This window comes from Mizugakiibacter sp. (genome assembly GCF_039680435.1).
Taxonomy (GTDB): domain Bacteria; phylum Pseudomonadota; class Gammaproteobacteria; order Xanthomonadales; family Rhodanobacteraceae; genus Mizugakiibacter.
Window position 1 is genome coordinate 56413 of record NZ_JBDKSX010000029.1, and the last position, 42953, is coordinate 99365.

Here is a 42953-nt window from a genome sequence, read left to right on the forward strand (position 1 = left end):
CATGGCCTGGCTGTCGTCGCGGCGCTGCCAGGTCTTGCCGCCGTCGTCGGAGCGGAACAGCGCCGACTTGGTCGATTCGACGAAGGCGTAGACCACGTCCGGCCTGGACGGCGCGATCGACACCGCGATGCGTCCATAGGGCTTGGCCGGGAAGCCGGCGTTCGCCTGCGGCGTGACTTCGGTCCAGCTCTTGCCGCCGTCGGCGCTGCGATACAAGCCGCTGCCGCTGGACGCATCCGGCGATACGCCGCCGGAGCGGAACGTCCAACCCTTGCGGCGGAAATCCCACAACGAGGCGAACAGCACGTCGGGGTTCTTCGGGTCGAGGCTGACCGAGGCGCAGCCGGTGGACAGGTTGGCGCCCTTCAGCACCAGGCTCCAGCTCTTGCCGCCGTCGCGGGTGCGATACAGGCCGCGGTCGGCCGAGTCGCTCCACAGCTTGCCTGGCACGCACGCGTACACGGTGTCGCCGTCGCGCGGATCGACGAGGATCTGCGCGACACGCTCCGAATTCGGCAGGCCCGTGTTCGTCCAGGTTTCGCCGCCGTCGGTCGACTTGTAGATGCCGTCGCCGACCGAGACGCTGTTGCGCGTCCACGCCTCGCCGGTGCCGACCCAGACGGTGTCGGGATGCTGCGGATCGACCGCGATCGCGCCGATCGACTGCACCGGCTGCTTGTCGAACACCGGCTTGAAGGTGGTGCCGCCGTCGAGCGACTTCCACACGCCGCCGCTGGCGGCGCCGACGTACAGCGTGGTCTTGCCGTCCTTGGCGTCGACCGCGGCCAGCGCGGCGATGCGCCCGCTCATGGTGGCGGAGCCGATGTTGCGCGCGCCGAGGCCGGAGATGGCGCCGCTGTCGAAATGCACCTTGCCGGTTTCGGCGGCGGGCGCGACGGCGGCGAACGTCAGTGCGGCCGCGACGGCCGCAGTCAGATGGATGCGCATGGTCCGTCCCCCTCAGTGCTTGGCGCCGGCGGCGGCCGGGAATGCGAACATCGCGTCGTCCAGCGACACGTTGGCCTCGGCCTTGTCGATGCTGATCTTCTGCTTCCGGCTGGCGCCCTTGCTGCCGGTCTCGATCGCGAACGGGAAGTACACCCCGGCGATCTTCTCGTAGTCGCCGTAGTCGGTCTCGGTCTCGACCGGCACGCCGCGCACGCTGCGCCGCGCGACCTCGCGGATCTCCAGGAAGTAATCGGGGTCGAGGTAGACGGTGTAGCTGTCGCCGTTCTTCAGCTTCACTTCGAGCTTGTGCGCCTCGGTGCCGTCGACGTCCTCGGTGCCGAGGTAGCGCACGCTGGCGCCGGCGGCCTTCGCGCCCAGCAGGGCGCCATCGATGTCGGCCTGCTCGGCCAGCTCCTTGGCGTCGTCGGCGGACATCGTCGCCGGATCCTTGCGGCCCTCGAACGGCTGGATCTGCCAGCCCTGCGCGCCGTCCCAGGCCTGCACCAGGGTGAGCCCCTGCACGCTGGCCTCGATGCGCAGCCGATCCGGGCGTTTCTGCATCTGCGCGTAAGCGAGCTGGAAATCGTCACCGGCCGTCAGCGTGCCCTGCAGGCGCAGGGTCTTGATGGCGTGGAGCTTGTCGAGGCCGCCGCGCGCCTCGGCATTCTTCGCGATCAGTTCGTCGGCGCTGAGCGCGTACGCGGACGCGCTGCCCACCAGCAGCGCCAGCGCCGCAAGCCATATGCGTGAACGCATCGGTGCATCCTCCCGTGCTGAGCCGCTCGGCCCGCGGGCCTCCTGCGGCGCGATCGCCCCGTCGCCCCGTCCCCGGACGGCCATCGACGGGCATTGGGCCAGCATAGCGCCGCGGCGCGTGCCGCAGGCATGGGGCAGAGGTCACGGCCGACGCGGCCGGACGGTCAGATCGACACCTTGCCGCGCAGGATCTGCCAGAACATCACCCAGTCGCCGGCCAGGCTCCACAGCGGATGGCGAAACGTCGCCGGACGGTTCTTCTCGAAGGCGAAGTGGCCGACCCAGGCGAAACCGTAGCCGGCCAGCGGCGCCAGCAGCAGCCAGCGCGCGTCGCCGCGCAGCGCGGCCAGCGCCACGACCGCCAGCACCACGCAACTGCCGGCGAAATGCAGGCGGCGGCAGGTGCGGTTGGCGTGTTCGGAAAGGTAGTAGGGGTAGAACTCGCGGAAGCTGGCGAACCCGGCCATGGCGCGTCTCCGGCTCAACGTTCGGGAAGCGGGATGAATTCGTGCTCGCCCGGCACCGGCGCGAAGCGCCCGCCGGACCAGTCGGCCTTGGCGCGCTCGATGCGCTCGCGCGAGCTGGACACGAAGTTCCACCAGATGAAGCGGTCCTCGCCGAGCGGCGCGCCGCCGAACAGCATCAGCCGCGACGGCCGGCGCGCGCGCAGGCGCAGCGGCGCGCCGCCGAACTGCACGCCCATCTGCGCCGCGGCGAGCGGCCGTGCGCCCATCTCGACCTCGCCGTCGACCACGTAGACGCCGCGCTCGGCATGCTCGGCGGGCAGGTCTAGCGTCGCCTCGGCGTCCAGTTCGCCGCCGAGGTAGAACATCGGCGCGAACACCCGCACCGGCGCGCGCTCGCCATAGGCTTCGCCGGCGATCAGGTGCAGCCGCACGCCGGCGCGCTCGACGCCGGGCAGGGTCGCGGCGGCGTGGTGGTGGAATTCGGGCTCGATTTCCTCGTCTTCGCGCGGCAACGCCACCCAGGTCTGGATGCCGTGCAGCGCGCTGCCCGCGGCGCGCGCCTGCGGCGGCGTGCGCTCGGAGTGCACGATGCCGCGACCGGCGGTCATCCAGTTGACGTCGCCCGGCAGGATGTCCTGCACGCAGCCGAGACTGTCGCGGTGCCGGACCACGCCCTCGAACAGGAACGTCACCGTGGCCAGGCCGATGTGCGGGTGCGGGCGCACGTCCATGCCCTGCCCCGGCGCCAGCCGCGCCGGCCCCATGTGGTCGAAGAAGACGAAGGGTCCGACCAGCCTGGCGCGCATGTGCGGCAGCAGCCGGCGCACCATGAAGCCGTCGCCCAGATCGTGCAGGCGGCCTTCGATCAGGATCGGTTGCGACGGCGGCGCGTCGTTCATCGCCCGGGTCTCGCGTGGCGGCGCTCCATCATCGCGCTTTCGCGCACCGCGCGGAACCCGCGCGCGGCGGCTCACCAGGCGCGCAAATACTGCGGCGGCGGCACCAGCTTCGCGCCCAGCGCCCGGGCCGCACGTCGCGGGAAGTAGGGATCGCGCAGCGATTCGCGCGCCAGCAAAACGATGTCCGCGTCGCCGTCGGCGACCACCCGCTCGGCCTGCTCGGGCGTGGTGATCAGCCCGACCGCGCCGGTCGCGACGCCGGCTTCGCGGCGGATGCGCGCGGCGAACGGCACCTGGTAACCGGGCGCGGCGGGGATCTGCACGCGCGGCAGCAGGCCGCCGCTGGAAACGTCGATCAGGTCCGCGCCCAGCGCCTTCAGCCGGCGCGCCAGCTCGACGCTCTGTTCGATGTCCCAGCCGCCTTCGACCCAGTCGGTCGCGGAGATGCGCACCAGCAGCGGCAGCGCCTCCGGCCAGACCGCGCGCACCGCGCCCACCACCTCGCAGGCGAGGCGCACGCGGTTGTCGAAGCCGCCGCCCCAGGCATCCGCGCGCCGGTTCGACCGCGGCGACAGGAACTGGTGCAGCAGGTAACCGTGCGCGGCGTGCACCTCGATCAGCTTGAACCCGGCGTCCAGCGACCGCAGCGCGGCCGCGCGGAACGCCGCGATTACCGCGTCGAGGCCCGCCGCATCCAGCGCCAGCGGTTGCGGATAGCCAGCGTCGTACGGCAGCGCCGTCGGCGCCACCGGCGTCCAGCCGCCCTGCGCCGCGTCGAGCGGGCCGCCGCCGCGCCAGGGCGCGTCCGTGCTGGCCTTGCGCCCGGCATGGGCGAGCTGGATGCCGGGCACCGCGCCCTGATCGGCGATGAAACGCGCGATCGGTCGCCAGGCCTCGGCCTGGGCGTCGTTCCAGATGCCGGTATCGCCGGGCGAGATGCGCCCTGCCGGCGTCACCGCGGTCGCCTCGGTCAGCACCAGGCCGGCGCCGCCGACCGCGCGGCTGCCGAGATGCACCAGGTGCCAGTGGTCCGGCACGCCGTCGGTCGCCGAGTACTGGCACATCGGCGATACCGCGATGCGGTTGCGCAGCTCCAGCGTGCGCAGGCGGAAAGGCGCGAACAGGTGCATGGGCAATCTCCGTGCGGTTTGGCCGCACGTGCAGGTGGAGCCCGCGACGCTACCTTCAAGGCTTGCGCGGCGCCAGCGCCGCGTGCACAATGCGTAAACGTGTTTGAACGTTTAAACGCATAAACGCATGCCGCGCCGCTTCCATCCGCTCGACCGCGCCGTCGCCGGCTTCACCGCCTGCGCGCCGCTGTTCCACGCGCTGGGCGATCCGCAGCGCCAGCGCATCGTGCTGCTGCTGGCGCAGCATGACGAGCTCAGCGTGAACGCCATCGCCGACGCCGCCCCGCTGTCGCGGCCGGCGATCTCGCATCACCTGAAGGTCCTCAAGGACGCCGGCCTGCTCGGCGTGCGCCGCGAGGGCCGCGAGAACTTCCACTACCTGACCATCGACCCGGCGCTGGCGGCGCTGCGTGCCTTCGTGGACGCCGCCGAACGCGCCTGCAGCTGAACCGGACACCTGCATGAACGCTTCGACCCGCCCCACCGCCCTCGTCACCGGCGCCTCCGGCGGCATCGGCATGCATCTCGCCGAATGCTTCGCGCGCGACGGCCACGACCTGGTGCTGGTCGCGCGCAGCGCCGACGCGCTGGCGCGGCTGGCCGCCGACTGGGGCGCGCGCTACGGCGTCCGCATCGCCGCCGTCGCCGCCGACCTGTCGCGCGAGGACGGCGTCGATGCGGTGGTCGCCGCGCTGCGCGAGCGCGGCCTCGCCGTCGACGCGCTGGTCAACAACGCCGGCGTCGGCATGTACGGCGCGTTTTCCGACACCCGCCTCGACGACGAGCTGGCGATGATGCGCCTGAACATGCTGGCGCTGACCGCGCTGACCAAGCGCCTGCTGCCCGGGCTGATCGCGCGCCGCGGGCGCATCCTCAACGTCGCCTCGACGGCGGCCTTCCAGCCCGGCCCGTACATGGCGGTGTACTACGCCACCAAGGCCTATGTGCTGTCGTTCTCGGAGGCGCTGGCGGACGAGCTGGCGGCCGACGGCGTCACCGTCACCGCACTGTGCCCGGGGCCGACCCATTCGGGGTTCCAGGCGCGTGCGGCGATCGGCAGGATCGGCCTGCTGCGCGTGCTGCCGCTGTTCGACGCCGCCACGGTCGCCGCGCAGGGCTATCGCGCGATGCGGCGCGGCCGGCGCGTGTACGTGCCCGGCCTGGCGAACCGGCTGCTGGCGCAGAGCGTGCGCGTCACCCCGCGCCGCCTGATCACCGCCATCGTGCGGCGCCTCAACGCGCCGCGCTGAGGCTGTCGGCGTCGACGACCTCGCGCAGCCAGTGCGCGATGCGCGCGGCGACCGCATCGGGCTGCTTCAACCAGGCGAAATGATCGGCGCGGCAGCCGAGCGCGGCGGCGTCCAGCGCGTCGCTGCGGCAGGGCGCGGCCGGCAGCTTGTCGAGCAGCCAGCGCAGCGAGGCGGCGGGGCCTAGCGGATCGTCGGCGAAGCGCAACGCGTAGACCGGTTGCACCAGCCGGCGCAGCGCGGCTTCGAGGTCGTCCGCCAGCGCGGCCGGCGCATAGCGGCCGCTGCGCCCGCTGGCCGCCCAGTCGGCAATGACGCCGCGCGCCTCGTCGCCGGCGAAGCGGAAGCGCCGCCCCGGATAGTGGCCGCGCAGGCGCGCGACCAGCGGGAGCACGCTCTGCGCCGCGCGCACCGTCCACGCCCACGGCCGCGGGAACGTGCGCCAGTACGGCGAACCCGAGCCGGCCAGCACCAGCGCGTCGGCCTCGTCCGGCGCCAGCGCCAGGCGCAGCGCGGCAAGCTGGCCGCCGAGGCTGTGCCCGCCCAGCGCCCAGCGCGCCTGCGGCAGCGCGGCACGCGCCGCGGCCAGGCTGGCCGGCAGATCCAGCGTCAGCAGTTCGCGGTAGCCCCAGTCGCAGCCGCGCCGCGGGCGCAGGCTGCTGCTGGCGGTGCCGCGCCATTCGTGCAGCGCCACCGCCACGCCGCGCGCGGCCAGCGCCTGCGCCAGCGGCAGGTAGTGATGCGCACCGACGCCCAGCGCCGGCAGCCAGAGCAGCGCGCGCGCCGGCGCCGCATCCGCGGCGACCACGCGCAGTTCGGCGCCGGCGCCGTCGCGCGTGCGCACGCCCACGGTCGCGACCGTCGCGGGCAAAAGTGTGACGGATTCGGCAATGTCGGCCATGCGCGGCTGGGTCGGCTGTGGTACCCGTGCGAAACTTGCAGGCGACCGGCACGTGCTGCATTCGGGAACGCCGGCGCTACAGGGGATCGTGCCATGAATTCAGTCGCGCTGCGCCTCGACGGCGACGTGCGGGCCCGCGCCTGCGACTGGGCGCGGCGTTTCGAACCGCTGCTGCGCGGGCCGTGGACGCAGGACGTCGCGTCGGCGCTGCACGAGGATCTGGACCGCATCGCCAACGCCGCCGACGCGGCCGGCGACGAGACGCTGGCGATCGCCGCGGTCGAGCTGACCGTGTACCTGTGCTACTTCGTCGAGGAAGGCCACGCGCCGGACGCCGCGCAGCTCGCCAGCATGCACCGCATGGCGTGCGGCCTGGCCGGCGAGCAGGTCGAACCGGCCGCGGCCGCCGAGGAGGCGCTGGCCGCGCTGACCGCGCCGGTCACGCTGGCCGCGCCCGTCGCCGGCGCCACCCTGCTGTGCCTCACCGACGATCCCGCGCTGGTGGCCGAGCTGAGCATCGAGCTGGCGCCGCACGACATCGGCGTGGTCGCGCATGCCAGCGCAGAATCCGTGCTGCGCGCGTCGCCGCCGGCCGGCATGCACGGCGTGCTGGTCGACGCCAGCCACGCCGGCGCGCTCGACACGCTGGCGCGCCAGGGCGCGCGCCTCGGCGGCGACGCGCAGCGCCCGCTGCTGATCGCGCTGCTGCGCGATGCGCAGACCGCGACGCGCATGCAGGCGTTGCGCGCCGGCGCCGACCACGCGCTGGCCGCGGACGCCGACTTGCCCGCGCTGGCCGCGCGCATCGCCCGCCTGCTCGGCAGCTGGAAGCGCGATCCGCTGCGCGTGATGGTGATCGACGACGACCGCAGCCAGGCGATGTTCTGCGAGAGCGTGCTGCGCCACGCCGGCGTCGCCACGCGGCTGCACTCCGACCCGCGCGAGGCGCTGGCCGACATCGCCGCGTTCGCGCCCGAGGTGGTGCTGCTCGACCTGTACATGCCGGAGCTGGACGGCCTGGAGATGGCCGCGCGCATCCGCGAGCAGCCCGACACCGAGTTCACCTCGATCGTGTTCATCTCCGGCGACCACGAGGCCGACACCCGCTTCCAGGCACTGGCCGCCGGCGGCGACGACTTCCTGACCAAGCCGGTGCTGCCGCGCCACCTGATCGCGGCGGTGTTGAACCGCGGCCGGCGCGCGCGCCAGTTGCGCGCGCGCTTCGAATCGACGGGCTGAGTCGGGGCGCCGCCTCCCTCGCGCGCGCGTCAGCGCGCTTCCGGCAGGCGGTTGCGCGCGCGCACGTCGAGCTTCCGCACGCGGCCGCCTTCCACCCGCCACACCGCCTCCGGCGTCGCCACCAGGAACGGCAGGCCGGCGTCGAGCTGCTGCGCGATCAACGTCTCCAGCGGCACCGCGGATTCCGGCTGCGCCATCTGCAGCACGCTGTACGCCCTGCCGTTCGCATCCCTGCGCCCGATGTGCCCGCAGCCCGCCGGCAGCGGCTCGGCATTGAGCGTGGTGGCGGCGTCCGGCGCCATGCGAAAGCGCGTGTGCCCGCCGATCCACACCGTATCCGCGTCGGCGCCGCGCGCCAGCGTGTAGACCAGCCAGCCCTGGCCGTCCTCGGCACGCAGCACGGCGCTGCCCAGTGCCGGCGTGCACGGCTTCGCCTGCAGCGCCAGCGCGGACTGGCGGGCGCGGTAACGCGCGGCGAGATCGTCGCGGCGCAGGTCGTCGGCACGACCGGCGCGCACGCGCGCCGTGCCGGCGGCGTCGAAGCTGACCACCCACAGCGGCAGCGGCGCCTGCGCGTCGCCGCCGAGGAAGTAGACGTCGCCCGCATCGCGCGCGCCCGGCAGCGCGATCCAGCCCTTCACGCGGGTGTTCCTGTCGAGGTGGCCGGCCTTGCCGAGCGCGTCGCCGGCCTTCCAGGCCAGGCGATCCTGCCGGTAGATTTCGCGGCCGCGCGATTCGGCGCGGCGCAGCGCGACGGCTTCGTCGGGCGTCGGCGCGATCGTTTTCGCCGCGCCCAGCGCGGCAGGGTCGCCCATGCAGACGGCTGCGCCCGTGTAGTCGCGGCACAGCGCCAGGCTCTGCTCGAACACGGTCCAGCGCGCCAGCTCGGCCTTCTGCAGCGGCGTCTTGCCGGCCTCGAACGGCGGGTACTCGCGCATGGCGCTGGCCAGCCAGACGCGGGTGCCGTCGCGCATCGCCTTCAGCACGGCCACCTCGCCACGTCCACTGCGCGCGTCGCGCGGGCAGTGCCACATTTCCCGCAGCGTCGCCGGCACCGCATCGAGGCGCGACGCCCCCGGCTGCGCCTGCAGCGCCGGGCAGGTCGCCTCGCGCTGTTTGCGCAGCGCGGCGAACCAGTCGCCGAGGGGCTCGCTCGGCGGCACCTCGACCATGCGCACGTCGAGGCGCTCGGCCGGATGCGCCGCATCGTCGCCGGCGCGGACGTAGGCGCGCGCATGGTCGCCGCCGGCGACCTCGCGGTAGCCGGCCGGCACCTCCCATGCGGCCCAGGGCGCGGCGAGGGCGAGCGCCGGCACGAACATGCCGGCCATGGCCAGCGCTTGCGCGCGTCGATGCATCCGCATGGGAACGCTCCTTCCGGCACGCCGGCGCGCCGCCGGCCGCCGCAGCCTAGCAGAACGCGGTGGGCGCACCCGTGCATGGTCCGCGTCTGCGCGCGCCGCGCAGTGGCTCCGAAAGAGAGGTCTTTCTCCGCAGCGAGGGGACGGCTTCGGTCGCGGATCGCCCCACCCCGCGGGCGCGGGCTTCAGCCCTGGGTCGCCACCCCGGAATCGCGGCCGAAGCCGCTCCCATGGTCGGGGGACGGACCAAAAGAAACGCCCCGGGCAGCGGAGCTGCCCGGGGCGCGGTGACCGGACGCGCGGTCGATCAGGCCGGGGCGACTTCGTCGGCCTGCAGGCCCTTCTGGCCCTGCACGACCTTGAAGCTCACCTTCTGGCCTTCCTGCAGCGTACGGAAACCGGTGCCGGTGATCGCGCGGAAATGCACGAACACGTCCGGGCCGTTGTCGCGGCTGATGAAGCCGAAGCCCTTGGCCTCGTTGAACCACTTCACGGTGCCGATCTGACGATCCGACATGGGATATCTCCAAACGTTACAAGACTAGGCGGATGTCTCGCGATTTCCGCCGGCTACTGGTGTGCAGGTAGACACAGGGTGTGAAGCGATGGAGCGTGATCGGAGATCGGCGCTGCATCGGGCCACGATGCACTTGTGACCGTGCAAACACAGCGCGCGCACTATAGCCCAAGCTTTTTGAGAAATCGACAGTGTCAAGTGCGTCCGGCGAAGCCCCGCGCGGCCCGCCGGAAACGGCCTGCGGCCGGCCCGCCGCGCCGCTCGCAGCTCCCCGCGCAAGCGGCGCTCCGCGCCCCGTCCGGGGCGGTCGGGACGGCCGTCCAGGCGGCCGTCGGGACGCGCCCCGGAGACCTGCCGGGAGCGGACATCGGGCGCCGCGGCCCATGGCTCCCCATTCAGCGAATCGGCGCTAGATTCGACGCACGCGGACGCGCTGCGCCCGCCCCCCTGAGGAGAGATCGCCATGAACATGAAATCCGTGCTTGCCATCGCGCTCGTCGCCGCCCTCGGCGCGGGTGCCGCCGCCCCCACCTCCGCCGCCGAGGACGTGATCACCAAGAGCGACGGCAGCATGTACGTGCGCTGCTACGACTGCGGCGTCGTGCAGCAGGTCACCTACACGCAAAGCCAGACCGCCGACCACGGCACCGCCGGCGCGGTGATCGGCGCGGTCGCGGGCGGCCTGCTCGGCCACCAGGTCGGCGGCGGCAAGGGCAAGACCGCCGCGACCGTCGCCGGCGTCGCCGGCGGCGCCTACGCGGGCAAGAAGATCGGCGAGGGCAAGACCAAGGGTGCGTACCAGGTCAGCGTGAGGATGTGGGACGGCAAGATGGTCGACGTCAACGTCGAGGATGCCGGCAACCTGCGCAAGGGCGACATCGTGCGCGTGGACGACAAGGGCAACATCACCCTCGTGCAGCAGCGCTGAGGCGCACCACGCGCGCGCGGGGACCGGGGGCCGGCGGTGCCGGCCCCGCTTTTTTCCGCACAAGCCGCTCAGGCGACGCGGCTCGCCAGCGCCGCCGCTACGCGCGCGCGCAGTTCGGCGGGCAGCGGGGCCGCCGGCGGCTCCGCCATGAACCCGCAGTCGCGCGGATTGATCACGCGCACCGCGCCGACGGGCGCCGCGTCGCGCACCTTCCAGCCCGGCAGCGCCAGCACCGGCACGACCGGCACCGCACCCACCTCGCCCGCCAGCCAACGCGCCAACCACGGCGCCTGCGCGCGCGCATCGCGCAGCGGCTGCACCTCCTGCCACACCGGGAACGCCAGGCGCTCGCCGTCGTAGCGCACCTCGGCCGAGCCTCCGGGACGCGCCAGCAGGCGGCTGCCGGTGGCAACCGCGTACACCGCCGACGGCGCCACCACCACGTGGTCGATGCGCGCGCCGCCCTGGCCGGCGACGTCGTGCAACACCACGCAATCGCGCCGGGCCAGCTCGTGCAGGGACTGCGCGGTGATCAGCTCGGCGGTCAGCGCGTGCTGCAGGCGCCGGCGCAGCGCGGCGACGCGCCCGATCCCGGCCAGGCCGAGCGCCAGCAGCAGCACCGCAACGCCCAGCGGCAGCAGGTCGCGCGCACTCGCCATGACGTCCGTGCGCGCCTGCGTGCCGCGCAACCACAGCCACAGCAGCGCGAGCAGCGCCGCGCCGATCAGGGTCGGCGCGAGCCACATCCACGCCTGGCGTTCCAGCCGCGCGAGCTGCCGGCGCCGGCAATCGCCCGCCGCGGGCGCGGGATGCGCCAGTGGCGAAGCGCGCGGACGCAGCCGCGCCAGCGCCGCGAACGCGGCGGCCAGCGCGGCGGTGACCGCGAACGGGATCACCACCGCCGCCGCCACCAGCGCCAACTTGAAGATGAGCATGGCCTCCTCCTGCGGCCGCGGCCGCGTCGAATGGATTCATGGTCCGCGCGTGCCGGCGCCGCCGGGCAGCGCGCGCACGCGCGTGCCCTCGGCGATGCGGTCGTCCGGCCAGGCGACGATGCGCTCGCCGGCGCGCAGGCCGGCACGGATCTCCGTCGCGTCGGTGCCGCGCCGGCCGATCTCCACCGGCACGGCGCGCGCCCTGCCGTCGCGCAATGCGAACACCGTCCAGCGCGTGCCGTCGCGCACCAGCGCGCCGCTCGGCACCTGCAGCACGTCGCTGCCCTCGGACAGCACGAACTCCACCTCGACGCGGTAGCCGTCGCCGAGCCGTGCCCACTGTGCGTACGGCGAGGTGAAATCCAGGCGCACGTAGGTGCGTTGCTCTTCCACCCCGAGCGCCGACACCTTGGTGAAGGCGCCCGGCTCGATCAGCGCCACGCGCGCCTCGAGATTGCCCTCTCCACCCCACTCGTGAACGATCGCGCGCATGCCGGGACGCAGCTTCACCGCATCGGCGGACAGCGCCTGCACCTCGATCTCCAGATCGTGCGGATCGCCGATCTCGAGGATCGCCTGGCCGACCGCGACCGGTACCGCGCTCTCCTGGTAGCGATGGATCACCACGCCGTCGATCGGCGCGGTCAGCGCCAGCGCTTCCCCGCCGCCCCGCCCTTCCAGGGCCAGCAGCCGCTCGTAGGCCGCGTGGCGTTGCGTGGCCGCGGCGAGTTCCGCCTGCGCGGCTTCGCGGCGCTGTGTCGCCTCTTCGGCGCGCGTGGTGGCGGCGTCCAGTTCGGACGGCGCCACCACCGTGCGCATGCCCTGCAGGCGCTTCAGGTCGCTGCGCGCCAGACGCAACGCGGCATCGGCCGCCTGCAGCGCGTGGTGCGCCGCGTCCTCGGCCTCGCCCGCCGCATCGGTGTCCGCGCGCAGGCGCGCGCGCTGCGCGGGATCGTTCAGCGCGGCCACCGACGGTTCGACCTCGGCGACCACCTGGCCGGCGCGCACCGTGTCGCCCTCGCGCAGGACCACGCGACGCAGCATGCCGCCCACCGGCGCCGCCACCAGATAGCGATGCTCCAGCCGCGTGCGCCCTTCCTCGACGAAGCTCTGCACGAACGGCGCGCGGCGCACTTCGGCCACCTCGACCGGCAGCGCCGCCGGACGCAGCCACCACGCGGCCAACGCGGCGGCCGCCAGCAGCACGCAGGCGATCAGGCTCCAGCGCACGATTCGCTGCTTCGCGTTCATTCCTGCGCCTTCAGCACCGCCAGCAGGTCCAGTCGCGCGATGCGACGGTATACCGCCGCCGCAGACAGCGCAGCGGCGGCGAACGTCGCCAGCGCGGCGATGGCATAGGTGCCGCTGGTGAAGTGCACCGGGATGCGCATCAGGTCCGACCGCATCGCCACGGCCATGCCGCGGCACAGCAGCGCGCCGGCAACGAAGCCGAACGGCACGGCGGCCACTACCAGCAGCGCCAGTTCGCCCAGCAGGACCGCGCCGACCTCGCGCTCGGTGAAGCCGAGCACGCGCATGGTGGCCAGCTCGCGCGAGCGCTCGGACAGGGCGATGCGCGCCGTGTTGTAGACCACGCCGAAGTTGATCAGGCCGCCGAGCACCAGCGTCACCAGGGTGAACACCAGGATGCTCTCGGCCATGGTGTCGAGGAAGCTGCGCAGCGAGGCCATGCGCGCGCCCATGCCGGCCACGCGCGGCCGCCGTTCCAGCGCGTCCATCACCGCGCCCTGCCGCGCCGGATCGGCGCCGAGCCAGGCGCCGGACACCAGCGCACCCTCGCCCAGCGCACGATCCAGCGCATCGAGGCGCATGTAGGCGCGCGCGCCGAGGTATTCCTCGACGGTGCCCGCCACGCGCAGGCGCAGTTCGCGGCGCCGGCCCTCCAGCACGTCCACGTCGACGTCGTCGCCGACGCGCACGCCCAGCATGCGGGCGAGATAGGCGTCCAGCAGCAGGCCGTCCGGCGGCAGCGCGACCGGCCGCAGCGCGACGTCCATCGGCGTGCGCAGGCGGCCGTCCGCGGGCAGGCCCTCGATGGCGGTGCGGTAGCTCTGCGTGCCGTGGCGCAGGCGCACGCCCACCGCGCGGTAGGGCTCGACCGCGGTGACGCCGGGCAGCGCGCCCAGTTCGAACAGCGCCGCGCGCGCGGTCGGCTCGGTGAAGTCCACGGCGATGTCGTAGTGCTGGCCGACGTAGAACTCGACCTGCGTGAGGTAGTCGATCGCGTCGTTCTGGAAGCGACCGATCATCATGATTGCGCAGCCCAGCGCCAGGCCGGCGACGGTCAGCAGCGCCTTGAACGGATGCCGCTCGAGCTGGCGCAGGATCATGCGCGTCGGCGGCGCGAACCAGCGCTGCAGGCCGAGGCGCTCGACCAGCAGCGCACGGAAGCGTTCCGGCGCGGGCGGCCGCATCGCCTCCGCCGGCGGCAGGCGCATCGCGCCGATCACCGCCTGCAGCGTGCCCGCAAGCGTCGCGCCGAGGCTGACGCCGAGGCCGGTCGCCACCACGTCGGCGCCCACGCGGTAGTCGAGGAACGGGAAGCGGAAGAAGTCGCGGTAGATGCCCGACATCCAGTGCCCCAGCCAGGTGCCGCCGGCTACGCCGAGCACAGCGCCGGCGCCGGCGATCAGGGCGACGATGCCGAGGTAGTGACGGGCGACGTCGAAGTCGGTGTAGCCGATCGCCTTCAGCACCGCCACCTGCTCGCGCTGCGTGCCGACCAGCCGGGTCAGCACCACGTTCAGCAGGAACGCCGACACGCCGAGGAAGATCGCCGGGAACAGCAGGGCCATCACCTCGAGCTGGTGCAGCTCGGACTGCAGATAGCGGTGCGAGAGCTGCTCGCTGCGCGTATAGGCGCCGACGCCGCCGTAGCGCGCCAGCAGCGCGTCCACGCGCCGCGCCACGGCCACCGCCGGCACGTCCGGCCGCAACCGCAGCGCCACGGTGTTGAACGCGCCGTCCATGTCCAGCGCCGCCTCCAGCCCGCGCCGCGAGGTCCACAGGATGGCGAAGCGCTTGAAGTCGGGGAACGAGGCGCCGGGACGGATCTGGTAGACGTACTCCGGCGAGCTGGCGACGCCGACCACGCGGAACCACTGGCTGCGGCCATGCACGATGGCGAGTACGCGGTCGCCCGGCCGGTAATGGTGCGCGTCGGCGAAGGCGTCGCTCAGCACCGCCTCGTCGCGCGCGCCCGGCGTCGGCAATCGGCCGCGCCGCAGGTACAGCCGGTCCAGTACCGGCACGCCGGTGACCGGCAACGACTGCACCAACGCGCGCACCGGATCGGCGAAGCCGGGCACGCGCAGCGTCGCCGGCGCCACCAGCCGCGTCTCCACCGTTTGCACGCCGTCGACCGCGGCCAGCCGCGCGGCCAGCGTCTCCGGCGCGCGCTTGGTCGCCGCCCACATGTCGGCGAAGGCATAGTCCGCGTAGAAGCGCGTGCGGGTGAGCTCGAGCGAGCGGTAGGTGGACTGCGCCATCACCAGCGTCGCCACGCCGCTCGCCACCACCAGCGCGATCGCGATCGCCTGGCTGCGCAGGTGGCCGAGGTCGCGCAGCGCCTTGCGCGCCAGCGCGTTCACCAGGACAGCTCGCGCGCCGGCGTGCGCGTCGGATTGGTCTGCGCGCTGGCGATGCGCCCGTCCGCCATGCGCAGCACGCGGTGCGCCATGCGCGCGATATCGGCGTTGTGGGTGATCACCACGGTGGTGGTGCCGAGCTCGGCGTTGACGCGCTCGATCACCTCCAGCACGCGCACGCCGGTGGGCGAGTCCAGCGCGCCGGTCGGCTCGTCGCAGAGCAGCACCGCCGGTCGCTTGGCGACCGCGCGCGCGATCGCCACGCGCTGCTGCTCGCCGCCGGAGAGCTGCGCAGGGAAGTGGTCCATGCGCTGCTCCAGTCCGACCAGCGCCAGCGCCTGCTCCGGCGTCATCGGCGCCTCGGCGATGTCGGTGACCAGGGCGACGTTCTCGCGCGCGGTCAGGCTGGGGATCAGGTTGTAGAACTGGAACACGAAGCCGACGTGGGTGCGGCGGAACTGCGTCAGCGCGCGCGCATCGGCGGCGGTCAGGTCCTCGCCGTGGTACCAGACCTGCCCCGCGGTCGGCACGTCCAGTCCGCCGAGGATGTTCAGCAGGGTCGATTTGCCGCTGCCGGAAGGTCCGAGCAGCACGACCAGTTCGCCCGCGTGGAGATCCAGATCGACGCCACGCAGCGCGTGTACCTCGACCTCGCCCATGCGGTAGACCTTGGTGAGGCCGCGGGCGCGAAAAACGAGCTCGGTGGACCCCATCGGCATGGCTCGACTATAGCCGCGCGCGGCGGCCGCGAACCGCCGCGCGCGCGGCGGCCACGCGCTTTGTCTGATCTGCATCAAACGCGGCGCTGCGCGCCTGCGGGGCCTAGCCGCGCATGGTGCCGGCGAGCAGCCTGCGCAGCGCGCCGAGCGGACGCGTGTTCAGCACGTCGCCCTTTTCCAGCCAGCCGCGGCGTGCCTGGCCGATGCCGTAGTGCAGCACGCCGAAGTCGGCCGGCGCGTGCGCGTCACTGGACACCGCGACCAGCACGCCCTCGTCCTTGGCCATGCGGCAGTGCGTGTCCAGCAGGTCGAGCCGCTCGGGATGCGCGTTCAGCTCGAGGAAGCAGCCGCGCTGGCGGGCGTGGCGGACGATGCGCTCCATGTCGACGTCGTACGGCTCGCGCTCGCTGAGCAGGCGCCCGGTCGGATGCGCGAGGATGCTGAAGCACGGCCGGTCCATCGCGCGCAGGATGCGTTCGGTCTGCTGCTTGCGCGAAAGGTGGAACGCGCTGTGCACGGCGCCGACCACCAGGTCGAGGCGCGCCAGCACCTTGTCGGGCAGGTCCAGCGTGCCGTCTTCGAGGATGTCGACCTCGATGCCCTTCAGCAGCGTGAGTCCGTGCAGCGTTCCGTTGAGGCGGTCGATCGCGTCGATCTGCTCGCCCAGCCGCGCGGCGTCCAGCCCGTGCGCCATCGTCACCCGCCTGGAGTGCTCGGTGATGGCGAGATATTCGAGGCCGGCCGCGCGCGCCGCCGCGGCCATCTCCTCCAGCGTGCCGCGGCCGTCGGTGGCGTTGGTGTGCGCATGCAGGTCGCCGCGCAGGTCGGCGAGCTCCTCCAGCTTCGGCAATGCGTGCCGGCGAGCGGCCTCGATCTCGCCGCGGTCCTCGCGCAGCTCGGGCGGCACCCAGTCGAGGTCGAGCGTCGCGTAGACGGACGCCTCGGTGTCGCCGGCGATGCGCTGGCCGTCGCGGAACACGCCGTATTCGTTGATCTTCAGCCCGCGCTGCTGCGCCATGCGGCGCAGCTCGATGTTGTGCGCCTTGGAGCCGGTGAAGTAGACCAGCGCGGCGCCGTAGCTCTCCGGCGCAACCACGCGCAGGTCCACCTGCAGGCCGCTCTTCAGCACCACGCTGGCGCGCGTGCCGCCCTTGGCCAGCACGCGTTCGACCTCGTCGTAGGCGACGAAGCGGTCGGCCACCGGGCCGCCGCGCGGCGCCGATACCAGCACGTCGATGTCGCCCACCGTCTCGCGCATGCGCCGGTAGCTGCCGGCGACCACGGCGTCCTGCGCGCCGCGCGCGCCGCGCAGCCACTCGAGCAGTGCCTCGGCGTAGGTCGCCGCCTTCGCCAGCGGCATGCGCTGCTCGCGGCCGACGTAGGCGGACGCCGCCTCGAGGATGCGCTTCTCGCTGGTGGCGCCGAAACCCGGCAGCGCGCGGATGCGGCCGTCGCGCGCGGCGCGCAGCAGTTGCTCGGGCGTCTCGACGTGCAGCTCGCGGTACAGCGTGCGCACGCGTTTCGGCCCCAGGCCCGGCACGCGCAGCAGGTCGGTGATGCCGGCCGGGAAACCGCGCCGCAACCGCTGCAGCGCGGCGCACGAACCGGTGTCGAGGATCTCGCGGATCTTGCCGGCGAGGTCTTCGCCGATGCCGGGGATGTCGTCCAGCTTGTGGCCGCGACGCGTCCACAGGTCGAGTTCCTCGGGCCAGCCGTCGATGGTGCGCGCGGCGTTGGCGTAGGCGCGGATGCGGAACGGGTTGGCGTCCTGCAGCGCCAGCAGATCGGCGATCTCCTGGAACACGGCGGCGATGTCCGCGTTGTGGACGGCCATGGCGGCGCACCCGGCGGCGACGCGCTCAGGCTAGCACCGCGACGGGCGGCGGCGCGACGGATTCAGGGACGGACGTCGGCCGGCGCCGCGAGCTGCCGCGCACCACCGCTTGCACCCGCCCGGGCGGGCGGGCCGGCGTCCGCGCCGACGCGGATCTGCCCGGGCCCTGCCGCAGCGCCAGCCAGGTGGCGATCGAGCCGCTCCGCGGCGTCGCGTGCGCTCGCGTCAGCGCTCGCGCAGGCGGTGGCTGTCGGCGGCGCCGAGGTCGAGGCCGTACACGCGCTTGAGATCGGCGATGCGCTTCAGCGTCGCCGCCGAGAACGGCGGCTTGTTCTCCAGCGCGTGCAGCGCCATCCCCTCGAGCAGGTCGCCCAGCGACAGGTCGAGGTATTCGGCCAAGCCCTTCAGCACCTTCAGCAGGCGCTTCTCCAGGCGCACGCCGGTCTGCACGCGTTCCACCTCGCGGCGCGGCTCGTCTCGGTTCGGCATCTCGGGCTCCTCGGTCTGCGCGGCCATTCTAGCCGCGCAAGCATTACTGGTGATATGGTACCATGGTACATATCAACCAACGAAGGATACCGCCATGCCTTCCCGCACCCTCAGCCTGGGCACCGCCCTCGCCATCCTCGCCTCCAGTGGAGCCACCGCCATGTCCTACGCCTCCGGCAGCCAGACCCGCTCGTTCACCCTGCCCGCGCCCTGCGCACGGGTGTTCCCCTACTTCACCGCCGAAGGCGAGCGCCGCTGGGCGCCCGGATGGGCGCCGGAAATGCTGAGTGGCGACCGCGAGCGCGGCAGCACGTTCCGCACGCGCGCGCCGGACGGCCGCGTCAGCACCTGGATCGTCAGCGCCTACGAACCCGCCGCCCACCGCGTCAGTTACGCGCGGCTGGCGGAGGGTTCCAATATCGGGCTGGTGGACGTGCACTGCGAGCCGGCCAACGGCGGACACGCGCGCATCAGCGTCACCTACACGCTGACCGCGCTCGGCGCGGGGGGCGACGCCTACGTGCGCGCGTTCCTGGACGACGCGGCCTATGCCGCCTTCATCGGCGAGTGGGAGCAGGCGCTCGGCGCCGCATTGGCGCGTGAGGTGCGCTGAACGGCGTTCCGTCGCCCCCACCTCGCGGAACCGCCGCGCGAAGTTGCCGCGGAGGATCTTGGCGATGCGCGCGTCGTCGTGGCCGCGCTTGGACGGCAGCGCGATCGGCGGCGTTGCGCATCTGCATCAGCACGTCGGGATGCGCGGCGATCTCGCCGTCCCACTGGGCGATGTTGCGCACGGTGCCGTCGTAGTCCTGCGCGTAGCTGCCGACGCCGCCGACGGCCAGGTTGCAGGCGGTCAGCCCGGGGCGCGCGCGTCGGCCAGCGCCGCAGCCGACAGCGGCCCGCCGGGCCCGGCCCGCGCGATGCCCCGCCCGCCCAGGCCGTCGATCGCGATCGCGTCCGCGTAACGCAGCCATGCCGGCGCTTCGGGCGCCGCGCGTGCGGCGCGCTGCGGCAAAGCCGCCGCGGCGGACGGCGCGCGGCGCTCAGCCCTTGCCGCCGCGGTCCAGCCAGACCTCCAGGCCCTGCGCGTTCAGCTCGATGTCCATCGCCAGCAGTTCGCGCATCGTCGCCGCGTCCTGCGCGCAGCCGTGCGCCTGCGCGCGCGCCAGGTACAGCTCGGCCAGCGCGGCGGCGATGCGCGCGTGGCGGTCCGGGGCGCCCGCGTTGGCGCGCGCGATGCGCACCATCGCATCGATCTGCACGAGCAGGTCCTGCGCCAGCCGCGGCACGTCGACGACGCGGCTGTAGTGGGTCAGGTACATCGCCTGCGGCGCGTAGGCGAGCATGCGCCCGATCGAGGCGCGCAGCGCGTCGGGCTCGAACTGGATCGGCGTGGTGGTCGGCAGGATGAAGGCGCCGCGCGCGGTGTCGAACTCGCGATAGGACAGGCCGAAGGTATCGCCGGGGAAGAACGCGCGGCTGCGTTCGTCCCAGATCGAGATGTGGTGGCGCGCGTGGCCCGGCGTGTCGAGGCAGCGCAGCGCGCGCCCGGCCAGTTCGACCACGTGGCCCTCGCCCGCCTCGACGATGCGCGCGGCCGGCACCGGCACCAGCGCGCCGTAGGAGCGCAGCACTTCCTCTTCGCCGTACACCGCGGACGCGCCGGCGACCAGCGCGCTCGGGTCGGCCATGTGGCGCGCGCCGCGCGGGTGCACGAGCAGCTTCGCGTTCGGCAGCTCGCGCAGCAGCGCGCCGGCGCCGCCGGCGTGGTCGAGGTGCACGTGGGTGAGGATCACGTAGTCGACCGCGGCGGCCGCGATGCCCTGCGCGAACAGCGCCGCCAGCAGGCGCGGCACCGAATGGTTGGTGCCGACGTCGACGAACGCGGCGCGTCCGCCCTCGACGATCAGGTGGCTGGCGTCGAAGCGCGGCCGGAAGAAGCCGGTGTCGATCGCGGTGATGCCGTGCTCGGCCTGCATGCGTCGGGTTCCGTGGGCGTCGTCGCCGGCCATGATCGCAAAAACCGGCGCGCGCCGTCCGCGCTCAACGCGGCGCCGCGCCCACGGCGTCCTTCAGCGCGGCGCGCAGCAACGCGGCGAAGGCGCGCGGCTCGCTGCGCCGGACTTCGACCCGTGGCGTCGCGTGCCAGGCCGCGCAGTCGCGCAGCGTGGCCGCCAGCGCGGCGGCCAGCCCGGATTCCACTGCGACGCCCTCTTCGAGATGCAGCGAGCGCACCTCGAACACGCCTTCGCCGCGGTGCGCCTTGGCGTCCAGCCGGCCGACCAGGCGGCCGCGGTGCAGGATCGGCAGCACGAAGTAGCCGTAGCGGCGCTTCGGCGCGGGCGTGTAGCACTCCAGCGTGTAGTCGAAACCGAACATCGCGCGTGCGCGCTCGCGGTCCCACACCACCGGATCGAACGGCGACAGCAGCGCGGTGCGCGTGGCGCGCAACGCGCCGGCCGCGGCGCGCTCGGCCCGTTCGCGCTGCGCTGCGTGCACGTAGCCGGGCGCGTCCCAGCCGCGCACTTCGACCGGCAGCAGTGCGCCTTCGGCCAGCAGCGGCTGCAGGTCGGCGTCGGCGATGCGCCGGCCGAGGCGGAAGTAGTCGGCGATCCAGCGCGCCTGCGTCACGCCGAGCGCCTGCACGCTGCGCAGGATCCACGCGTGGCGCGCCTCCGCCGCGGACGGCGCGGGCTGCGCGGTCGGGTCGGGTCGGGCCTTCGCCAGCACGCGCTCGCGCACGTCGTACACGCGCTGGAAGCGCTCGCGGCGCGCGATCATCAGCTCGCCCAGCGCGAACCACGCCTCCAGCCAGCGCTTCTCCGCCTTCCAGCCCCACCAGCCGCCGGCGGCGGTATCGGCGCGCCCGAAGTCGGCGGCGCGCACCGGGCCGCGCTCGCGCACGTGCGCCAGCAGGCGATCCATGCCCTCGCGGTGCTCGGCGTGCATGCGCCGGGCGTGGCGGTGCGCCCAGTGCTGCGCGCGCGCGGCGCGGTGCGCGTGGTGCAGCGCCCAGTCGGCCATCGGCGCGAAGCAGGCCTCGTGCGCCCAGCATTCGAACACTTGCCCCTCGGCCAGCAGCGCATCCAGCCATTCGGGCGGATAGGCGCCGACGCGCGAGAACAGCACCAGATACGGGCTGCGCGCGACCACGTGGATGGTGTCGATCTGCAGCAACTGCATGCGCACGATCGCCCGCAACAGCGTCTCGGGCCTGGCCTTCGCGCGAGGGCGCGCGAGCAGTCCCTGTGCGGCGAGGTGCAGCAGACGCGCCTGCGCGGCGCTGAACGTGAGGATCGGAGGCATGCGCGTTCCCGTCGGCGATCCGTACATGATCGCAGACGCCGCGCGCGGCGTAACCGCCACCCGTCGCGCTTGCCGTATCCTTCCCGCGCCCCAGGTACGGAACGTCCGATGCGCCTGTCCACGCTGCTGCCCGCACTCGGCTGCCTCGCCTGCGCGCTCGCCGCGGCGCGCACGCGCGCCGACGATGTGCCGCCCGCGGACCCCAGGGCGTGCACGGCGATCACCGCCGACGCCGAGCGCCTCGCCTGCTACGACCGCGCGATGGGGCGCGCCGCGCCGACCGCGCACTCGCCGCTGAAGACGCCGCCGGTGCGCAGCCCGACGCCGCAGACGCTCGACGACCAGTTGCGTTACGCGCGCGCCGAGCCGCTGCAGGCGCCGACGGCGCCGCTGTCGCTGCTGGACAGCCGCTGGGAGCTGTCGCCGCAGTCGAAGCTCGGGCCGTTCCACGTCCGCGCCTACAAGCCGGTGTACCTGCTGCCGGCGTTCTACACCAGCAGGACCAACCAGACGCCTTCGAGCCCGGCATCCGGCCACACCGTCGCCCGGACGGAAGGGCTCGACAAGCTCGAATCCAAGTTCCAGCTCAGCCTGAAGACCAAGATCTGGCAGGGCATGTTCGGCGACAACGGCGACCTGTGGATGGGCTACACGCAGACCTCGCACTGGCAGGTCTACAACAGCGACATCTCGCGCCCGTTCCGCGAGACCAACTACGAGCCGGAGGCGATCCTGGCGTTCCGCACGAACTACGACGTGTTCGGCTGGAAGGGACGCCTGCTCGGCGTCGGCTTCGATCACCAGTCGAATGGCCGCGCCGATCCGCTGTCGCGCAGTTGGAACCGGGTCGTGTTCGATCTCGGCCTCGAGCGCGAGGGCTGGACGCTGATGCTGCGGCCGTGGATCCGCGTGCCGGAGAGCCGCAGGAACGACGACAACCCCGACATCGCCGACTACCTGGGCCGCGGCGACCTGCTGCTGGTGCACGACTGGGGCAGCGGCCACGAACTGGCGGTGATGCTGCGCCATTCGCTGCGCGGCGGCGACCGCTCGCACGGCGCGGTGCAGGTGGACTGGGCATTCCCGATCCACAACGAGCTGCGCGGCCACGTGCAGATCTTCAGCGGCTACGGCGAGAGCCTGATCGACTACAACCACCGCGCGACCTACCTCGGCCTCGGCGTGTCGATGCTGGAGTGGTACTGAGCGCGGCGTCGCCAACCGCACGCGGCGCGCTCAGGCGACGACCCGCGGAATCTTGCCGATCTTCGCCCGCCACCCGCGCCGCCGGTCGGATGCACGAGGTGCCGTCGCCGTCGACAGTGACCGGCACGCGCGCCTTTCGAACCGCAGCCGCTGCCATGCCGAGGGTCGCGAACGCGGCCATGCGCGCGGAAAGCGCGCGATCCTAGCGCGCCGCGATCACGGGCGCCGCCTCGCCGGCGAGCATCACGCAGTCGCGGCCGGCGGTCTTGGCCGCGTACATCGCGGCGTCCGCGCGCGCGATCAGCGTCGCCATGTCTTCGCCCGGCGCCAGCGCGGCGATGCCGATGCTCACGGTCAACGGCCGCCCGTCCGCGTCGACCGCCACGCGCATGCGCCGCAACTGCTCGCGGACGCGCTCGGCATAACGCCGGGCGTCGACGAATCCGCAACCCGGCAGCAGCACGGTGAATTCCTCGCCGCCGTAGCGGCCGATTTCCGCCTGCGGCAAATGCGGATCGCGCAGCGCGGCGGCGAACGCCAGCAGCGCGTCGTCGCCGGCATGGTGCCCGAAGTTGTCGTTCAGCGACTTGAAGTGGTCGAGATCGAGAAACAGCACGCACAGCGGCTGCGCGGTGCGCGCCGACTCGCGCAGGCGCAGCTGCAGGCGCTCGGTCCAGGCGCGCCGGTTGAGCACGCCGGTGTAGGGATCGGCGTCGGCCAGCGTGCGCGCGTAGTCGAGGTCGCGGCGCAGGTCCAGCGCGCGGTGCGCCAGGCCGATCGAGAGCACCACCGCCTCGAACGCCGCCGCCGCGATGCAGGCGTCGTTGATCCACAGCACGCCCGGCAGTGCGCCCGACACCTGCGCGCTGTCGATGGCGGTCAGCACCAGCAGCGGCGCCCACCCGGCCAGGAACAGCAGGGCGTAGCGCGATCCGCGCCAGGCGCCGATCGCGCTCGCGGCCAGCATCAGCAGCGTGCCGGCCAGCAGCGCCGGATTGACGATCGCCCGCGTCGCCGCCTGCAGCGCCGGTAGCGGCAGCATCGCCAGCGCCGAGACGAGGACCATGCCGATGCCGTAGGCGTGCAGCGCGCGCGCCAGCCGCGGCGCGTGGCGATCGAGCCGGGCGAAGCGCGCCAGGAACGCGGCGGCGCAGCCCACCGCCAGGCCGACCGCGAAGCGCCCCCACAGCAGCGGCGCTGCGGCGACCGCGTCGATGCCGAGCGGGCGCACCGCGTAGCCCGACTGGATCGCCTGCACGACCAGGTAGCCGAGCACGTAGCCGGCGTAGAGCACCAGCGTGAAGTCGCGCAGGATCGCGGCGAACACCAGCCCCATCAGCGCCATCGCCAGCATCACGCCGAAGCACGCGCTGACGAAGGCGAGCCAGCGCGCGTCCTCGCGCTGGAAGTCGCGCTCGGTGGTGACGGCGAACGCCATCGGCGCGGATACGGCGGGATACGGTTCGATGCGCAGCCGCAGCGGCTGGCCCGCTGCCGGAGGATGCGCGATGCGGAAGGCGATGCGCCCGTGCGCGGGCAGCGCGGTATCCGCCGGCTCGTTGAGCGCCCCGCGCTGCGGCGATCCGCCGGCATCCAGCAGCGTGACCGCCCCGAGCGGCGGATGCCGCACCATCAGCACCAGCGGCGGATCGGGCCAGCGGCCGCCGGCCGGCAGCAGTTCGATCGACGCGCCGTCGGGGTTGCGCGCAAACGCCTGCAGGCGCGCGGGATCGAACGGCCGCCATCCGGCCGCCTGCCCGGCGGCGATTGGTCCGGCCGCCCAGCGCCCCTGCATGCCGAGATCGGCAGCGGCGGGCGCGGGGACGGACAGCGCGGCAAGCAGCAGGACGCCCGCCGGCCATCCGCGCCCCGCGGCCGCTACCGCCAATACGTGCACGCGCCGATTGCCTCTGTCATGCCTGCGTCGCCCGCGGTCGTCCTGCGCTTCCGGCGCGAAGTCCGCGCCGATCCGGCCGAGGCGTCTGCGCGTACGGCCGCGTCGCCACCGAAGGCTATCGTAGCCGGGCGCGTGCACCGCGTTGCGTGACTATCGTCATGGGCGGGTCCGCGCGACGGCGCGTAGCCTTGCCAAATTGCCGTCCAACTCCGGGGAACCCTGCCGATGTCCCGTGCCCTGATCCGATTCGCAGGCCGCACGCTCGCGGTCGCGCTGCTCGCCGGCGCCGCCGGCATCGCCCAGGCGGACGCGTCGGCCGCGCCTCCTGCGCTTTACGGCTTCGGCACTGCCGATGCCGCCGCGCAGCGCGACCTCGAACGCCGCTTCGATGCGCATCTCGACGCCGCCGACATGCGCGCCTGGATGCAGTCGATGGCGTCCGCGCCCAACCACGTCGGCTCGCCGCACGACAAGGCCAACGCCGAGTTCGTGCTGCAGCAGTTCCGCGACTGGGGCTGGGACGCGCGCATCGAGACCTTCGAGGTGCTGTACCCGACGCCGAAATCGCAGGCGCTGGAATTGCTCGCGCCGACCCGCTTCACCGCCAGCCTGAAGGAACCGCCGATCGACGGCGACGCCAGCTCCGCGCGCACCGACGGCGCGCTGCCGCCGTACCTCGCCTACGGCGGCGACGGCGACGTGACCGCCGAGCTGGTCTACGTCAACTACGGCATGCCCGACGACTACAAGGAACTCGCGCGCCACGGCATCGACGTCAAGGGCAAGATCGTGATCGCGCGCTATGGCGCCGGCTGGCGCGGACTGAAGCCGAAGCTCGCGTACGAGCACGGCGCGGTCGGCTGCATCGTCTATTCCGATCCGCACGAGGACGGCTACCGCGCCGGCGACGCCTACCCGAAGGGCGGCTGGCGTCCGCCCGAGGGCGTGCAGCGCGGCTCGGTGCAGGACATGCCGGTCTATTCCGGCGATCCGCTGACGCCGGGCGTGGGCGCGACCAAGGGCGCCAAGCGCCTGGCGATCAAGGACGCAAGGACGATCCTGAAGATCCCCACCCTGCCGATTTCCTACGCCGACGCGCAGCCGCTGCTGGCCGCGCTCGGCGGCGACACCGTGCCGGCGAACTGGCGCGGCGCGCTGCCGATCACCTACCACTTCGGCCCCGGCCCGGCCAAGGTGCACCTCGCCGTGCAGTCGAACTGGGACATGAAGACGCTGTACGACGTGATCGCCACGCTGAAGGGATCGCAGTACCCCGACCAGTGGGTGATGCGCGGCAACCACCGCGACGGCTGGGTGTTCGGCGCCTGGGATCCGCTCAGCGGCCAGGTCGCGATGCTGGCCGAAGCGAAGGCGATCGGCGCGCTGGCCAAGGCCGGCTGGAAGCCGAAGCGCACGCTGGTCTACGCGAGCTGGGACGGCGAGGAGCCCGGCCTGCTCGGCTCCACCGAATGGGCCGAGGCGCACGCCGAGGAGCTGCGGCGCAAGGCGGTGCTGTACGTCAACTCCGACACCAACGTGCGCGGCTTCCTCGACATGGGCGGCAGCCATTCGCTGCAGCGCCTGCTGAACCAGGTCGCCGCCGACGTGCGCGATCCCGAGACCGGCGTCAGCGTGCTCGAGCGCAAGCGCGCGAAGATCGAGGTCGACGGCTACGCCAAGGACGCCACGCCCGAGCAGAAGGAGTCGGCCAAGCGCGCAGCCGACGGCGACGTGCCGCTGGAGGCGCTCGGCTCCGGCTCCGACTTCAGCCCGTTCCTGCAGCACCTCGGCGTCGCCGCGCTGAACCTCGGCTTCGACGGCGAAGACCAGCAGGGCGGCGTGTACCACTCCGACTACGACACCTTCGAGCACTACGTGCGCTTCGGCGATCCCGGCTTCGCCTACGGCGTGGCGCTGGCGCAGACCGCCGGCCGCGTGATGCTGCGCGTCGCCGACGCCGACGTGCTGCCGCTGCGCTTCGGCGACGTCGCCGACACCTACGGCCGCTACGTCGAGGAGCTGCACAAGCTCGCCGACGGCGAGCGCGAGCGCAGCGTCACCCTGGGCCGCCTGCTCGACGCGCACGCGTTCGCGCTGGCCGCCGACCCGACCCGCGCCAGCGCGCCGCCGCCGCGCGAGGACGCCGTGCCCTTCCTCGACCTCGCGCCGCTGGACAACGCGCTGGTGCGCCTGCGCGCCAGCGCCAAGGCGTTCGACGCGGCCTACGCCGCCGCCGCGCAAAAGGACTTCGCGCTCGCCGCCGCGCAGCGCAACGCGGTCGACGGCGTGCTGCAGGGCATCGAGCAGGCGCTGACCGACGCGCAGGGCCTGCCCGGCCGGCCGTGGTACAAGCACATGATCTACGCGCCCGGCCTGCACACCGGCTATGGCGTCAAGACCATGCCCGGCGTGCGCGAGGCGATCGAGGAACGCCGCTGGGGCGAAGCCAACCGCTACGCCGCGGTGATCGCGAAGACGCTGGACGGCTACAGCGCCGACCTCGACAAGGCCGCCGCCGCGCTCGGCGCACGCTGAGCGGGCGGGGGCGCGGCCCGCCGCCGCGCCGTGTCGCCGGCGGCCGCACGGCGCTACCCTTGTGCCGCGCGCCGGCCACACCCGCGCAAGGGAGGTTCCGCATGTCGATGCGCCCCGCGTCGAAGCGCGCGCTGCGTCTGGCGCTGGCCCTGCTGGGTAGCCTGGCGCTTGCCGGTTGCCTCGACGCCGGCACGATCCGCCGGCCGCTGCCCAGCAGGACCTTTGCCGCGCCGCACCTCGGCCCCGCGCACGTCCTGGTGGTGGTGCTGCCGGGACGCGGCGACGACCTCGCCGCGCTCGAGCGCGCCGGCATCGTCGGCGCCATCCAGGACGCATGGCCCGACGCCGACGTGACCCTGACCGCCGCCGGCATGCCCTACTACCGCGCCGGCCTGATGCCGCACGCGCTGCGCCGCGACGTCATCGCGCCGGCGCGCACCCGCGGCTACCGCGCGATCTGGCTGCTGGGCGCATCGCTGGGCGGCATGGGCGAAGTGCTGTACGCGCGCGACTACCCGCAGGAAATCAGCGGCATGATCATGCTCGCGCCCTATCTGGGCGATGCCGGCACGACCGACGCGATCCGCGCCGCGGGTGGACTCCGTGCGTGGGATCCCGGCCCCGCCCCACCCGCGGTGAACGGCGGCAACTACCAGCGCGAGCTGTGGCGCAGCGTGCGCGGCTGGCTCGCGCAGCCCGGCTTCGCCGCGCGCGTGTGGGTCGGCTGCGGCAGCGACGACCCGTTCATGCGCAACCTGCCGCTGCTGCGCGAGGCGCTACCGTCCGATCACGTCATCGAACGGCCGGGCGGGCACCGCTGGAGCGTATGGGTGCCGCTGGCGCGCAGCCTGCTCCAACGGATCGACGACACGACGCCAACCGCGGCGGGCGCGCCACGCTAGGCCATGGGCCCGGCCGCAGCGCGGCCGGCGCGGCGCTCAGTGGTGGTGGCCGCCCGCGCCGTGCACGTGGCCGTGCTGCGTTTCCTCGGCAGTGGCCTCGCGCACCTCGGTCACCTCGATCGCGAAGTGCAGGGTCACGCCGGCCAGCGGATGGTTGCCGTCCACGGTCACGTCGTCGCCCTCGATGCGGGTGATCACCACCGACAGCGGGCCGTTGTCGGTCTGCGCGCGGAACTGCATGCCGGGCTCGAGCTGCATCACGCCCTGGAACGCCGCGCGCGGCACGACCTGCACCAGTTGCTCGACGCGCGGGCCGTAGCCTTCCTCCGGCGCGACCTCGACCTCGAACGCGTCGCCCGCGCTGCGGCCGGCCAGCGCCTTCTCCAGGCCCGGCACGATATTGCCGGCGCCGTGCAGGTAGGCCAGCGGCTCGCGTCCATCGGACGAATCCAGCACTTCGCCGGCATCATTGGTCAGCGTGTAATGGAAGGAAGCGACGCAGCGCTCGGCGATCTGCATGGAAAACCTCGGGACGGGGAAACGGCTGGGCTCGCGCGCTGCGCGGAGACGGGAACGACTAGGCTAGGTCAGCGCGCGGCGCGACGCAACCGCAACGATGCGCGCTCATTCCGGCCCGTACTGCAGCCACAGCTCGGCGGTGCGCTCTTCGTGGAACACGCGCACGTCGAAGCCCGCCTCGCGGGCGAAGATCTCGCCGTGCTCCACCTGCGGCACGTGCGCCAGGTCGGCCTCGACGTAGGCCACCCGTACCTGTTCGAAGCCCTCGTCCCGCAACCGCTGCACCAGCCGGAACAGATCCTCCGGCGGCGGCGGCTCGCCGCTCATCGTGTCCACCACCAGCAGGCGCCGCGGCCGGCGCGCGCGCACCTCGACGGCGATCGCGCGCCAGTAGGCGAGCGTCGTCTCGAGGCTGCCGTTGACCCCGCTGACGTACGCACGCAGGATGCCGCGCCGGTGCTCGAAGCGCAGACTGAAGGGCGACGCGGGGTCGCGCGGCGGCAGGTTCATCGCGGCATGGTAGCCGGCAAATGCGCATCCAGCGCATGCAGCAGTTCCGCATCGCGCGCGTAGACGTCGGGCTTGTAGGCGACGCGGCCGTCCGGCAGCACGTCGACCGTCCAGTACAGCAGCAGCAGCGGCACCGGCCGCGCCAGGTTGACGGTGCGGGTTGCGCCGGTGGCGATCGCCGCGTCGATCGCCGCGCGGTTCCAGTTCGCAGGATCGTCGAGCAGGCGCTCGACCAGCTCCAGCGGGCGCTCGACGCGGATGCAGCCCGAGCTGAACGCGCGCTGCCCGGCGCCGAACAGCTCCGTGTGCGGGGTGTCGTGCAGGTAAACCGCATAAGGATTGGGAAAGCGGATCACCACGCGGCCGAGCGAGTTGCCGGGGCCGGCGTCCTGGCGCAGCGTGAGGCCCTGCGGGTGCTTCCAGTCCACCCGGCCGGGCGGCACCTCGCGGCCGCCGGCGTCCAGCACGCGGATGCGGTTGGCGGCGAGGTAGCCGGGCTTGCGGCGCAGTTTCGGCAGGATGTCGTTGTGCAGGATCGTCGGCGGCACCGTCCAGGTGGGATTGAACGTGACGTAGGTGATCTCGGACTTGAACGCCGGCGTGCGGCGGTACGGACGGCCGACCACCACCCGCGAACGCCATTCCGGTTGCGCGCCCTTGAAATAGGTGATGCGGTAGCCGGCGATGTCGACCAGCACGAAGTCGCCGCGGATCTGGTGCAGCAGCCAGCGCGCGCGCTCCATGTTCACGCGCACCTGGTCGATGCGCGCGTGCACCGGCACGTCCAGGGCGGCGCGCGTGGCCGGGCCGACCGCACCGTCGGCGTCGAGCAGTTGCTCGGTCTGGAAGCGCCGCACCGCTGCCGCCAGCGTGGCATCGAAGACATCGGCATCCTGCGGCGCCGCGAGCGTCTCGCCCGCCACCTCGTCGGCCGTCAGGCGTCGGCGCAGCAGCGCCACGCGCGGATCGACCATGCCCTCGCGCAGCGTGGGGCCGGCGGGAACCGACGGCCAGCCGCCGCGCGCCTCGGTCTCGCGCAGCCGGCGCAGCGCGTCGCGCAGCCGGCCGTACAGCGGATGCTGCGGGCGCGCCTGCGCGAACGCCTCCGCGATGCGGCCTTCGCCAATCGCGACCGACGCGTCGCGCAGCCCCTGCGCGACGTCGGCGTCGCGCGGCTCGAGGTTCCAGCCCGGATCGAGGCTGCGCGGATCGACCTTGCCGCGATAGAGGTGCTGCAGCGCGGCGAAGCAGGCAGCGGTCGCGCGCAGATCGGCGTCGGCGCGCCGGGTGGCGTCCTCCAGGAGGGAGGCGTTCGGCTCCGGCGGCCGCGCCAGCGCATCGACGCCGTAGTCGCGCGGGTCGAGGCCGTCGTTGGCGAGCCCGCGCAGGGCGGCGACCAGCGCAGCGCGCCGGCCCGGCGCTTCCCACGCCGGCGCGAAGCCGCGCTGCTGGTAGAACGCCGCGACGCCCTCGACCAGGCGCGCCCCGCCCACCGCGGGCGCGCGGACGTCGGCCTCGTGCAGTTGCTCGATGCGTTCGCGCAGGCGCTCGGCCACCGCGTCGGCGGGCGGCGGCGACTGCGCGGCGCCGCGTCCCGCCGCGCCGAGCAGCCCGACGACGACGACCGCCAGCACGAGCCTTCCGATACGCCGCATCCAGTCGCCTCCGCGCGGCGCCATGCCTGCGCACGCCAGTACTGTGAACCGCGTCGGCGCAATTTGCGCCGGGCATCTTTAGCATAGCGCGCCGATGCGACCGCCCTTATTCCACCGGCGCCTGCTGGCGCCCGCGCTGCTGCTGTGCGCCTGCGCGCCGGCCTTCGCCGTCGGCACGCTGGCGCAATCGCTCAGCGCCGCCGCGCCCAGCGCGAATCCGCGCGTGATCGACCTGGCCGTGCGCGCGCAGGACTGCGCCGTGCGCAGTGGCGAGCCCACGCCGGAGCGGCTCGCCGTGATCGACTACTCGCGCCCCTCCACCGAGCCGCGGCTGTGGGTGTTCGACCTGGCGCGCCAGAAACTGCTGTTCGAGGAACTGGTCGCGCACGGCCGCAACAGCGGCGACAACCTCGCGCGCAACTTTTCCAACGCACCCGGCAGCCTCGAATCCAGCCTCGGCCTGTTCCGCACGCTGGGCACCTACAGCGGCCGCAACGGCTATTCGCTGCGCATGGACGGGCTGGAACCCGGCGTCAACGACCGCGCGCTGGAGCGCGCGCTGGTCATCCACGGCGCGCCCTACGTCAGCGCCGCCACGGCGCGGCGCATGGGCCGGCTCGGCCGCAGTTGGGGCTGCCCGGCGGTGCGCCCCGCGGTCGCACAGCGCCTGATCGACACGCTCAAGGGCGGCCAGATGGTGTTCTCCTACTACCCCGACGCGCGCTGGCTGCACGCCTCGCCCTACCTGCGCTGCGAAGGCGAGCCCGCCGCGGTGGCGGCCGCCGCGCCGCACGCCAGTGGCCGCGGCGCGGCGGCACGCTGAGTCGATCCGCGCGCGCCGCCGGCTGACCGGAGTCAACGCCGGCGCCTGCGCTGCGCGCGATCCTGACGGCATTCGCACGCGGCGCCCACGCGGCCCTTCGCCGGGGCACCGGCGTTCCGCGGCCGTCTCGCCGCATCCAAGGAGGTTCCCATGAATTCGCCCCGTCTTCCCTACACCACGCTGGCCGCCGAGCCCTACCACGCGCTGGCCCAGGTCAGCGCCGCGCTCGGCAAAGGCAGCCTCGGCAAGCCGCTGCTCGAACTGGTCTACACGCGGGCCTCGCAGATCAACGGCTGCGGATACTGCCTGGACATGCACGCCCGGGCGCTGCGCGCGGGCGGCGAGGAGTCGCGCCGGCTCGACACCCTGGCCGGCTGGCGCGAAAGCCCGTTCTTCAGCGCGCGCGAACGCGCCGCGCTGGCCTGGGCCGAGGCGCTGACCGACGTGGCGAACAGCCACGCGCCCGACGCCGCGTTCGACGCCCTGCGCCCGCACTTCGACGATCGCGAGATCGCCGAGCTGACCTTTGCGATCGCCACCATCAACGCATGGAACCGCGTCGCCGTCGGCATGCGCGCGGCGATCCCGGCCTGAAGCCGGCCAGCGGGGCGCGGCCGCGCGCTGCGGCCGCGCCCCGTCCCGTCACTGGCCGACGTTGTCGGTCGCCTCGATGAAGCGCGCGACGTTGTCGTGCAACTGCTTCAGCGACGCCTCGTGCGCGTAGACCATGTGCCCGGAGGGGTAATAGGCCGTGGAGATGTTCTTGCGCAGGCTGTCCGGAATCGGCAGGTGGTTCAGCTCGTACTCGGCGGCGAAAAACGGCGTCGCCAGGTCGTAGTAGCCGCCGTTCATGAACACCTTGAGGTCCGGGTTGTACTTCATCGCCACCGCCAGGTCCGGGATCACGTTGGTGGACTGCTGCAGCGCCTCGTGCGCGCCCGGCGCCTTGTGCGCGAAGTTCCAGTCGTCGATGTCGGCGAACAGGCGGTAGCTGCGGCCTTCGCCGAACTTGAGCTGCTTGCGCACGTAGTCGTTGAACGCGGCGACGTAGGCGGAGCTGATCGCCGCCGACTGCGGGTCGTACTGCGCCTCCTTGCTCAGCGGGTCCATCGCGGGGCCGGAGAAACGCGTGTCGAGGCGGCCGGTGGTGGTGTCGCCGTCGATCTGCAGTTCGTGCTCGAACATGCCGCCGCTGACGCGCAGGTTGGCCTTCAGCAGGTAATCGACCGGCAGGCCGGTGTACTGGTGAAGCTTCTCGGCCACCGCCTGCTTGCGCGAGGCATCGAGCGTGGCGCCGGCCAGCAGCGCCTGTGCGTAGTCGCCCAGCGCGAACTGCTCGACCTCCTTCAGGAACGGCTCCAGCTGCGCCGGCTGCTGCGGCAGCCTGTGGTGGTACCACGCGGTGGCGGCGTAGGTGGGCAGCGCGAGCACGTAGGGCAGATCGACGCCCGGGTTGTTCGCCACGCCATCGATGTCGGTGTCGAAGCTGAGGATCTGCGAGAGCAGGATCACGCCGTTCAGGTCGACGCTGTCCTCGGTTTCCAGCACGGCCGACAGCGCCGCCGAGCGCGTGGTGCCGTAGCTCTCGCCGAACAGGTACTTCGGCGAATTCCAGCGGCCGTACTTCGACAGGAACCGGGTGATGAACTGGGCGAACGCCTGGGCGTCGCCGTCGACGCCGTAGAACTGCTTCTTGCGTTCCTTCATCAGCGCATCGCGCTTGTCCTTGTCGTCGGCGTCGGCGACCAGCCGGCTGAAGCCGGCGCCCGGCGCGTCGATGAACACCAGGTCGCTGGCGTCGAGCAGGCTGTAGGCGTTGTCGATCAGGCGGTACGGCGCGGCCGGCGTGTGCGTGTCGTCGGCGGTGGCCACGCGCTTGGGCCCGAACGCGCCCATGTGCAGCCACACCGTCGCCGAACCCGGGCCGCCGTTGTAGACGAAGGTGATCGGGCGCTTGCCAGCGTCCGCGCCCTTCTTGAAGTAGGCGGCGTAGAAGATGCTCGCGGTGGGCTCGTGCTCGGCGTCGCCCTTGCCGTGCAGCACCAGCGTGCCGGCGACCGCCTTGTAGTCGATGCGGCGGCCTTCCACCGCAACCGAGCCTTCCGTTTCCGACTGCTGCGGCTGCGTCAGCGTGACGTCCGGTTTGGCGGCGTCCGCGGCCGCATGCCCGGCGGGGTCGTCCTTGGCGAACGTGGGGACGGTGGCCACGCAGAGCGCGGCGATGGCGATGCAGAGCGGAAGCCTGCGCATGGGGATTCCTTGGAAGGGACAAATGATCGCCCGCAGCATGCGGCATGCCCCGATTCCACTCATGCGCCGGAAGTCATTCGCCCCACGCACCCATGACGACGGCTCGACGCGCCCCCATGCCGCCCACGGTGCGGCCCCGGCAATTACGCGATCCTCTCCACCAAGCGCAGGTGCCCGCCACTGCCGCGGACTGGATATGCCGAAGGGCGCCCGCGCGCCGCGAACGCGCGCGGCGGTCAGCGGTGATCGTGGTCGCGGTCGCCGCGCCGATGGCTGCGATGGCCGTCATGGCCATCATGGCCGCGACCGCCGTCGCCGCGCCAGCCGCGGCCGTCGTGCCCATGACCGCGGCCGCCGTAGTCGCGGTAGTACAGGCCGAGTCCGATGGACGGGCCGTAATAGCAGCACCACGGGTCGTAGTAAGGCGCGGGGTAATAGCCATAGCCCGGGCCGACGTCTTCGTAGATCACGCCGCCGCGGCCGTAGTAGGCGTCGCCGTAATAGCCGTCGCCGCGCACGTAGCTGTAGCCGGGGTCGTAGACGCAGCCCGCCAGCAGCACGAGCGCTGCGGCAAGCATGCAGAGATGGGTCGTGCGTCGCATGGGCCGCCTCCATCGGAGGTTACGGCCACAGGTTGGGCCCGACGCCTTGAATAGGGCCTGAGCGCGGTGTGAAGGCGGGCGCCGCGGGCCTGCGCCCGCCGCACCCGGGGCCGGCTCAGCGCCGGCGGCTGCGCAGTTCGGACTTGAGTCCGACGCGGATCGACTCGTTGCCGTGGAACGAGCCGTTGAGGGCGGCGATCGCGGCGCGCGCCTCGTGGCCTTCCATCTGCAGCTCGGCGAAGCCTCTGCACTCGCCGGTGAACAGATCGCGGGAAAGGTGGATGCCGTGCACGCGTCCATACGCGGCGAACATCTCGGTCAGTGCCTGTTCGGTCATGTTGCGCGGCAGGCCGCGCACGCTCAACGTCAGCATGTTGCACCTCCAAAAAAGCAGTTCTTCCCCGGCTGCAGGGGCGGCCTCAGCCGCAATCGCGAGACAGCGATCCGGGGCCAGGGCCCCTCCCGCAGGCGTTGGTGATTCGCGGCTGATGCCACTCCCTCGCTTTGGAGAAGAACCCCGAAAAAAAAGGCGTCGGGCGGACGCAGTCCGCCCGACGCCTTGGTAGAAACCGGTGCTGCTTGCTTACTGCACCTGCACCTGGTCGGCCTGCAGGCCCTTCGGGCCCTTGACCACCACGAAGCTGACCTTCTGGCCTTCCTGCAGCGACTTGAAGCCGCTGCCCTGGATGGCGCGGAAGTGAACGAACAGGTCCTCGCCGCTCTCCGGGGTGATGAAGCCGAAGCCCTTGGCGTCGTTGAACCACTTGACGGTACCGTTCTGGCGATCCGACATAACTAACTCCTTGAAACACTTGCGTTGAATGAATGATGAAACGCGACCACGGAACATCCGGGCCGGTACTGAGGTTGCAGGGAGTGAGCGAGCGAAACGATGAAGCGGATCGGAGGGATCAACCGCATCGGGTCACAATGCACCGTGACCCTAGCAATCACAGCGCCGCCAAGGTACACCCTTTCGCGCCGAAAAGCCAATGGTGGCGGGGCATTGATTCAGGTTCTCGCCCGCCCGCCGCGGAAGCCTGGCACGCCCCGCCGACGGGCCCGCAAGCCGCCCCGCCGGCGGGTTGCGGCCCCGGCGGCGATAGGCGCCGCAGTACGGGCCGTTTCGGCGCCCGCCCGAGGCCGCCGCAGACCCCGGACGGTGCCTGCGCCGTGGCCAGGACGCAGGCGCCTGCTAGCATGTCGCCTTCCGTTCCAGCCAGCCGTCCATGCACTGCGACTATCACGCCGCGGGCCGCTGCCGTTCCTGCACGCACCTCGACATCCCCTACGCCGACCAGTTGGCGGCCAAGGACCGGCACTGCCGCGCCCTGCTGGGCGCGCACGGCGGCGCCGCCTGGTTGCCGCCGGCCGCCAGTCCCGAAGCGGGTTTCCGCAACAAGGCCAAGATGGTCGTCGGCGGCAGCACCGAGGCGCCGCTGCTCGGCATCCTCGACAGCGCCGGCCGCGGCGTCGACCTGGCCGGATGCCCGCTCTACCCCGCCGCGCTGCAGGCCGCCTTCGCGCCGGTCAAGGCGTTCATCGCCGCCGCGCGCGTAGCGCCCTACGACGTCGCCCACCGCCGCGGCGAGCTGAAATACGTGCTGGTCACCCTGGCCGCGCACAGCGGCGAGCTGATGCTGCGCTTCGTGCTGCGCTCGCAGGAGCCGCTGGCGCGCATGCGCCGGCACTTGCCCGAGCTGCACGCCGCGCTGCCGGCGCTGCGCGTCGTCTCGGCCAACCTGCAGCCGGTGCACCAGGCGGTGCTGGAAGGCGAGCAGGAAATCGCGCTGAGCGCGCAGCAGAGCCTGGCCATGCGGGTCAACGGCTTGCCGCTGCACCTGCGCCCGCAAGGCTTCTTCCAGACCAACGACGCGGTCGCCGCCGCGCTGTACCGCCAGGCGCGCGAGTGGACGCGCGAACTCGCGCCTGCCTCGCTGTGGGATCTCTATTGCGGCGTCGGCGGCTTCGCCCTGCACTGCGCCGAGGGCGCGCACGAAGCGGTCGGCGTGGAGGCCAGCGCCGAGGCCGTCGCCGCCGCCGAACGCAGCCGCGACGAGCTCGGCCTCGGCCACGTGCGCTTCGTCGCGCAGGACGCCACCGCGTTCGCGCTCGCCGCGCCGCGCGCGCCCGAGCTGGCGATCGTCAACCCGCCGCGGCGCGGCCTCGATGCCGAGCTGTGCGCGTGGCTGGACGCCAGCGGCGTGCGTGCGGCGATCTATTCGAGCTGCAACGCCGAAACGCTGGCGCGCGACCTGGCGCGCATGCCGCGGCTGCGCCTGGCCCGTGCGCGCGTGCTCGACATGTTTCCGCACACCGCCCATTACGAAGTCGTCGCCCTGCTGCTGCGCGCATGAACCGCCCGGACGTCCAGCACGAGCGTCCCGCCGAAGAGGCGCGCACCGCGGCGACGCTGGCCGTCGTCGGCGGCGGCCCGGCCGGGCTGATGGCCGCGGAAACGGCGCGCGCGGCCGGGATCGAAGTCGACCTCTACGAAGGCATGGGCTCGGCCGGCCGCAAGTTCCTGCTGGCCGGCAAGGGCGGACTGAACCTGACCCACGGCGAGCCGTTCGAGGCGTTCGTCGCGCGCTATGCCGGGCGCAGCGCCGAGGTGCGGCGCTGGCTGCAGGACTTCGACGCCGACGCGCTGCGCGCCTGGGCGCGCGGGCTGGGCGTCGACACCTTCGTCGGCAGCTCGGGGCGCGTGTTCCCCTCCGACCTCAAGGCCGCGCCGCTGCTGCGCGGCTGGCTGCGCCGCCTGCGCGAGCGCGGCGTGCGCATCCACGTGCACCACCGCTGGCAGGGCTGGGACGCCGACGGCACGCTGCGCTTCGCCACGCCCGCGGGCGAGCACCGCGTGCGCGCCGACGCCACCGTACTGGCGCTGGGCGGCGCGAGCTGGCCGGAGCTGGGTGCCGACGGCGGGTGGACGTCGATCCTCGAAGCGCAGGGCGTGCCGGTGGCGCCGCTGCTGCCGTCGAACTGCGGCTTCGACGCCGGCTGGAGCGCGCGCTTCGCCGAGCGCCATGCCGGTGCGCCGGTCAAGCCGGTGGCGATCGCCTGGACCGACCGCGACGGCCGTCCACGGTGCCGCCAGGGCGAATTCGTCGTCACCGCGAACGGCGTCGAGGGCAGCCTGATCTACGCGCTTTCCGCCGCGTTGCGCGACGCGATCGCGGCGCACGGCGAGGCGGAGATCCTGCTCGACCTCGCCCCCGACCGCGACGTCGCCTGGCTGGCGCAGGCGCTGGCGCGCCCGCGCCACGGCCGCACGCTGAGCGAGCACCTGCGGCGCACGGCCGGCATCGTCGGCGTCCGCGCCGGGCTGCTGTACGAGCTGCTGCCGAAGGACGCGCTCGCCGATGCCGCCGCGTTGGCTGCCGGCATCAAGGCGCTGCCGCTGACGCTGCTGCGCACGCGGCCGATCGCCGAGGCGATCAGCAGCGCCGGCGGCGTGCGCTTCGACGCGCTGGACGCGCGCCTGATGCTGCGCGCGCGTCCGGGCACGTTCTGCGCCGGCGAGATGCTCGACTGGGAAGCGCCGACCGGCGGCTACCTGCTCACCGCCTGCTTCGCCAGCGGCCGCGTCGCCGGCGCGGCCGCGGCCGCATGGCTGCGGACGCGGCCGCCGCGCGCCGTTGCCGCCACGCCGAAGGACTGACGCGCATGCAGATCTGGGTCGATGCCGACGCCTGCCCGAACCCGATCAAGGAGATCCTGTTCCGCGCCGCCGAGCGCGCGCAGGTAGCGGTGACGCTGGTCGCCAACCAGTGGCTGCGCACGCCGCCTTCGCGCTTCGTGCGCGCGCTGCAGGTGCCGGGCGGCATCGACGTCGCCGACAGCGAGATCGTGCAGCGCACCGCGGCGGGCGATCTCGTGGTGACGCAGGACATCCCGCTCGCCGCGCTGGTGCTCGCCAAAGGCGCGCTGGCGCTGAATCCGCGCGGCGAGCTGTACACGCCGGACACCATCGCCCAGCGCCTGTCGATGCGCAATTTCATGGACGAGCTGCGCGGTACCGGCGTCGACACCGGCGGCCCGGCCGCGTTCCATCCGCGCGACCGCCAGGCCTTCGCCAACCAGCTCGACCGCTGGCTGGCGCAGCGCCGCGCCGGCTGACCCGCCGCGCGTCAGAACGGCGGGTGGGTCAGGCGTTCGACGAACAGCGCCAGCACCCGCGGCTCCATCGCCAGCGTGAACGCGATGCCGTAGGCGGCGCCCCACAGGTGCGCGCTGTGGTTGATGGCGTCGGTGCCGCGGCGGTCCATGTAGATCGAGTAACCGACGTACAGCACCGCGTAGAGGATCGCCGGCAGCGGGAAGAAGAACACGAAGATCGTCGCCCACGGCTGCACCAGGATGAACGCGAACAGCACCGCCGACACCGCGCCCGACGCACCCAGGCTGCGGTAGTCCGGATTGTCGCGGTTGCGCAGGTAGGTCGGCAGGATCGAGGCCACCAGCGCGCCGAGATAGAACAGCACGTAGCCGGTTTCGCCGAGATAGCGGACGTACAGCCCTTCCATCGCGCGACCGAAGAAGTACAGCGTCACCATGTTGAACAGCAAGTGCTGGCCGTCGGCATGCACCAGGCCGTAGCTGACCAGGCGATACCACTGCCGGTCGCGCGCGACCGCCGGCGGCCACAGGATCAGCCGCTGCAACAGCGCGCCGTCGCGGAACGCCAGGAACGAGACGAGGCAGGTCGCGGCGATGATGGCAAGGGTCAGGCTCATGGGATTTCCGACGATGGCGACCCGCTCCTTTTAACCGATCGTCGCGCGGCGCGCGACCGCGTGCGGCTCGAACGGGCCTGGCGGAACGAACCGCATCCGACGCGCCGGAGGCGATCCGATGCCGCGCCGCGCCCGTCCCGGGCCGCGCGCGAAACCGCAACGCCGCGCCGGACTCTGCCGCGCCTGGCTGCAGTGCGCGCGACCGGCACCCGCACCATCGACGCAGCGACCCGAGCGCGCCTCGCGCGGCGCCCGTCCTGCAGCCGTTCACGTCCGCCGGGCTATACACGCCACACCGCGCCGCTGCATGCGAAACGTCCCGCGCGCCGACACGCGCGGGGGCGAGGCATACTCAGGGCCGGTTTCGGCATCCTCCACCGCGAATCGTCGGAGACTTCCGTGCGCACCACGCCCCTGTTCACGCTGCTGCTGGTCCTGTCGCTCGCCGCCTGCCAGGCGACCGTGGCGCCGCGCCCCGCGGCGACCGTCCCGCCGGCACCCACGCCACCCGCCGCGCCGACGTCGCCCGCCGTCGCGCCGCCGCCGGCGGCACCGGCACCGCCGGCCGTCGCAGCGCCGGCGCCGCGCAACCTGGCCTACCAGTGCGGCGACCGGCGCGTCGGCGCGCGCATCGACGGCGACGCGATCGTGCTGGCGCTGCCCGGTCGCGAGCTGCGCCTGCCGCAGCAGGTGTCCGCCAGCGGCACGCGCTATGCCGACGGCGAAGGCAGCGAGTTCTGGAGCAAGGGCGCGGAAGCGCGCCTGACGCTGGACGGCGGCAAGCCGCAGGCGTGCGCGCTGACCGACGCCGGCTCGCCGTGGGACGACGCCAAGGCGCGCGGCGTCGGCTTCCGCGCCGTCGGCAGCGAGCCCGGCTGGAGCGTCGAGGTCGATCGCGGCAACGCGCCGGCGATGCGCGCCGTGCTCGACTACGGCCGGCGCCGGCTCGACGTGCCCGCCACGCAGCCGTTCGGCGATCCGACCAACGGCGAAGTCGGCTTCCGCGGCAACGCCGCCGGCACGCCGGTGGAATTGCGCATCCGCCGCGAAGCCTGCACCGACGCGATGAGCGGCGAAACCTTCAACGCCAGCGCCGACCTCGGCGTCGGCGGCACGCACTATCGCGGCTGCGGACGCTTCCTGTTCTGACCCCGCCACGCAGCGCCGCCGGCTACGCCGTGCTCTCCGCGCTGTAGCGCGCCAACAGGCCGCTGCGCACGGTGGCGCGGAACACCGCGACGAAGCAGGCATAGGCCAGCACGATCTGCGCCGTCGCCAGGCCGGCCGCCCAGGCCAGCTCGTGCAGCGGGAACGGCCGCCCGGCGACCAGCGCGCGCAGCCCCTCGAACACGTACGACGGCGGCAGCGCGTGCGCGATCCACTGCATCCACGCCGGCAGCACGGCCAGCGGGTAGAACACCGCGGCGAACGGCGACAGCAGCGCCGGAATCGGCCACACCAGCCACTCCGACGCGGGCCCCAGCCGCAGCACCATCGCGCTGGCGAGGATGCCGAGCGCGATGCCGAACAGGAACAGCACGGCGACGAACGGCACGAACTGCGCGCCGTAGGCGAGGAACGGGAAGCCGAACGCCAGCGTCGCCAGCGCCAGCATCACGGCGAGGCCGACCAGGCTGGTGGCGATGCTGGTCAGCACCAGGCCGAACACGTACTCGGATACGGCCAGCGGCGTCGCGAACAGGTTGAGGAAGTTGCGCGACCACACGTCCTCGAGGAACGCGGTGGTGACGCCGTGCATGATGCGGGTGAAGAAATCCCACAGCAGCGCCGCGCCGAGCAGGGTCAGCAGGAAATCCGGGCCGTGCGGCGCGATGCGGTCGAGATAGCGCGCGATGAAGCCCCACAGCACGACGTCGATCGCCACCCACGCGAACAGCGGCACCAGCCGGGTCGGGCTGCTGCGCAAGAGGTAATACTGGCGCAGCGCGATCGCGGCGACGTGGCGCGCGTTCATGCGGCCGGCCCGGCGAACGTCAGCGGCTCGCGCGCGACGCGGATGAACAGCGCTTCCAGCGACGCCGCGCCATGCTCGCGCGGCAGCGTCTTCGGGTCGCCCTCCAGCAACAGGCGGCCCTGCGACAGGAACAGCACGCGGTCGCACACCGCCTCGACCTCGTACATGTTGTGCGAGGTCCACAGGATGCCGAGCGTGTCGCGGTCGGCGATCGTGCGGATGGCGTGGCGGATGCGCTGCGCGGCCGACGGATCCAGCGACGCGGTCGGCTCGTCCAGCAGCAGCAGGCGCGGCGCGTTCAGCATCGCCTTGGCCAGGCACACGCGGGTCTGCTCGCCGGACGAGAGCAGGCCGCAGCGGGTGCGGCGGAAACGCGTCAGGTCGAACTGCTCCAGCACCGCCTCGATGCGCGCGTCCAGCCCGCGCACGCCGTACAGCAGGCCGAAGCAGCGCAGGTTCTGCTGCACGGTCAGGTTGCCCGGCAGCGGCGCGTAGACGGCGGCGAAGTTGGTGCGCGCCAGCGCGCGCTCGCGCTCCCGCGCGAGATCGACGCCTTCGATGCGGATGTCGCCCCCGCTCGGCGCCAGCACGCCGAGGATCATGTTGATCGTGGTGGTCTTGCCCGCGCCGTTCGGGCCGAGCAGGCCGACGATCTCGTTGCGGCGCACCTCGAACGATACGCCATCGACCGCGGCGGCCGCGCCGTAGCGCTTGCGCAGGTCGCGCACGGCGAGGATCGGCGTCGCTGGCGATGTTCGCGTGCTCACGGGACGGGCGCGGTCGGAGCGGCAAGCGGTACGTGCGGACGATCTTGCCACAGCGGCGCGCCGCCCAGGACGCAGCGAGTCGAGCCCTTGTGCGGCGCACCGTGCGGCACCATCTAGGCGCCATCCTCGTTTCGGAGCGTGCCGTGACGACGCCCGTGGAAGTCCCCTGCCCGCACTGCGCGACGCTGAATCGCGTGCCCGGCACGCGCCTCGGCGAGCATCCGGCCTGCGGGCGCTGCAAGCAGCCGCTGTTCGGCGGCCATCCGGTCGAGCTGCGCGGCGACACCTTCGACGCCATCGCCGCGCGCGGCGACCTGCCGGTGCTGGTCGACTTCTGGGCGCCGTGGTGCGGTCCGTGCCGCGCCTTTGCGCCGGTGTTCGCCGACGCCGCGCGCACGCTGGAGCCGCGGCTGCGCCTCGCCAAGATCGACACCGAGGCCGAGCCGGCGCTCGCCGCCCGCTTCGGCATCCGCAGCATCCCCACGTTGGCGCTGTTCCACCGTGGCCGCGAAGTCACCCGCAAGGCCGGCGCGATGGACGCGCCGTCGCTGCGGCACTGGCTGGATCGCGCACTGGCGCAGGCCTGACGCGGCGGCCGCCTCGCGCGGCGGCCGCCCGCCCACCCGGCGAGGATCAGAACTCGGCCCATTCGCCGGCGACGCCGGCCGAAACCGCGATCGGCAGTGCGCTCGGCGCGCGCACCGGCTTCGCCGTGCGGCCGGTGCGTGCCGGCACGGCGCTTTCGGCGGCGCGGGGGATGCGCGCCGGCGCCGGCCGCGCCTCGGCCGGACCGTGTGCGTCCGTCGGCTGCGCGCGCCCTTCGCCATCGTCGCCGATGCGGAAAAAGGCGACCTGGCGCTGCAGCACATCGGCCTGCTCCTGCATCGCCCGGCTCGCCGCCGCGGCCTCCTCCACCAGCGCCGCGTTCTGCTGCGTCACCTCGTCCATCTGCATCACCGCAGTGGTGACCTGGTCGATGCCCGAGGACTGCTCCTGGCTGGCCGCCGCGATCTCCGCGACGATGTCCGTCACCTTCTTCACGCTCTCGACGATGTCCGCCAGCGTGCGGCCCGACTGGTCCACCAGCTCGGTGCCCGCCTTCACCTTGTCCACCGAGTCGCCGATCAGGACCTTGATCTCCTTGGCCGCGCCCGCTGCGCGCTGTGCCAGGTTGCGCACCTCGGTCGCCACCACCGCGAAGCCGCGGCCCTGCTCGCCCGCGCGCGCCGCTTCCACCGCCGCGTTCAGCGCCAGCAGGTTGGTCTGGAACGCGATCTCGTCGATCAGGCCGA

The 42953-nt window shown here is 73.0% G+C and carries 44 protein-coding genes (1 of these 44 running past the window's edge); 16 read left to right on the plus strand and 28 right to left on the minus strand.

Annotated features, from left to right (window positions below):
• The 5 genes from ABFC67_RS03450 to ABFC67_RS03470 form a co-directional block, all read right to left on the minus strand.
• Window positions 1-948, minus strand: the 5' end (the start) of a protein-coding gene (locus tag ABFC67_RS03450) for a hypothetical protein (RefSeq protein ID WP_346736647.1). The gene continues 2256 nt to the left of window position 1, outside the view; only the first 948 of its 3204 coding nucleotides appear in the window; the start codon lies at window positions 946-948; the stop codon falls past the left edge of the window.
• A gap of 12 nt (window positions 949-960) precedes the next feature.
• On the minus strand, window positions 961-1704 hold the full coding sequence (locus ABFC67_RS03455; RefSeq protein WP_346736648.1) for a hypothetical protein: 744 nt from the start codon (window positions 1702-1704) through the stop codon (window positions 961-963).
• 164 nt (window positions 1705-1868) lie between these two features.
• A complete protein-coding gene (locus tag ABFC67_RS03460; protein WP_346736649.1) occupies window positions 1869-2171 on the minus strand; it encodes a DUF962 domain-containing protein in 303 nt (100 codons plus the stop codon).
• 14 nt (window positions 2172-2185) lie between these two features.
• Entirely contained in the window at window positions 2186-3070 is an 885-nt protein-coding gene (locus ABFC67_RS03465) for a pirin family protein (RefSeq protein ID WP_346736650.1), read from the minus strand.
• Window positions 3071-3141: 71 nt separating this feature from the next.
• Complete coding sequence (locus ABFC67_RS03470) at window positions 3142-4200, minus strand: NADH:flavin oxidoreductase/NADH oxidase (RefSeq protein ID WP_346736651.1); 1059 nt, start codon at window positions 4198-4200, stop codon at window positions 3142-3144.
• A gap of 127 nt (window positions 4201-4327) precedes the next feature.
• Between ABFC67_RS03470 and ABFC67_RS03475 the strand changes: the two genes are divergently transcribed.
• Complete coding sequence (locus ABFC67_RS03475; protein WP_346736652.1) at window positions 4328-4648, plus strand: metalloregulator ArsR/SmtB family transcription factor; 321 nt, start codon at window positions 4328-4330, stop codon at window positions 4646-4648.
• Between the two features lie 13 nt (window positions 4649-4661).
• On the plus strand, window positions 4662-5450 hold the full coding sequence (locus tag ABFC67_RS03480; protein ID WP_346736653.1) for an SDR family oxidoreductase: 789 nt from the start codon (window positions 4662-4664) through the stop codon (window positions 5448-5450).
• Here ABFC67_RS03480 and ABFC67_RS03485 read toward each other — a convergent pair.
• Window positions 5434-6348: an alpha/beta fold hydrolase gene (locus tag ABFC67_RS03485; RefSeq protein WP_346736654.1), complete on the minus strand. Its 915-nt coding sequence runs from the start codon at window positions 6346-6348 to the stop codon at window positions 5434-5436. The genes ABFC67_RS03480 and ABFC67_RS03485 overlap by 17 nt on opposite strands.
• Before the next feature lie 93 nt (window positions 6349-6441).
• Between ABFC67_RS03485 and ABFC67_RS03490 the strand changes: the two genes are divergently transcribed.
• Window positions 6442-7587 carry a response regulator gene (locus tag ABFC67_RS03490; RefSeq protein WP_346736655.1) on the plus strand — a complete coding sequence of 382 codons (1146 nt, stop codon included), beginning with the start codon at window positions 6442-6444 and terminating at the stop codon, window positions 7585-7587.
• A 29-nt stretch (window positions 7588-7616) separates the two neighbouring features.
• Here ABFC67_RS03490 and ABFC67_RS03495 read toward each other — a convergent pair whose 3' ends face one another.
• Together ABFC67_RS03495 and ABFC67_RS03500 are read right to left on the minus strand one after the other, a co-directional pair.
• Complete coding sequence (locus tag ABFC67_RS03495; RefSeq protein ID WP_346736656.1) at window positions 7617-8951, minus strand: hypothetical protein; 1335 nt, start codon at window positions 8949-8951, stop codon at window positions 7617-7619.
• A gap of 304 nt (window positions 8952-9255) precedes the next feature.
• Complete coding sequence (locus tag ABFC67_RS03500; protein ID WP_346736657.1) at window positions 9256-9465, minus strand: cold-shock protein; 210 nt, start codon at window positions 9463-9465, stop codon at window positions 9256-9258.
• Window positions 9466-9928: 463 nt separating this feature from the next.
• Here ABFC67_RS03500 and ABFC67_RS03505 point away from each other — a divergent pair, with 463 nt between their 5' ends.
• A complete protein-coding gene (locus ABFC67_RS03505; protein ID WP_346736658.1) occupies window positions 9929-10393 on the plus strand; it encodes a glycine zipper 2TM domain-containing protein in 465 nt (154 codons plus the stop codon).
• Window positions 10394-10461: 68 nt separating this feature from the next.
• Here the strand turns inward: ABFC67_RS03505 and ABFC67_RS03510 are convergent, their stop codons facing one another.
• From ABFC67_RS03510 to ABFC67_RS03535, 6 genes are all read right to left on the minus strand, one after another.
• On the minus strand, window positions 10462-11328 hold the full coding sequence (locus tag ABFC67_RS03510) for a nuclease-related domain-containing protein (protein WP_346736659.1): 867 nt from the start codon (window positions 11326-11328) through the stop codon (window positions 10462-10464).
• 36 nt (window positions 11329-11364) lie between these two features.
• On the minus strand, window positions 11365-12579 hold the full coding sequence (locus tag ABFC67_RS03515; protein ID WP_346736660.1) for an HlyD family efflux transporter periplasmic adaptor subunit: 1215 nt from the start codon (window positions 12577-12579) through the stop codon (window positions 11365-11367).
• Window positions 12576-14939: an ABC transporter permease gene (locus tag ABFC67_RS03520; RefSeq protein WP_346736661.1), complete on the minus strand. Its 2364-nt coding sequence runs from the start codon at window positions 14937-14939 to the stop codon at window positions 12576-12578. Before ABFC67_RS03520 ends, ABFC67_RS03515 begins: the two co-directional genes overlap by 4 nt.
• Window positions 14936-15649 (minus strand): ABC transporter ATP-binding protein, encoded by a 714-nt coding sequence (locus tag ABFC67_RS03525; RefSeq protein ID WP_346736662.1) that lies wholly within the window; start codon window positions 15647-15649, stop codon window positions 14936-14938. Before ABFC67_RS03525 ends, ABFC67_RS03520 begins: the two co-directional genes overlap by 4 nt.
• A gap of 109 nt (window positions 15650-15758) precedes the next feature.
• Complete coding sequence (polX, locus tag ABFC67_RS03530; protein ID WP_346736663.1) at window positions 15759-17489, minus strand: DNA polymerase/3'-5' exonuclease PolX; 1731 nt, start codon at window positions 17487-17489, stop codon at window positions 15759-15761.
• Window positions 17490-17714: 225 nt separating this feature from the next.
• Window positions 17715-17978 (minus strand): hypothetical protein, encoded by a 264-nt coding sequence (locus tag ABFC67_RS03535; protein ID WP_346736664.1) that lies wholly within the window; start codon window positions 17976-17978, stop codon window positions 17715-17717.
• A 94-nt stretch (window positions 17979-18072) separates the two neighbouring features.
• Here ABFC67_RS03535 and ABFC67_RS03540 point away from each other — a divergent pair, with 94 nt between their 5' ends.
• Window positions 18073-18591 carry an SRPBCC family protein gene (locus ABFC67_RS03540; protein WP_346736665.1) on the plus strand — a complete coding sequence of 173 codons (519 nt, stop codon included), beginning with the start codon at window positions 18073-18075 and terminating at the stop codon, window positions 18589-18591.
• A gap of 64 nt (window positions 18592-18655) precedes the next feature.
• A complete protein-coding gene (locus ABFC67_RS03545) occupies window positions 18656-18943 on the plus strand; it encodes a hypothetical protein (protein ID WP_346736666.1) in 288 nt (95 codons plus the stop codon).
• Between the two features lie 78 nt (window positions 18944-19021).
• Here the strand turns inward: ABFC67_RS03545 and ABFC67_RS03550 are convergent, their stop codons facing one another.
• Window positions 19022-19957 (minus strand): MBL fold metallo-hydrolase, encoded by a 936-nt coding sequence (locus ABFC67_RS03550; RefSeq protein ID WP_346736667.1) that lies wholly within the window; start codon window positions 19955-19957, stop codon window positions 19022-19024.
• 64 nt (window positions 19958-20021) lie between these two features.
• Window positions 20022-21284 carry a crosslink repair DNA glycosylase YcaQ family protein gene (locus tag ABFC67_RS03555; RefSeq protein WP_346736668.1) on the minus strand — a complete coding sequence of 421 codons (1263 nt, stop codon included), beginning with the start codon at window positions 21282-21284 and terminating at the stop codon, window positions 20022-20024.
• Between the two features lie 108 nt (window positions 21285-21392).
• Between ABFC67_RS03555 and ABFC67_RS03560 the strand changes: the two genes are divergently transcribed.
• Window positions 21393-22490 (plus strand): phospholipase A, encoded by a 1098-nt coding sequence (locus tag ABFC67_RS03560; RefSeq protein ID WP_346736669.1) that lies wholly within the window; start codon window positions 21393-21395, stop codon window positions 22488-22490.
• 202 nt (window positions 22491-22692) lie between these two features.
• On the opposite strand, the gene ABFC67_RS03565 is transcribed toward ABFC67_RS03560, so the two are convergent.
• Window positions 22693-24285: a diguanylate cyclase gene (locus ABFC67_RS03565; protein ID WP_346736670.1), complete on the minus strand. Its 1593-nt coding sequence runs from the start codon at window positions 24283-24285 to the stop codon at window positions 22693-22695.
• 327 nt (window positions 24286-24612) lie between these two features.
• Between ABFC67_RS03565 and ABFC67_RS03570 the strand changes: the two genes are divergently transcribed.
• Both ABFC67_RS03570 and ABFC67_RS03575 read left to right on the plus strand, forming a co-directional pair.
• The gene (locus ABFC67_RS03570) at window positions 24613-26922 is read left to right on the plus strand and encodes a transferrin receptor-like dimerization domain-containing protein (protein WP_346736671.1); all 2310 of its coding nucleotides are present in this window, start codon (window positions 24613-24615) and stop codon (window positions 26920-26922) included.
• Between the two features lie 101 nt (window positions 26923-27023).
• A complete protein-coding gene (locus tag ABFC67_RS03575) occupies window positions 27024-27824 on the plus strand; it encodes an alpha/beta hydrolase (protein ID WP_346736672.1) in 801 nt (266 codons plus the stop codon).
• A 36-nt stretch (window positions 27825-27860) separates the two neighbouring features.
• Here the strand turns inward: ABFC67_RS03575 and ABFC67_RS03580 are convergent, their stop codons facing one another.
• The 3 genes from ABFC67_RS03580 to ABFC67_RS03590 form a co-directional block, all read right to left on the minus strand.
• Window positions 27861-28343: a peptidylprolyl isomerase gene (locus tag ABFC67_RS03580; protein ID WP_346736673.1), complete on the minus strand. Its 483-nt coding sequence runs from the start codon at window positions 28341-28343 to the stop codon at window positions 27861-27863.
• Between the two features lie 105 nt (window positions 28344-28448).
• Window positions 28449-28853 carry a hypothetical protein gene (locus ABFC67_RS03585; protein ID WP_346736674.1) on the minus strand — a complete coding sequence of 135 codons (405 nt, stop codon included), beginning with the start codon at window positions 28851-28853 and terminating at the stop codon, window positions 28449-28451.
• Window positions 28850-30508 carry a L,D-transpeptidase family protein gene (locus ABFC67_RS03590; protein WP_346736675.1) on the minus strand — a complete coding sequence of 553 codons (1659 nt, stop codon included), beginning with the start codon at window positions 30506-30508 and terminating at the stop codon, window positions 28850-28852. The genes ABFC67_RS03585 and ABFC67_RS03590 overlap by 4 nt, the downstream gene beginning before the upstream one ends.
• Before the next feature lie 94 nt (window positions 30509-30602).
• Here ABFC67_RS03590 and ABFC67_RS03595 point away from each other — a divergent pair, with 94 nt between their 5' ends.
• Complete coding sequence (locus tag ABFC67_RS03595; protein WP_346736676.1) at window positions 30603-31331, plus strand: murein L,D-transpeptidase catalytic domain family protein; 729 nt, start codon at window positions 30603-30605, stop codon at window positions 31329-31331.
• A gap of 150 nt (window positions 31332-31481) precedes the next feature.
• Window positions 31482-31925 (plus strand): carboxymuconolactone decarboxylase family protein, encoded by a 444-nt coding sequence (locus tag ABFC67_RS03600; RefSeq protein ID WP_346736677.1) that lies wholly within the window; start codon window positions 31482-31484, stop codon window positions 31923-31925.
• 48 nt (window positions 31926-31973) lie between these two features.
• Here the strand turns inward: ABFC67_RS03600 and ABFC67_RS03605 are convergent, their stop codons facing one another.
• The 4 genes from ABFC67_RS03605 to ABFC67_RS03620 form a co-directional block, all read right to left on the minus strand.
• A complete protein-coding gene (locus ABFC67_RS03605) occupies window positions 31974-33581 on the minus strand; it encodes a peptidase S10 (RefSeq protein ID WP_346736678.1) in 1608 nt (535 codons plus the stop codon).
• A 236-nt stretch (window positions 33582-33817) separates the two neighbouring features.
• Window positions 33818-34183 (minus strand): hypothetical protein, encoded by a 366-nt coding sequence (locus ABFC67_RS03610; protein WP_346736679.1) that lies wholly within the window; start codon window positions 34181-34183, stop codon window positions 33818-33820.
• 115 nt (window positions 34184-34298) lie between these two features.
• Window positions 34299-34556, minus strand: a complete 258-nt coding sequence (locus tag ABFC67_RS03615) for an RNA-binding protein (RefSeq protein WP_346736680.1) — start codon at window positions 34554-34556, stop codon at window positions 34299-34301.
• A gap of 210 nt (window positions 34557-34766) precedes the next feature.
• Entirely contained in the window at window positions 34767-34976 is a 210-nt protein-coding gene (locus tag ABFC67_RS03620) for a cold-shock protein (RefSeq protein WP_346736681.1), read from the minus strand.
• A 436-nt stretch (window positions 34977-35412) separates the two neighbouring features.
• Here ABFC67_RS03620 and rlmC point away from each other — a divergent pair, with 436 nt between their 5' ends.
• The 3 genes from rlmC to ABFC67_RS03635 are packed head-to-tail and all read left to right on the plus strand — an operon-like array spanning window position 35413 to window position 38302.
• Window positions 35413-36540 carry a 23S rRNA (uracil(747)-C(5))-methyltransferase RlmC gene (gene rlmC / locus ABFC67_RS03625; RefSeq protein ID WP_346736682.1) on the plus strand — a complete coding sequence of 376 codons (1128 nt, stop codon included), beginning with the start codon at window positions 35413-35415 and terminating at the stop codon, window positions 36538-36540.
• Window positions 36537-37844 carry a TIGR03862 family flavoprotein gene (locus ABFC67_RS03630; protein WP_346736683.1) on the plus strand — a complete coding sequence of 436 codons (1308 nt, stop codon included), beginning with the start codon at window positions 36537-36539 and terminating at the stop codon, window positions 37842-37844. The genes rlmC and ABFC67_RS03630 overlap by 4 nt, the downstream gene beginning before the upstream one ends.
• 5 nt (window positions 37845-37849) lie before the next feature.
• Window positions 37850-38302 (plus strand): YaiI/YqxD family protein, encoded by a 453-nt coding sequence (locus ABFC67_RS03635; protein WP_346736684.1) that lies wholly within the window; start codon window positions 37850-37852, stop codon window positions 38300-38302.
• A gap of 11 nt (window positions 38303-38313) precedes the next feature.
• On the opposite strand, the gene ABFC67_RS03640 is transcribed toward ABFC67_RS03635, so the two are convergent.
• The gene (locus tag ABFC67_RS03640; protein ID WP_346736685.1) at window positions 38314-38919 is read right to left on the minus strand and encodes a rhomboid family intramembrane serine protease; all 606 of its coding nucleotides are present in this window, start codon (window positions 38917-38919) and stop codon (window positions 38314-38316) included.
• Window positions 38920-39318: 399 nt separating this feature from the next.
• On the opposite strand from ABFC67_RS03640, the gene ABFC67_RS03645 reads away from it, so the two are divergent.
• Window positions 39319-40068: an MliC family protein gene (locus tag ABFC67_RS03645; RefSeq protein ID WP_346736686.1), complete on the plus strand. Its 750-nt coding sequence runs from the start codon at window positions 39319-39321 to the stop codon at window positions 40066-40068.
• Between the two features lie 22 nt (window positions 40069-40090).
• Here ABFC67_RS03645 and ABFC67_RS03650 read toward each other — a convergent pair whose 3' ends face one another.
• Both ABFC67_RS03650 and ABFC67_RS03655 read right to left on the minus strand, forming a co-directional pair.
• Complete coding sequence (locus ABFC67_RS03650) at window positions 40091-40894, minus strand: ABC transporter permease (protein WP_346736687.1); 804 nt, start codon at window positions 40892-40894, stop codon at window positions 40091-40093.
• Window positions 40891-41661, minus strand: coding sequence for an ABC transporter ATP-binding protein (locus ABFC67_RS03655; RefSeq protein WP_346736688.1), 771 nt, complete (start codon window positions 41659-41661; stop codon window positions 40891-40893). Before ABFC67_RS03655 ends, ABFC67_RS03650 begins: the two co-directional genes overlap by 4 nt.
• 143 nt (window positions 41662-41804) lie before the next feature.
• On the opposite strand from ABFC67_RS03655, the gene trxC reads away from it, so the two are divergent.
• The gene (gene trxC / locus ABFC67_RS03660) at window positions 41805-42248 is read left to right on the plus strand and encodes a thioredoxin TrxC (RefSeq protein ID WP_346736689.1); all 444 of its coding nucleotides are present in this window, start codon (window positions 41805-41807) and stop codon (window positions 42246-42248) included.
• 46 nt (window positions 42249-42294) lie between these two features.
• Here the strand turns inward: trxC and ABFC67_RS03665 are convergent.
• The coding region (locus tag ABFC67_RS03665) for a methyl-accepting chemotaxis protein (protein ID WP_346736690.1) at window positions 42295-42953 on the minus strand (659 nt) is incomplete at its 5' end.

Bases quoted from the DNA above. Each gene is read 5' to 3' on its own strand.
- ABFC67_RS03510 (WP_346736659.1), bottom strand. From the start codon at position 11,328: ATGCTCATCTTCAAGTTGGCGCTGGTGGCGGCGGCGGTGGTGATCCCG.
- ABFC67_RS03620 (WP_346736681.1), bottom strand. From the start codon at position 34,976: ATGTCGGATCGCCAGAACGGTACCGTCAAGTGGTTCAACGACGCCAAG.
- ABFC67_RS03525 (WP_346736662.1), bottom strand. From the start codon at position 15,649: ATGGGGTCCACCGAGCTCGTTTTTCGCGCCCGCGGCCTCACCAAGGTC.
- ABFC67_RS03565 (WP_346736670.1), bottom strand. From the start codon at position 24,285: ATGCAGGGGCGCTGGGCGGCCGGACCAATCGCCGCCGGGCAGGCGGCC.
- ABFC67_RS03610 (WP_346736679.1), bottom strand. From the start codon at position 34,183: ATGCGACGCACGACCCATCTCTGCATGCTTGCCGCAGCGCTCGTGCTG.
- ABFC67_RS03605 (WP_346736678.1), bottom strand. From the start codon at position 33,581: ATGCGCAGGCTTCCGCTCTGCATCGCCATCGCCGCGCTCTGCGTGGCC.
- ABFC67_RS03485 (WP_346736654.1), bottom strand. From the start codon at position 6,348: ATGGCCGACATTGCCGAATCCGTCACACTTTTGCCCGCGACGGTCGCG.
- ABFC67_RS03515 (WP_346736660.1), bottom strand. From the start codon at position 12,579: ATGAACGCGAAGCAGCGAATCGTGCGCTGGAGCCTGATCGCCTGCGTG.
- ABFC67_RS03480 (WP_346736653.1), top strand. From the start codon at position 4,662: ATGAACGCTTCGACCCGCCCCACCGCCCTCGTCACCGGCGCCTCCGGC.
- ABFC67_RS03545 (WP_346736666.1), top strand. From the start codon at position 18,656: ATGCGCGCGTCGTCGTGGCCGCGCTTGGACGGCAGCGCGATCGGCGGC.
- ABFC67_RS03475 (WP_346736652.1), top strand. From the start codon at position 4,328: ATGCCGCGCCGCTTCCATCCGCTCGACCGCGCCGTCGCCGGCTTCACC.
- ABFC67_RS03560 (WP_346736669.1), top strand. From the start codon at position 21,393: ATGCGCCTGTCCACGCTGCTGCCCGCACTCGGCTGCCTCGCCTGCGCG.
- ABFC67_RS03580 (WP_346736673.1), bottom strand. From the start codon at position 28,343: ATGCAGATCGCCGAGCGCTGCGTCGCTTCCTTCCATTACACGCTGACC.
- ABFC67_RS03590 (WP_346736675.1), bottom strand. From the start codon at position 30,508: ATGCGGCGTATCGGAAGGCTCGTGCTGGCGGTCGTCGTCGTCGGGCTG.
- ABFC67_RS03455 (WP_346736648.1), bottom strand. From the start codon at position 1,704: ATGCGTTCACGCATATGGCTTGCGGCGCTGGCGCTGCTGGTGGGCAGC.
- ABFC67_RS03585 (WP_346736674.1), bottom strand. From the start codon at position 28,853: ATGAACCTGCCGCCGCGCGACCCCGCGTCGCCCTTCAGTCTGCGCTTC.
- ABFC67_RS03470 (WP_346736651.1), bottom strand. From the start codon at position 4,200: ATGCACCTGTTCGCGCCTTTCCGCCTGCGCACGCTGGAGCTGCGCAAC.
- polX (WP_346736663.1), bottom strand. From the start codon at position 17,489: ATGGCCGTCCACAACGCGGACATCGCCGCCGTGTTCCAGGAGATCGCC.
- ABFC67_RS03595 (WP_346736676.1), top strand. From the start codon at position 30,603: ATGCGACCGCCCTTATTCCACCGGCGCCTGCTGGCGCCCGCGCTGCTG.
- ABFC67_RS03490 (WP_346736655.1), top strand. From the start codon at position 6,442: ATGAATTCAGTCGCGCTGCGCCTCGACGGCGACGTGCGGGCCCGCGCC.
- ABFC67_RS03535 (WP_346736664.1), bottom strand. From the start codon at position 17,978: ATGCCGAACCGAGACGAGCCGCGCCGCGAGGTGGAACGCGTGCAGACC.
- ABFC67_RS03460 (WP_346736649.1), bottom strand. From the start codon at position 2,171: ATGGCCGGGTTCGCCAGCTTCCGCGAGTTCTACCCCTACTACCTTTCC.
- ABFC67_RS03465 (WP_346736650.1), bottom strand. From the start codon at position 3,070: ATGAACGACGCGCCGCCGTCGCAACCGATCCTGATCGAAGGCCGCCTG.
- ABFC67_RS03570 (WP_346736671.1), top strand. From the start codon at position 24,613: ATGTCCCGTGCCCTGATCCGATTCGCAGGCCGCACGCTCGCGGTCGCG.
- ABFC67_RS03640 (WP_346736685.1), bottom strand. From the start codon at position 38,919: ATGAGCCTGACCCTTGCCATCATCGCCGCGACCTGCCTCGTCTCGTTC.
- ABFC67_RS03615 (WP_346736680.1), bottom strand. From the start codon at position 34,556: ATGCTGACGTTGAGCGTGCGCGGCCTGCCGCGCAACATGACCGAACAG.
- ABFC67_RS03630 (WP_346736683.1), top strand. From the start codon at position 36,537: ATGAACCGCCCGGACGTCCAGCACGAGCGTCCCGCCGAAGAGGCGCGC.
- ABFC67_RS03550 (WP_346736667.1), bottom strand. From the start codon at position 19,957: ATGCAGGCCGAGCACGGCATCACCGCGATCGACACCGGCTTCTTCCGG.
- rlmC (WP_346736682.1), top strand. From the start codon at position 35,413: ATGCACTGCGACTATCACGCCGCGGGCCGCTGCCGTTCCTGCACGCAC.
- ABFC67_RS03540 (WP_346736665.1), top strand. From the start codon at position 18,073: ATGCCTTCCCGCACCCTCAGCCTGGGCACCGCCCTCGCCATCCTCGCC.
- ABFC67_RS03600 (WP_346736677.1), top strand. From the start codon at position 31,482: ATGAATTCGCCCCGTCTTCCCTACACCACGCTGGCCGCCGAGCCCTAC.
- ABFC67_RS03495 (WP_346736656.1), bottom strand. From the start codon at position 8,951: ATGCGGATGCATCGACGCGCGCAAGCGCTGGCCATGGCCGGCATGTTC.
- ABFC67_RS03505 (WP_346736658.1), top strand. From the start codon at position 9,929: ATGAACATGAAATCCGTGCTTGCCATCGCGCTCGTCGCCGCCCTCGGC.
- ABFC67_RS03575 (WP_346736672.1), top strand. From the start codon at position 27,024: ATGTCGATGCGCCCCGCGTCGAAGCGCGCGCTGCGTCTGGCGCTGGCC.
- ABFC67_RS03555 (WP_346736668.1), bottom strand. From the start codon at position 21,284: ATGCCTCCGATCCTCACGTTCAGCGCCGCGCAGGCGCGTCTGCTGCAC.
- ABFC67_RS03500 (WP_346736657.1), bottom strand. From the start codon at position 9,465: ATGTCGGATCGTCAGATCGGCACCGTGAAGTGGTTCAACGAGGCCAAG.
- ABFC67_RS03635 (WP_346736684.1), top strand. From the start codon at position 37,850: ATGCAGATCTGGGTCGATGCCGACGCCTGCCCGAACCCGATCAAGGAG.
- ABFC67_RS03650 (WP_346736687.1), bottom strand. From the start codon at position 40,894: ATGAACGCGCGCCACGTCGCCGCGATCGCGCTGCGCCAGTATTACCTC.